Raw genomic sequence first — 57,671 nt, 5'->3', positions numbered from 1 at the left:
AGGCCATGTTGACCGGAAGTTTCACCAACTCGGCGAGGAGCCGGGCGTAGTCCTCGCACTCCAGGACGTGGAAGAGGTCGGTGCCGCTGCGCCAGATCGTCCAGGAGGTGGCACCGGCGGCGCGGATCGCGTCGGTGAGCTCGACAGGGACCTCGCGGTGGGCGGCGTCGTACTCCGTGACGCGGTCGGCGCGGACCCTGGTGTGCAGGGCGACTCTCATGACGGCTCCTCGGCGGACAGCAGGCCGGTGTCCTTCAGTTCCTGCCAGAAGGCCTCGGGCACGGGCGAGGCGAACTGCTCGGCGCAGTCCCGGACTTCGGCCGCCGTACGGGTGCCGACAAGGACGCTCGCGACGGCCGGATGGGCCGCGCAGAAGGCCAGGGCGGCCGCGCGCAGGGTGATGCCGTGGCGGCCGGCGACGGACTGCATGCGCAGGGCGCGGTCCAGCAACTCGCCTGGCGCCTCGGCGTAGTTGTACGTCGCCCCGGGCCTCGGGTCCGCGAGCAGACCGGAGTTGAAGGCGCCGCCGATCACCACCGACGTACCGCGGGACACGGCCGCGGGCAGCAGTTCGGTGAGCGCGCTCCGGTCGAGGAGGGTGTAGCGGCCGCCGCACAGGACCACGTCGACGTCCGTGTCCCGGACGAAGCGGGTGAGCATCTCCGCCTGGTTCATGCCCGCGCCGATCGCGCGGACGACGCCTTCCGAGCGGAGCTTCTCCAGAGCCGGGTAGGCCTCACGGAAGGCTTCCTCGGCGTGGTCGTCGGGGTCGTGGAGGTAGACGACGTCGACGTGGTCGAGGCCGAGCCGCTCCAGGCTCGCCTCCAGTGTGCGGCGTACGCCGTCGGCGCTGAAGTCCCAGACGCGGTGGTGGATGGCGGGGACCGCGAAGCCGTTGGCGAGGTCGTCGCCCGTCGGGGCAGCGGCCGGTTCCAGGCGGCGGCCGACCTTCGTGGAGATGGTGTACGCCGAGCGAGGGTGCTCGCGCAGGGCGGCGCCTAGGCGGCGTTCGGACAGGCCGATGCCGTAGTGCGGGGCGGTGTCGAAGTAGCGGATGCCCGCGTCCCAGGCGGCGGACACCGCGTCGTGCGCCTGATCGTCGGTGACCTCGGTGAAGAGGTTGCCGATGGCGGCGGCGCCGAAAGCCAGGCCGGTGACCTCGACACCGCTGCGGCCGAGCGCACGCACCGGCATGGGTGCGGGAGAGCTTTCCGGCGTGCTCACTGGGCCGCCGGGCGCAGTCGCAGGCCCTGCATGCCGCCGTCGACGGCGAGTGCCGTGCCGCTGGTGGCGCCGGACAGGGGGCTCGCCAAGTAGGCGATGGCGCCCGCGACTTCGGCGGCCGAGACCAGACGGCCGGTGGGCTGGCGGGCCGCCAGTGCGGCGCGTTCGGCGGCCGGGTCGGGGGCAGCGTCGAGGAGGCGGCCGACCCACGGGGTGTCGACCGTGCCGGGGTTGACGCAGTTCACCCGGACGCCCTCGCGGACGTGGTCGGCGGCCATGGCCAGGGTGAGCGAGTACACGGCGCCCTTGGTGGCGCTGTACAGGGCGCGCTGCGGCAGGCCCGCCGTGGCCGCGATGGAGCAGGTGTTCACGATGGCGGCGTGCGCCGAGTTCCGCAGGTGGGGCAGCGCGGCGCGGGCGACGCGGACCATGCCGAGCACGTTGACGTCGAAGACGCGGTGCCACTGCTCGTCGTCGTTGTCCTCGACGGTGCCCTGGGCGCCGATCCCGGCGTTGTTGACCAGTACGTCGAGGCCGCCGAGGTCGGCGACAGCGGCGGCCACCGCCTCCCGTACGGACGCGTCGTCGGTGACGTCGGCCCGGTAGCCGAGCAGCGGCTTGTCGACCGACGACGGGTCCAGGTCGAGTACGGCGACCTGCGCGCCGCGCGCCGCCAGTAGCTCCGCCGCGGCCCGGCCGATGCCGGACGCGCCGCCTGTGACCAGCGCCTTGAGACCCTCGAAGTCGGTCATGCGGCCTGCTCCTTCTCCGTCGCCAGGTCGGCGGCCCAGAAGGTGCCGCCGGGGAACGTGAACTCCGCGATGGACTCCGGCCGCATGGTCGCGGAGAAGCCCGGCGCGACCGGTGCCTGGTAATGACCTTGCCTGATCACCACGGGATCGAGGAAGTGGCCGTGCAGATGATCGACGTACTCGATGACCCGGTTCTCGGTCGTGCCGGCCAGCGCGACGTAGTCGAACATCGACAGGTGCTGGACGAGTTCGCACAGGCCGACGCCGCCCGCGTGCGGGCAGACGGGGACGCCGAACTTGGCCGCGAGGAGCAGGATGGCGAGGTTCTCGTTGACGCCGCCGACGCGGGCCGCGTCGATCTGCACGATGTCGAGGGCGTCGGCCTGGAGGAGCTGTTTGAAGACGACCCGGTTCTGCACGTGCTCGCCGGTGGCGACCTTGACAGGGGCGACGGCCCGGCGGATCGCCGCGTGGCCGAGGATGTCGTCGGGGCTGGTGGGCTCCTCGATCCAGTAGGGGTCGAACTCGGCGAGCGCCTTGGTCCAGCGGATCGCCTCGTCGACGTCCCAGCGCTGGTTGGCGTCGATCGCCATGCGGATGTCGGGTCCGACGACGCGGCGGGCGACGCGGCAGCGCCGTATGTCGTCCTCGAGGTCCGCTCCGACCTTGAGCTTGATCTGTGTGAAGCCGTCGGCGACGGCCTCGGCGGCGAGCCGGGTGAGCTTCTCGTCGTCGTAGCCGAGCCAGCCGGCGGAGGTGGTGTAGGCGGGGAAGCCCTTCGCCAGCAGTTCCGCCGTGCGTTCGGCGGCGCCCTCCCGGCCTCGGCGCAGCAGGTCGAGGGCTTCCTCGGGGGTGAGCGCGTCGGTGAGGTAGCGGAAGTCGATCTGCCGTACCAGCCACTCGGGTTCGGCCTCGGCGAGCAGCTGCCACAGGGGCTGACCTGCCCGTTTGGCGGCGAGATCCCACACTGCGTTGATGACAGCGCCGATCGCCATGTGCATCACGCCCTTCTCGGGTCCGAGCCAGCGCAGCTGGCTGTCGCCGATCAGGTCGCGGTTGAGGGTGCCCGGGTCCGCGCACAGCTCGTCGACGGACCGGCCGATCACATGCCCGCGCAGTGCGTCGATGGCGGCGACCTGGACCTCGTTGCCCCGCCCGATGGTGAAGGTGAATCCGTGCCCCTCGTGCCCGTCGGCCGCGTCGGTACGCAGCACGACATAGGCCGCCGAGTAGTCGGGGTCCGGATTCATCGCGTCGGAGCCGTCGAGCTCCCGCGAGGTGGGAAACCGGATGTCGTAGGTGTCGACCGCGATGACGCGGGCGGGGATCGGGGACACGAAATGCCTTTCGGTCAGTGGCAGGGGCTCAGCGAGGGGAGCCTCAGGGGTACAGGTGGTGGGTGCGGAGGCTGAGGGAGCCTGGCTACTCGGGCGCGCTACCGCGCCCTTCAGGGGCGCGGGGAACTGCGCGACAAGCCCCCACCGCCCGCAGCCGACAAACTGCATATCCAGCCGAGCGCTCAGACATCAGTCCTGCGCCCGCCCTGTCGTCACACGCGCGATCATCAGCGCCACCAGAATGATCCCGCCGTAGATCGCCTGGATCCAGAACGACGGCACCTGGGCCAGAGTCAGCAGGTTCTGTACGACACCCAGCAGCAGGACACCGGTCAACGCACCGAACATCGTCCCCTTGCCGCCATCCAGGCTGATCCCCCCGATGACAGCCGCCGCGAACACGGTGAAGATCATGTTGTTGCCCTGGTTGGCGCTGATCGCGCCGACGTACCCGGTCTGCATGATCCCGCCGACAGCGGCGAGCGCGCCCGCGACGACGAACACCCCGAGCATCACCCGCTCGACCCGGATACCCGCGGCGCGCGCCGCGTCCGCGTTGCCGCCGATCGCGTACAGCGCGCGGCCGACGCGGTGGTACTTGAGCACGAGCCCGGCGACGGCGAAGCAGGCCCCGGCCACCCAGACCGACATGGGCACGTTGAGGAAGGTGGTGGTGGCGAGGGAGTAGAAGGAGTCGGGCATGCCGAACAGGGTCTTGCCCTTGGTCGCGCCGACCAGCAGCCCGCGCAGCACGATCAGCATCGCCAGCGTCACGATGAACGCGTTGAGCTTGAACTTGACGACCAGGACACCGTTGAACGCGCCGACCACCGCGCCGGCGACGACAACCGCCAACAGGGCGAGTACGGCGGGGAACTCGGTCCCCCACCCGGACTGGGCGACGGGCAGCACGAGCAGCGCGCCGACGGCCGGGGCGATGCCGACGACCGACTCCAGGGAGAGGTCGAACTTGCCGGTGATGAGGACCAGCGCCTCGGCGAGCACGACCATCGCGAGGGCGGCGGAGGCACCGAGGATCGAGATGAGGTTGCGTTCGGTGAGGAACGAGTCGTTGACGAACGTACCGAGCACCACGAGAAGCAACAGGGCGGGTACGAGGGCGAGTTCACGGGCGCGGCGGAGCAGTACGGTCTTGGCCGAACGCGGGTCCGGAGCCCGTAGGGGGGCGAGCGGCGGGGCCTTGGTGTCAGCCATGGTCCACTCCTTCGATGGAGGCGATCAGCTCGTGGTCGCGCCAGCCCGCCGGGTGTTCGGCGACGACGCGGCCGTGGAAGAGGACGAGGACGCGGTCGCAGCGGCGCAGGTCGTCCAGTTCGTCGGAGACGACCAGTACGGCGGTGCCGTCCTCGCGGGCGCTGTCCATGCGGGCGAGCAGGGACTCCTTCGACTTCACGTCGACGCCGGCGGTGGGGTTGATGAGGACCAGAAGTCTGGGGTCGGAGGCGAGGGCGCGGGCCATGACGACCTTCTGCGCGTTGCCGCCGGACAGGTCGGAGACGGGCTGCTCGGGGCCCTCGGCATGGATGTCGAGGCGTTCGATCAGCGCCGTGGCGAAGCCGCGTTTGCGGTCGCCGGAGACGAATCCGTAGCGGCCGAGGCGGTCCAGCACGCTCATGGTGGTGTTGTCGCCGATGGTCATGCCGGAGACCAGCCCCTGTTCGTGCCGGTCGCGCGGCACGCAGGCCACGCCCGCCTGCAGTGACGCCCGCACATCCCCGAACGGCAGCCGTGCGCCGTCGAGTCGGGCACTCCCGCCGGTCGGTGTGTGCAGTCCGGCGAAGGACTCGGCCAGCTCGATCTTGCCGCTGCCGCTGGACCCGGCGAGCCCGACGACCTCGCCGCGGCGAACGGTCAGGTCGACGTTCTCGTACGCCGGTGAGGTGAGCCCCTCGGCGGCCAGCAGCACCGGCGCCCCGCGCTCGACTCCCTTGGGTGTGAAGGCCTGTTCGGCGATCGACTCCCCGGCCATGGCCTCCACCAGGGCCTGGCGCGGGAGGTCGGCGACGGGGGCGGTGATGATCCAGCGGGCGTCCCGCAGGACGGTCACCGTCTGGCAGACCTCGTACACCTCCTGGAGGTGGTGCGAGATGAACAGGAAGGTGACGCCGGAGTCCTGGAGGGCGCGCATCCGGGTGAAGAGCCGGTCGATCTCCCGGCTGTCGAGCTGGGCGGTCGGTTCGTCGAGGACGATGAACCGGGCGCCGAAGCTCAACGCCCTGGCGATCTCCACCATTTGGCGGTCCTCGACCTTGAGGTCGGCGGTGCGGGCCTCCGGGTCGACGTGGACGTCCCAGGTGCCGAGGAGTTCGGCGGCCTCGGTGCGCAGCCGACGCCAGCTGATGACTCCGCCCCTGCCGGTGGGCTGCCGGTTGATGAAGAGGTTCTCGGCGACGGTCAACTCGGGGACGACGGTGGGCTTTTGATAGACGCAGGCCACCTTGGAGCGCCAGGCGTCGCGGTCCGCGAGCGGGGGCGCGGGCTCGCCGTCGAAGCGGACCGTGCCCTCGTCGGGTGCCTGGAGGCCGGTGAGGATGGTGACCAGGGTGGACTTGCCGGCGCCGTTGCGGCCGACGAGGGCGTGCGACTCACCCGGCAGGACGGTGAGTTGACCGTCCTGGAGTGCGGTGGTGGGACCGTACCGCTTGGTGATGCCGCGCGCCTCGACGAGGGGAACGGGGGGAGCGAGGGGGGTTACCGGGTTGTTCTCCCGTGGTTGGCTGCCCATCAGACCGTGTTGCCCCAGAGCGCGGCGTCGTCGACGTTGTCCTTGGTGACCAGGGGCGCGGGCAGCTGGTCCTCCAGGATTCCGCTGGGCAGCTTGACGATCGTGGAGTCGTGGTCGGTGGGGCCGGGCTGGAACGTCTTCCCCTCCATCGCCGCCTTGATGTAGTACATGCCGTACTTGGCGTAGAGGTCGGCGGGCTGCGAGACCGTCGCGTCGATCTCGCCCTTGCGGATGGCGTCGAACTCCTGGGAGATACCGTCGTTGGAGACGATCGTGATGTGCCCCGCCTCGCCGGTCTTCTTCAGCATCCCCTTGGACTTCAGGGTCTGCAGGGTGGGCGCGAGGTAGACGCCGCCGGCCTGCATGTAGATGCCCTTGATGTCCGGGTTGGCGTTGAGCAGCGTGTCCAGCTTGGAGGCCGCGGTGTCGGACTCCCACTTGGCCGGGATCTCCAGGACCTTGAGCTTCGGGAACTTCTCCTTCACACAGGCCCGGAACGCCTCCGACCGGTCACGCCCGTTCACGGACGCGAGATCGCCCATGATCTGCACGACCTTGCCCGACGTGATGTGCTCACCGAGGTACTCGCAGGCCTTCTCGCCGTACGCGACGTTGTTGGCGCGTACGACCATGGCGACCTTGCCCTTCTCGGGCGCCACGTCGACGGCGACCACGGGCACGCCCTTGCGCTCGGCCTGGTCGAGGCCGGCCTCGATGGCGGCGCTGTCCAGAGGCGCGACCACGAGTCCCTTCACACCCTGGTTGAGCTGGTTGTTGATGTCGGTGATCTGCTGCGAGGGGTCGCTGTTGGAGTTGACCGTCTTCAGCGCGTCGACACCCTCGGACTTGGCCATCTTCGGCACGTAGTCGTTGTACGACTGCCAGAACGGCGAGGTCAGCAGCGGCAGGATCACGCCGACCTTGCCCGTCCCGTCGCTGTCACCGCTGCCCGAGGCGACGGAGTCCTTGGTGCTGCCGCAGGCGGTGAGCACCAGGCCGGTACAGGCGGCCAGGGCCACCGCGCCGATGGTCCGGGACCTGACCCGCTTCTTCGGGTTCCGCACTGTTCTGTCAAGCATCTGGGTGGCTCCTCATTGAGCGTGGTCGAGCGGTTGACCGCATATTTATCAGACCACTTCCCGTTTAGAACACCCTCAGCGGCCAAATTTTCCTTGTTTCTGCCTGTAGTGGTCCGACCAACCTGCTGGTTAGACTGCGGCGCACCCGGCGACAGGAGGACACGGCGTGGACGAGATCCCGGTCACGAACGGGGAGGCCGCCCCACCGAAGGGCACCGTGACGCAGCGCGCCATAGAGCAGCTCAAGGCGATGATCGGCGGGGGCCGGCTGGAACCGGGGCAACGGCTGCCCACCGAGCGCGACCTCGCCGCCCAGCTGGGCATCTCCCGCAGCTCGATGCGGGAGGCGATCCGGGCGCTCACCGTCATGGGCGTACTGGAGCCCCGGCACGGCTCGGGCATCTACGTGACCCAGCTGGAGGCCGGCGACCTGCTGGAGACCTTCGGTGTGGTCGCGGACCTCTCGCGGGGCCCGCGGCTGGTCGAGCTGCTGGAGGTCCGGCGCATCCTGGAGTCGACGGCGACCGCCCTGGCCGCCGCCCGGATCACTCCGGACCAGCTCGCCGAGGTGGAGAAACACCTCACGGCGATGAACGCCACGGACGACCCGGAGGAGATCCTCGCCCACGATCTGGCCTTCCACCGCGAGATCGCCGGGGCCGCGGGCAACGACGCCATGGCCGCGATCCTGGAGGGCCTCTCCTCACGCACGTTCCGCGCCCGCGTCTGGCGCGGCTACCAGGAGGAGGGCGCCTTCGCCCGCACCCGCCGCGAGCACGCGGCCATCCACCGCGCCCTCGTCGCCCACGACCCGGAGGCCGCCCGAGCGGCAGCCGCGGCCCACGTGGGAGAGGTGGAGGAATGGCTGAGGTCCCAGCTCGAAACGTGAGCGCTCGCGCGGCGTCCGCCGCTGAGCCGGTACGAACCTGAGGGTCACGCGACCCTGCCGGGGGACACGGCGGGCCCTGGTGGGGACAATGGCCGTATGCGGCTGAGGGGAACGATCCGGGTCATCACCGTGCTGGCGCTCGCGGCCGCGACGGGCTGCACCGCGGGCGACCGCGCCGACGACGCGCGCACAAGCCCGTCGGCGTCGGCCCGCGCCACTGGTGCGAGCCCCACGGCAACGCCCTCCCCTGCTCCGACACCCACTCCGGTCGACCCCGTCTCGCTCCCGGCCCTGATCCAGCGCGAGCACAAGGGTTCCGGTCTGAAGCTCGGCACCGTACTGGCCCGTACCTCCGCCTACACCAGTTACGAGGTGACGTACGAGGCGAACGGGCTGACGATCTCGGGTCTCATGAACATCCCCGTGGGCAAGGGCCCCTTCCCCGCGCTGGTGCTCGCGCACGGCTACATCGACCCGGCGGTCTACACCACCGGCCGCGGCCTCAACCGCGAGCAGGATCTCCTCGCCCGCAACGGCTACGTGGTCCTGCACACCGACTACCGCAATCACGCGCGCTCGGCCAAGGATCCGGACAACGACCGCAGCCTGCGCCTCGGCTACACCGAGGACGTCATCGGCGCCGCGATGGCTCTACGGTCGTCCGGGCGCCCGGAGATCGACGGCGACCGTCTCGGTCTCCTGGGCAGGTCGATGGGCGGCGGAGTCGTCTACAGCACCCTGGTCGTGGCGCCCGGCCTGTTCGACGCCGCCGTCGCCTTCGCACCGGTCAGCTCGCACCCCGAGGAGAACATCGACCAGTTCCAGCGTCCGAACGGCGATCCGCTGGTCGCCGAGATCGAGAAGGAGCACGGCACCCCCGGGGCGAACCCGAAGTTCTGGCGCGAGGTCTCCCCCCTCACGTACGTCGACCGGGTCACCGAACCCCTGCTGATCCACCACGGCATCGTCGACGAAACCTGCCCCATCGCCTGGACCCGGGAGACCGTGGCCGCGTTCGAGAAGGCGGGCAAGGACGTCCAACTGCGCACGTACCAGGGTGAGGGTCACACGTTCTACGGGCAGTGGCCCCGCTCCATGAACACCACCATGGCGTTCTTCGAACGGCACCTGCGCTGAGCGAGGAGCGGTCACCAGGTCCCCGACACCGCACTGGTGACCGCCCGCTCGCTTCCCTCAGACCTGCGAGCGGTACAACCCGAACTCCGCGATCCGTACGGCACTTCGGGCCTGCCTCACCCGTACCCGCCACCGCCGGGCCCGGACAGGCGCCGCCAGCAGCAGAATCCGGCTCGCCCCCACCGTCCCCGCTCCCGCCACCCGGGTCCAGCCACCCCTGACGAACGCCTCGACGACGAAGCTCTCGACCTGCTGCCCGTACCGGATGTCCTCCGCGAGCCGCACCCGGTCCGCCTCCCGCTCCGTGCCGAGGTCGACCGTGACGACACCCGGCGTCCGGGTGACCGAGGCCCCGGCCGTCAGGTCGGCCGGCAGTTCACGGTCGACGCGCTCCCGGAACTCCCGCAGCCGGGTGACGTCCGAGGCGGCCAGGAGACCGTCCGTGTCCGGCGGGACGTTGAGGAGGAGTACGGCGTTCCGGCCGACCGAGCCGAAGTAGATCTCGGTCAACCGGTCGACGGACTTGGGCTGTTGGTCGGCGTGGTAGAACCAGCCGTCCCGGATGGACACATCGCACTCGGCGGGCCACCACTGCACGTAGTCGGCGACGGAACGGGCGGCGACGAGCGCGTCCCGGCCGCCCATGTCCGCCGCGTCGTACGAGAGCGCGAAGTCGGTCTTGCCGTAGTCCTTCTCGGTGACCGGTACGACGCTCCACTCGTTCTCGCGCGCCAGCCCGCCCTCGTTGCCGACCCAGCGGACATCGGGGCCGGAGACGGCGATCGTGGCGTCGGGGGTGAGGGTGCGGACGAGGGTGTACCAGCTGTCCCAGTCGTACTTCTCGACCTTGTCAGGCGGGATGTGCCCCTGGGCACCGTCGAACCAGACCTCGTCGACGGGACCGTACTCGGTGAGGACCTCGTAGAGCTGGTTGAGCATGTGGGCGCCGTAGTCGGTCGCGGGGAGAGTGAACCGCGGGCCGTCCGGACGGTCGTCGTTCTCGACCGGGGTCGGGATGGTGTGCTCGGTGCGCGCGCTGCCGTTGGCGTAGACGCCGTGGAGGTACTGGTTCTCGTCGGCCGGGGAGATGTACACGCCGACCTTGAGTCCGTACCGCCGCATGGAATCGGCGAACGAGCGCAGCACATCGCCCTGCCCGCCGCGCCAACTGCTCGACACCACCGAGTGGTTGGTGTAGCGGGAGGGGTAGAGGACGAAGCCGTCGTGGTGCTTGACGGTGAGGATGGCGAGCTTGAAGCCGCCGTCACGCAGGGCCCGCGCCCACTGGTCGGTGTCGAGGCCGGTCGGCTGGAAGACGTCCGGGTCCTCGTCGCCGGTGCCCCATTCGAGGCCGGTGAAGGTGTTGACGCCGAAGTGCAGGAACGCGGTCCGTTCCAGCCGTTGCCAGGCGATCTGCCGTGCGGTGGGCCGGACTTGGGACGCCTTGCGGACCAGGACGTCGGCGGAGTCGTCGGGGCTGACGGGGATGCGGAAGTTCGGTTCCTCCGCGAACGGAACCGAACCCGGGGCGGTGGCGGCCAGGGCCAGTGAGGTGCCTCTGGAGGCGACGAGCGCGGCGGCTGCCGTAACGAAGAGACGTCTGGAGACGGCCATGAGAGCGGTGCTCCTCGGGTCAGTGGACGGTGGTCAAGTGCCAGACAGCGGGCGGGCGTTGGTCCGGCGGGTACTGCACGAGACGACCGTCGTCACTCACGTGCACCGCCATCCGTGTGATCGCATTGACGAGCCGGTAGCCACCGGCGGCGGGCGCCAACTCCCAGCGCTGCACGGTGTTCGTGGCGTCGCAGGTCTGCGCGGAGACCTCGACGCCGGGCTGGAGCGGGGTGTTGAGCGTGAGTTTCCCGCCGCGCACCTCCAGGCAGCCGGCCCCGGTCCGCAAGGTGACGTATCCGTCGGGTGTGCGCCGCACGTCGGCGGTGAGGGAGACGGTCCCCGCCCCCAACGTGTACGTCCCGTCCGCGACCGGCACCCGTGTCAGGTCCCGCCGGCCGGGCGCGTGCCCGACAGCCGTCCCTCGCGCGGTGAACTCGGCGTACGTGGCGTCGGGATGCGGATCGCCCCAGGTGGCCTGCGCGACATGCCGCAGCGCGGGGTCGGTGTCGACGGCGACCTCGTTCTCGGTCTCGCCGCGTCCGTTGTCCGGCCAGAGGCTGATCTTCGCACCGGTGATGCCCTTGCTGGAGGCGAGCTTCTCGCCCTCGAAGCTCCTCGGGTCCCAACTCTGGTCGTACAGGCCCTTGGTGTCGGTGTGGAAGCCACCCCGGACGAGGTACAGCGCATAGGCGGCGTTCATCAACGGGTAGCCCTGTGCCACGAGTTGGCTCGGTTTCACGGCCACGTTCAGCCAGTGCTCGACCGTCGTGCCGGCGGTCACCGGGACGGTGTTGGCGCCGGTGAGCCCGTCGTTCCAGATGCGCAGTTTCCTGCCCTTGGCGGCCAGATAGGCCTGGACGCGGTTGACGAAGTCGATGAAGGCGTCCTGGGGTGTGGCGTTCGCCCCGTACTTCTCCCGTGCGTACCGCAGGACCTGCGGGTACTTGGCGAAGTCGGAGCCGAGCATGTACTCGTCGGCGCCCATGTGCCAGGAGCCGCCGGTGAACACCTGCGCGTACTCGTCGATCAGGCTCGTGTAGTAGTCGAAGGCGGCCGGCTGGGTGATGTCGAGCCTGCTGGGCTGCTTGTTGCCGTCGGAGTCGGTGAGCTGGAGGTCAGGGCGGTTCTCGATCCAGGGATCCATGTGGCCCGGGGAGTTGATCTCCGGCACGATCTCGACGTGGTACTTCTCGCCCAGAGCGACGAGCCGCCGGATCTCGTCCTTGGTGTAGTAGCCCCAGGTGTTGGCCTCGGGGTGCGCGTCGCTCTTCACCTTGAGTTCGAGGAGCAACTGGTTGAGCTTGTGGTACGCCATGTCGCGTACGAGGTTCTCCAGCCACGGTGTCGAGATGTGGACGTAGCAGGCGCACACGCCGACGCCCCGCTCCGCGTACCGGGGCACGTCGACCGTGCGCCCGGCGGGGATCCTCTCGCCCTGCGCGAGGAGTTGGAGGAGGGTGCGGGTGCCGTAGAAGGCGCCGGTCTCGGTCGCGCCGGTCACCGACAGCCGTGCGCCCGCCCGGAGTTCGTACCCCTCCGTACCCAGAGCGGCCCTGCCCGGCCGGACGTCGATAACGATGTCACCGGTGCGCGCACCGCCGCCCACCACGGGCACGGTGCCGTGGCCCGCCTCGCGCAGATCGTCGGCGAGAGTGTCCGCGACCCTGCGCTCCGGTGCCGTGTCGGCCACCAGCCGTACAGAGCTGGCGTACCGGTAACTCCCCTGCTCCGGAGTCCAGTTCGCGAGGGCCGGCACGGTGACCGGAGTCGCCGCCGCTGCTGCCCCCTCCGGCTGCGCGGACGCCGGGACCGGTGCGGCCAGCAGAAGGGCCACCAGCGCGCCCAGGAGCCGACGTCTTGGATACGTACTCATCTGGAAGCTCCCATTCATCGGAGGTGTGATGATTGAGCGCACCTCAGGGAGTGTCAATGGGGTCTCGCACCAGGGAAGTTCGGCCAGTGATCGGATGACCAGCGACTCTGCGAGCGGAAGTGGATGCCCCGGCACACAAAAAGTCCAAGAGGCCCGGCGTGAATGTCCAAGCACGACGACACTCGACGCTCTGCGTACTCACGAGTAGCCTCATCGCCTCACGCGTAGCACCATGTGTCGTATCCACTCCGAGGAGCCCCCGTGACCAGCTGGGTCGGCCGTACCGCCATCGAGATCGCCGCCGCCGTACGCGAGAAGCGCGTCACCCCGCGTGAAGTCGTGGCCGAACATCTCGCGCGCATCGAGCTGCTGGACGTCCGCGTCGGAGCGTTCCGCCGGCTGCGGGCTCACGAGGCGCTGGCCGAGGCCGACGAGGTGGCGGCCCGCGCCGATCTGGCCGACCTCCGGCTCGCGGGCGTCCCCGTGGCGGTCAAGGACAACCTGGGCGTGCACGGCGAGTCGACCCGGCACGGATCCACCGCGACGCCCGACACCCCCGCCGACCACGACCACATCACCGTGGCCCGGTTGCGCGCGGCGGGCGCGATCGTCATCGGTGTCACCAATGTGCCGGAACTGTGTGTCTGGGGCACCTCGGAGGGCGCGCTCGGCACCGCACGCAACCCGTGGGACACCACCCGAACGGCGGGCGGCTCCTCAGGCGGCAGCGCGGCCGCCGTGGGCGCCGGGATGGTGCCGATCGCGCTGGGCAACGACGGTATGGGTTCGCTGCGCATCCCCGCCGCCAACTGCGGTGTCGTCACCATCAAGCCAGGCTTCGGGGTCGTCCCGGCGGGCATCGGCAACGGCGACTGGTTCGGCATGTCCGAGAACGGCCCCCTGGCGACGACGGTGGCGGACGCCCGCCTGATGCTGTCGGTCCTCGCGGACACGGAGTTCGTACGCTCGGAGGCGCACGCCGGCCGCAGGGTCGCCGTCTCCGTCCGCAGCCCCATCGCCGGCGTCACCGTCAGCAGGCCGTACACGTCGGCCGCGCGCGAGGCCGCCGCGCTGCTGGACGGCGCCGGTCACCAGGTGCGGCCCGCCGACCCGCCGTATCCGCTGTCGATCGGCGTGACCTCGTTCACGCACTGGACGGCGGGCACGGCCCGGGACGCGGAAGGGCTGGACCGGACCGAGCTGGCCCGGCGCACCCGGGTCCACGCGGCCGTCGGGCGCCGGTTCGTCGGGTATGTCGAGCGGGGACAGCACAAGCAGCGACTGCGCCGGCGCCTGGAGCCGTTCTTCGCCGAGCACGACGTCCTGCTCACCCCGGCGCTCGCCCGGCGTTCGCCGACCGCCGCTGCCTGGCACGAGCGGGGCTGGCTGCGCAACGTCCTCGCCAACACGAACTACTCGCCGATGACACCCCCGTGGAACCTGACGGGCTGGCCGGCGATGTCCGTGCCCTTCGGCACGCTGCCGTCGGGCGCGCCCTGCGCCGTACAGCTGGTGGGGCGGCCGGGCTCGGAGGCCGTACTCCTCGATGTGGCCCAGCAGTTGGAGGAACTGCACCCGTGGCAGCGGACGGCTCCGCTCGCCTGAGGGTTCCGTTGGAAGAGCGGTGCTGAATCTGCGGGCCGGTGGGGGCTGGTCGCGCCCCGCGGCGGAGCCGCAGATCGATACAGCCCCGCGCCCCTTTCAGGGCGCGGTCGCGCGCCCGGCCGGGTCAGTCGCCGAAGGACTTGTGCATGATGTGCAGGCCCACCCGGCCGTGCCGGGGATGGTCGAACGCGTCCGGCACCGTGCCCAGGATCGTGAAGCCGAGCGAGGTCCACAGTTTGACCGCCGGGTTGGTCTCGACGACGGCGTTGAAGACCATGCCCCGATAGCCGTGGGCCTCTGCCTCGCTCAGGACGTGTTCGGCGAGGGCGCGGCCGATGCCCCGGCCGCCGCAGTCGGGGTCGACCATGAAGCCGGCGTTGGCGATACGGGCGGCGGGGCCGCCGTAGTTGGGGGTGAGGTAGGCGGAGCCGACAACAGCTCCGTCGGTGTCCTCGGCGACGTACACACGCTTGGCCGGGCTCATCCACAGGGCACGGGCCGCTTCCTCGGAGGTGTCCGGGTCCCAGGTGTAGGTGTCGGCGGCGGCGACGATGCGGTGCCAGAACGGCCAGATCCGCGGCCAGTCACCAGCCGCGGATTCCCTGATCATCAGCATGAGCGCGAGTCTGTCACGCCCATGCCGACGGCGATCTCGATGGGTCCCGTGGGGGCGTCAGTCGACGCTGGGCAGGATGTGCGGCTCGGCCAGGTCGTCCTCGTAGCCCGCCAGGCGGATCGGGGCCGACCTGGCCCAGACCTCGAGGCTGCCGAGCTGGTCGCTCCGGTCGACTGGGCCCGCCGTGCGTTCTGCAGGGCCTTCTTCGAGATTCGTCTTCTCCGGTGTCACCGCGCACTCCTTATGTGTCGGGTCACCCTCGGGACCTTCAGGACCAGTCTGTCGCCGGTCGCCTGACGTCCACTCGGGTGTGAGTCAAGAGCAGTAGGACGCGGTGGCGCCGGTGACGGACCGTGGGTGTGGGTGGAACCCAGTCGTGCTGCCCGTCGACCCCAGTATTAACCAAATGAGCGGGTGTCCGCTCGATGGGGTGAAAACAAGCGGTAAAGATCTCACGTCGCTCAGTGTTCATTCAGCCATAATCTGCGGTTGTTTGTTACCTGGAGCGCGGTTTGCGTATCACCCGTACGGCCCAGGGACTGTTGGCTGACGACCCGTCATGAGACGGTACGCGGATGATGGCGCCGTACGGACTCGACGGCAGGGTCGCCCTGGTCACCGGGGGCACCCGGGGGATCGGGCTGGCCGTCGCCGGGGCGCTGGTGCGGGCCGGGGCCCGGGTGTGCGTGACGGCCCGCGATCCGGACGGGGTGGCCCAGGCCGCCGAGGCGCTCGGCGGGGTCGGCCTTGCGGGCAGCGTCGCCGATCCGGCGCACCTGCGGGTGTTGACCGAGTTCACACTCGACGCGTTCGGACGCATCGACATCCTTGTGAACAACGCGGCCACGAACCTCCCCTACGGCCCGCTCATGGACGCCGACCCGGACGCGTGGCGTGACGCGTTCACGGTGAACGTCGAGGCTGCGCTGCGGCTGACGCAGTGCGTGTGGCGGGCGTGGATGCGCGAGCACGGCGGGACCGTGGTCAACATCTGCACGGAGGGCGCCACCCATGTCGGTCCGAACGTCGGCGCGTACGGCACCAGCAAGGCGGCGCTGCTGCACCTCACGCAGCAACTCGCGGGCGAGCTGGCCCCAGGGGTGCGGGTCAACTCGGTCTCCCCTGGCCTCGTCCGCACGGAGATGGCCCGCTTCGTCTGGGAGCACGGCGAGGACGCCGTCGCCGCCGGGCTCCCTCTCGGCCGGATCGGCGAACCCGAGGACGTCGCCCGAGCGGTGCTGTGGCTGGCCTCGGACGCCGCAGAGTGGATCACCGGGGCAGACCTACTGGTGGACGGGGGAACACGAGTACGCCCAGCACACACGACAGCGGCGTACACGGTTCATGAACACTTACGGCGACACGAACCCACCTAAGGGGCGCGGGGAACTGCGCCACCAGCCCCCACCGCCCCGCAGGCGCACCACCCACACCCGCTACCACTTACCAGGCGCGTAGTCCTTCATAAAGACCCCGTACAGATCCTCCCCTGCCTCGCCGCGCACGACCGGGTCGTACACACGCGCCGCACCGTCGACGAGGTCGAGGGGTGCGTGGAACCCCTCGTCGGCCAGGCGCAGTTTGTCGTGGTGCGGGCGCTCGTCGGTGATCCAGCCGGTGTCGACGGAGGTCATCAGGATGCCGTCGGTCTCGAACATCTCCTGGGCGCTGGTCCGCGTCACCATGTTCATGGCGGCCTTCGCGGCGTTCGTGTTCGGGTGGCCCGCACCCTTGTAGCCGCGGCCGAACACGCCCTCCATCGCCGAGACGTTGACGACGTAGGCACGCTTGCTCACCGCCGCGCGCGCGGCCTCGGCCATCACCGACCGCAGGTTGCTGATCAGGATGAACGGCGCCGTGTAGTTGCACAGCTGCGTCTCCAGGAGCTCCACCGGGGAGATCTGGTCGATGCTCTGCACCCAGGTGTTGCTGTCGACGACGTCGGGGAGCAGACCGCCCGCGTCGATGGCGGAGCCGTCGCGGTGCCGGGCCACGCTGGCGTTGCCGGCGACCAGGGCGAGGTCGGCGACCTTCTGGGCGTCGAGGCCGCTGATGCCGACGGGCAGCGCGGCCAGTCCGTCGACCGCGCCGGAGTTGAAGGCGCCGATGACGTGGTGGGCGGGCAGTTCACCGGCCGGCAGCGGGGCGCTCTCGCCCTCGACCAGCGCGGCGTACGCGGAGGGCAGCCGGCGTACCGTCTGGGTCGCGTTGTTGATCAGGATGTCGAGAGGGCCCTGCTCGACGATCCGGTCGGTCAGGGCCACGACCTGGGCCGGGTCGCGCAGGTCGGTGCCGACGATCTCCAGGCGGTGGATCCAGTCCGCCGAGTCGTCCATGGCCTTGAAGCGGCGGATCGCGTCCTTCGGGAACCGTGTGGTGATCGTGGTGTGCGCGCCGTCGCGCAGCAGCCGCAGCGCGATGTACATGCCGATCTTGGCCCGGCCGCCGGTGAGCAGCGCGCGCTTGCCGGTGAGGTCGGTGCGGGCGTCGCGGCGGGAGCGGTTCAGGGCGGCGCAGTTCTGGCAGAGCTGGTGGTAGAAGTAGTCGACCTCGACGTACCGGGTCTTGCAGGTGTAGCAGGAGCGCGGGCGCTGGAGTATCCCCGCGATCTGCCCCTCCTCGGTCACCGACGACGGCAGGATGCCCTCGGTCTCGTCGTCGATGCGCTGGGCGGAGCCGGTCGCCGTGGACTCCGTGACCGCCTTGTCGTGGGCGGTCTTGGCGGCCCGGCGCTCCTGCCGGCGGCGCTGCTTGACCATCCGGTAGACACCGGCGGTGGCGCGGCGCACGGCGATGGCGTCGGGGTGGTCGACGTCCAGCTTGTCGAGCTCTTCGAGCACACCGAGGCAGACGGCCATCCGCTCGGGGTCGATGCCGGGGCCGTAGGACGCGTCGCCCACCCCGTCGGACATGTCGTCCATGGCCGTCGGGCCGTCCTCTGTCACCGTCATCGCGCTGCCGTTCCCTGGGTCACCCGCGCGGCGCTCCGACCGCGCTCGCTCTCGAACAGGCGATTTTACGGAGCACCGGGCGAAGTAACCAAACCCGTGACGATCGTGAGGTTGCTCACGGGGCGCAGGCGGTGACCAGGGCCGCCACTTCCTCGGACACCGCGGCGGCGAACCGGTCCAGGTCCGGGACGGCCGCCGCGTCCGCGACGAGCCCGAAGTGGACCTGCCCCCGGTATGTCGACATGGCGACCGCCAGCGACTGCCCGTGGGCGAGCGGGGCGAAGGGGTAGACCTCGGCGAGCGGGTTGCCGCCGAGCCGCAGGCCGAGGCTGGGCAGCGGCACGCTGGTGACGAGGATGTCGAACCAGAGCCGGGCGGCCTGCTTGACGAGCGGTCCGCCGAGCCGGTGCCCGAGCGGCGGCACATGGTCGGCGAGCAGCGCGACCGCCCCCGCGCCCCGCCCGGGCCCCGCGTCCTTGTTGCGGTCCATGGCCGTACGGACCAGGTCGAGGCGCCTGAGCGGGTCCGGATCGTCGACGGGCAGCCGCATCAGGTACCCGGAGAGCCGGTTGCCCTGCGGGTGCGCGGTGCGCGGACGCCGTTTGGAGACGGGGATCAGGGCGCGCGGGGCGACTCCCTCGCTGCCGTCGCCGCGCTCGTCGAGCCAGCGCCGCAGGGCCCCCGCGACGACGGCGATGAGTACGTCGTTCACGGTGCCGCCGACCGTCTTGCGGACCCGGTGGACGTCGTCGAGGTCGATGAGGACACCGGCGGTGCGGCGGGTGCCGGTCGGCTCGGCGACGAGCGCGGGCGACGAGCGCGTGTTCAGGTTGCCCAGGCCCGAGCGGGCGACGGAGGCGCCGATGTCCAGGGCGCGGCCCACGTCGGAGAAGGCACCGCGCACCAGCCCGGGCACCTTGCGCACGTCGGGGAAGAAGCTCCCGGCCGGCTGCTCGGGACGGGGGCGGGGCTTGGGCAGGTCGAGGGGGTCCATGACCCCGGCGGCGAGCGTCAGTGCCCGCAGGCCGTCGGCCAGGGCGTGGTGGAACTTGAAGAGCACGGCGAAGGAGGTGCCGTCCTCGCCGGGCAGCACGTGCGCCTCCCAGAGCGGCCGGTCGCGCTCCAGCGGGCGTTCCATGAGCCGTCCGGCGACGGTGTGGAAGTCGGCGGTCGGGGCGTGCAGCCGGACGTGGTCGAGCGGGTCGAAGTCCGGGACGCTCTCGCGGGTGGCACCTCCGAAGGCCAGCGGGAGCAGGGGCTGCCACATGTCCCGGATGCGCATGCGCAGTCCGGGTACGGCGGCGGCGCGGGCGGCGAGCAGATCGGCCGCGTGGGCTCCGGCGGTGGGCGAGTGGGCGGAGAAGACACCGAGTGCGCCCAGGTGCATGGGGTGCAGGTCGGACTCGATGTTCCAGAACGCCAGGTCGAGGGGGGCGAGCAGGTCCGAGGTCTCAGAGGTCAAGGGATCGCTCTCGCGTCGACGACGGGTGAGTCAGCAGTCAATCGCCTACGGGCGATTACGGTCAAGTACGATCAAGCTACGCACAGTTAACAACGGATTAAGTCCCGCCACCCTTGCAAGCGGCGGGACTTGTGTGCCGAATGGGGGGCGCTTCAGAACGTGCGTCGCGTCACCTCAGGGCGGGCGGCGCCGCATCCGTGCCCGTCCCCCACTCCGACGGCTGCCCACCGACCGTGAAGTCGAGCGAGCGGGCACCCCGCAGCGTCCCGCTGGTCACATACGTACGGCCGTAGGACACGCCGTCCACGCTCACCGACTGGACGTAGCGCCGACTGTCCGACGTACCCGGTGCGGTCACCGTCAGGGTGCCGAGCGGGTAGTAGCGGCGGTCGAGGGTGAGGTCGACCCGGTCGAAGAGCGGGGTGGACAGGCCCCAGGTGTCGTAGCCGGGCTGGACCGGGAAGATCCCGATCGCCGACAGGACGTGCCAGGCGGACATGGTGCCCATGTCGTCGTTGCCGGTCATGCCGGTCGGGCCGTCCGTGTAGAGGGTCAGCGCGGTGTGCACCACCTCGGTCGTCTTCCAGGGCTGTCCGGTGGAGAGGTAGGTGTACGGGGCGGTGAGGTCGACCTCGTTCTGCGGGTTGTACTTGTACGCGTTGTAGTAGGCGTACGGGCCGTTCACCCACACCTCGCGGGCCGCCTTGGCCGGGTCCTCCATCATCTGCTCGTACGCGAAGAAGGCGTCGAGCCGGTCGTTGGCCGCCTGCCGGCCGCCGAGCAGGTCCACCAGGCCCGGCAGGTCCTGCGGAACCAGCCACTGGTACTGCCAGGCCGTGCCCTCGTGGAACCCCTCGCCCTTGGCCGGATCCGGGTCGCCCGCGAAGGCCCCCGAGGCGTCCCGGGGTCGGAAGAAACCGGTCGAGGGGTCGAAGGCGTTTCGGTAGTTCTGCGATCTGGCCGAGTAACGGGCGGCGTCGGCCTCGTGGCCCAGCTCGCGTGCCATCTGGGCCAGCATCGCGTCGGACAGGGCGTATTCGAGGGTGACGGACGCGCCCCAGTGGTAGTCCGAGTCGCCGAGCTTCGTCCGCGGGCGGCCCTTGAGGTAGGGCGCGAAACCGTCCGCGATGTACTCCCGGTTCGCCTCGCGCCCCAGCATGGGCAGGGCGGCGGGCGGCACGCCGTCGGCGTTCTTCCGCAGGGCGCGGTACGTCCGCTCCTCGTGGCCGTGCAGCAGCCCCTGCTGGTAGGCGTGGGTGAGGAACGGGGTGACCGGGTCGCCGGTCATGATGTTCGTCTCGACCGTGCCGTAGCCCCACTTGGGCAGCCAGCCGCCCTCCTCGTCGATCTTCAGCACCGAGAGCGCCATGTCACGGGCCTCCCGGGGCGCGAGCAGCGACAGGAGCTGCGCCTGGGTGCGGTAGGTGTCCCAGAGGGACCAGTTCTGGTAGTACGTGAAGTCCCGCGCGCGGTGGATCTTCAGGTCCCAGCCGGTGTAGCGGCCGTCGGCGTCGCTGCCGATGTTGGGGGCGAGGAAGGTCCGGTAGAGGGACGAGTAGAAGGTCCGGCGGAGCGTGTCCGAGCCGCCGGTCACGCCCACGTCGTCGAGGCGCGCCTGCCAGGCGTCCCCGGCCGCCTCCCGTACTTCGTCGAATCGCCGTCCGCCCTCGGCGCTCAGGTTGCCTGCCGCGCCGGCCGCGTCGACGTACGACAGGGCGGTGGTCGCCTCGACGGTGCGGTCCCCGTCCGTCGTGTCGAAGCGGACGTACGCGCCGTCGCCCCCGGTCCGGGACCCGCCGGTGACCGTGGCGCCGTCCCAGGTGCCGTACGTGGTGAAGGGCCGGTCGAAACGGGTGACCGTGTGGACGGTGTACGGCTTCGTGCCCCGGCAGAAACCTGAGCCGGTGATCGTCGTGCGGACGGTGCGGTCGTCGAGGATCTCGACACGGCTCGCCACCTTCGTGTGCAGCGACTGGCCCGCGTTGAGCAGCACGTTGGCCTTGGTGGTCGCCGGGAAGGTGTAGCGCTGCACGCCGGTGCGCGCGGTCGCCGTCAGCTCGGCGTCGATGCCCGTGTCCAGGCCCACCTTGTAGTAGCCGGGGCTGGCCCGCTCGTTGTCGTGGCCGAACTCGGCGGCGTAGGACGCGTAGTCGGTGCTCGTGATGTCGCCGGTCGTGGGCAGCACCGGCAGGTCGCCCCCGATCCGGCAGCCGACGCCGGAGAGGTGGACGAGGGAGAAGCCGCGGATGCGGGTCTGGGAGTAGCGGTAACCGGTCTTGTGCCCCGTGTCGGGCGAGAGCTGGACCATGCCGAAGGGCACGGCCGCGCCGGGGAAGGTGTTGCCCTCGTTCTCCGTGCCGATGAACGGGTTGACCAGGTCGGTGAGCCGCTCGGCACGGGCCTGGGCGGCCGGGGCGGCGAGCGCGCCGGCCAGCAGGGCGGCGGCCGTCACCGCTCCCGCGGTGCGCAGCGTCCATCTCAAGGGGAAGACCTCCGTCGGTTCGGGCAGATGTCGGGGCGGCCCACGGCCGGGGGTCTTGGGGGATCCCCCGGAAAAATGCAGTACCCGGGGGCCGTGTCCGGGATCTGTTCCTCGTGAGGCGCCCGGATCCCCGTCCGGCCCGGCACGGTCACCTCGCGGCCGTACCGCAACAGCCCGTTCGGCTCACAAGCCGGAGCCCCGGACACGCCGACGGCCCCGGTGAGCACGGGCTCACCGGAGCCGTCGACGTGTGCGTTCCTGGTGTCTACGAGACGTGCTGGCCCTTCCCGAGGCCGATCACGCCGCCCTTGGAAACGGTGTACAGGTCGGCGTCCCGCTCCGGGTTGACGCCGATCGTCGCGCCCGGCGGGACCTCGACGTTCTTGTCCAGAACGGCCCCGCGCACGATCGCCCCCCGCCCGATGCGCACGTTGTCGTGCAGGATCGACCCCTGGACCACGGCCCCCGGGTCGACACGCACCCCGGGCGAGAGCACCGAGCGCGTGACCTGACCCCGGATCAGACAGCCCGCGCTGATGATCGACTCGCTGGCGATGCCGCCGGCGTTGAAACGGGCCGGCGACAACTGGCCGGAGTGGGTGTAGACGGGCCAGCTGCGGTTGTAGAGGTTGAAGGCGGGGCGCTCGGCGATCAGGTCCATGTGGGCGTCGTAGTACGCGTCGAGCGTGCCGACGTCCCGCCAGTAGCCCTGGTCGCGTGTCGTCTCACCGGGCACGTGGTTCTCGCTGAAGTCGTACAGCTGGGCCTCGCCCCGGTCCGTGAGCGCAGGCAGTATCGAACCGCCCATGTCGTGCACGGAGTCGCCGTCCTCGGCGTCCCGCTGGAGCGCCTCGATAAGGGCCTTGGTGGTGAAGACGTAGTTGCCCATCGAGGCGAAGACACTCCCGGGGTCGTCGGGCAGACCGGGCGGGTCGGCGGGCTTCTCCAGGAAGCCCTGCACGCTCTGGCCGTCCGAGCCGGGGCTGATCACGCCGAAGGACGACGACTCGGCGCGCGGCACCCGTATACCCGCGACCGTGACCCCGGCGCCGCTGTCGATGTGCTGGTTGACCATCTGCCGGGGGTCCATGCGGTAGACGTGGTCGGCGCCGAACACCGCGACGTAGTCGGGCTGTTCGTCGTGCACGAGGTTGAGGGACTGGAGGATGGCGTCCGCGCTGCCCAGGTACCAGCGCGGCCCGAGGCGCTGCTGGGCGGGGACCGGGGTGACGTAGTTGCCGAGCAGACTGGACATCCGCCAGGTGGTGGTGATGTGCCGGTCCAGCGAGTGCGACTTGTACTGCGTGAGCACGCAGATGCGCATGATGTCACCGTTGACGAGGTTGGACAGGACGAAGTCGACCAGGCGATACGTTCCGCCAAAGGTGACCGCCGGTTTCGCACGGTCCGCGGTCAGGGGCATCAGGCGTTTGCCCTCCCCGCCCGCCAGTACGATCCCGAGCACAGAAGGCCCACCACGACGCATCGCCGCTCCCCTCACCGTGGTTGTGCACGATGCTTGCCCGTACGCCGGTCGGGCTAAGCCTGTTGAGCCTGTTTGACGATCTCCTCGTACAGCCGGACGGTGCGTCGGGCCACCGTGTCCCAGCCGAACTCCCCCACCGCGCGCTCCCGTCCGGCGTCGCCCATCCGCCGCGCGCCCTCCGGATCACCGAGCACGGAGTCCAGGGCCCGCGCGAGGCCCGCCTCGAAGACCCCCGGGTCCTCGTCCAGGGAGACGAGTACACCCGTCTTGCCGTCCTCGACGACCTCTGGAATGCCCCCGACACGCGAGGCCACCACGGGAGTTCCGCAGGCCATCGCCTCCAGGTTGACGATGCCCAGGGGCTCGTACACCGAGGGGCAGGCGAACACGGCGGCGTGCGTGAGGAGTTGGATGACGTCCGGGCGCGGCAGCATCTGCGGGATCCAGAACACTCCCTCGCGTACGGCGCTCAGCTCCTGGAAGAGTTCGCGGAACTCCCGGTCGATCTCCGGGGTGTCCGGGGCGCCCGCGCACAGCACGACCTGGGCCGCCGGGTCGATGTCCCGTACCGCGCGCAGCAGATGGGGGACGCCCTTCTGGCGGGTGATGCGGCCGACGAACAGGACGTACGGGCGGTCGGGGTCGACGCCGATCCGGGTCAGGGCGTCGGTTCCGTGGTCGGGGCGGTAGAGGGTGGTGTCGATGCCGTTGTGGACGACGTGGACGGTGGCCGGGTCGAGGGCCGGGTAGCAGGCGAGGATGTCCTCGCGCATGGCCCCGGACACGGCGATCACGGCGTCGGCCGCCTCGATGGCGGTGCGCTCGGCCCAGCTCGACAGGGCGTAGCCGCCGCCGAGTTGCTCGGCCTTCCAGGGGCGCAGGGGCTCCAGGGAGTGCGCGGTCATCACATGCGGGATGCCGTACAGGAGCTTGGCGAAGTGGCCCGCCAGATTGGCGTACCAGGTGTGGGAGTGGACGAGTTCGCGGCCTTCGAGGGCGGCGGCGATGGAGAGGTCCGTGGAGAAGGTGCGCAGGGCGTCGTTGGCGGTGTCCAGCGCCGGCCAGGACCGGTGGCGGATGACGCCGACTCCACGGCCCTCGCCCCAGCAGTGCACCTCCAGGTCGGTGAGGGCGCCCAACTCCCGGGCTAGGAACTCGACATGGACACCCGCGCCGCCGTACACGTCCGGCGGGTACTCCCGGCTCAGCAGGCCCACTCGCACCCAAAACCCCCTGTCTCAGCAGCTGGTTCCCACATGGTCACCCAGATGCGGCCCCCGGGGAAGACCGCGGGTCCCTCATGAAACAGCAGTCGCCGCAGACCCCGCCGCCCGGCACCCGGTAGTAGAGGCAGCAGCTGCGGCGCCGGAAGGCGGTGCCGGTGAGGGTGCCGGTCGGGGCGAGGCGGGGGTGGGTGAACAGTTCGGCGGCGAGGGCATGGGCGCGGACACCGGCGTCCGTGCCCGCCCCTCGCGCCCAGCGGTCCACCTCGCGGGCTGCCCCGGCGAGCGCGGAGCCCGCGTTGCCCCACAGCAGGCCCTCGGCGACGCCGTACCGGGCGTGCAGGACGGCCGTGAGGGGCTCCAGATGCCCCCGTACGACGATGTCCGCGACCGTCGCCGCGTCCGCCGGTCGGGGGCGTACCTCCGCCAGCCACAGGTCGTCAGGGGCGCTCGCGGCGGCGTCCCAGTGGAGGAGGAGCGGGTCGAGGTCGGGGACGCTGCCGTAGCGGACGGCGCAGCCCAGCGTGATGGACCACAGCCGGGCCGCGAGCGCCTGCTGGGCGATCGACGCGGAAACCCGCAGCTCAGGAGCCTGGAGACGCTCCGTAATCATGCGGACGCGCAAAGTTACGGAATCCTCATAAACATCCTCGCCGCGATGCGCGTAGGTCTGCGCGAGTGGCGGCGGCGGGTCGGCAGGTGCTCCGGCCGTGCGTAGTACGAAGAAGCCGCCGAGCGGGCGAAGCGCCGCGAGATCAGGGTCGAGGTCCACGAGGGGCAGTAGTACCAGGTCGGTCAGTGGCTGTGCGCAGCTGCCGCACCCCCGCGTCACCCACCCTGGGGAGGACGTGGGGCCCGGCGTACTCCATCGGCAGTAGGACCCAATGACTGCTCAGGTACGACGACGTGGCGCTCGCGAAGGGGGATCGTAGTGACTATGGAAGCCGACCGTTCGCCGCGCCGGGCCCCCCGCCCCCGTCGCACGCAGAGGAGTTGCTCATGAGCGCCCTCGCGTTGTCCATTCTCCTCTCGCTCGTCTCCGCCGTCGCCTACGCCGGCGGGGCGATCGTGCAGGAGCGTGTCGCGGTTTCCGAGCCCGGTCAGTCCTACGCGCCGATGCGCCGCCCGATCTGGTGGGCGGCCGTCGCGCTGAACGGTTTCGGTGGAGTACTGCACGTCGTGGCGCTGGCCTACGGCCCGCTGAGCGTCGTCCAGCCGATGGGCGCGCTGACGATCGTGTTCGCGCTGCCGATGGCGGCCCTGTTCGTGCGCCGCAAGGCCGGGGCGACCGCCTGGCGGGGCGCGATCATGGCGACGCTCGGACTCGCGGGCCTGCTCTCCCTGGTCGGTACGGCCGACGTCCAGTCCCTGGGCACCGCCCAGCGGGTGTTCCTGGCCGTGGTCACCGGCTCCGCGGTGGTGACGCTGATGGTGACGGCCCGCGCGGTGCACCGGCATCCGGCGGTGCGCAGCACGCTGCTGGCGATCGCGTCCGGTATCGCCTTCGGTATGTCCTCGGTGTTCACGAAGGTGGTCGCGGTGGACTGGTCCGGCGGCGTCACGGCCGCGGATGTGCCCACGCTGGCCCTGATCGGCGTGCTCGGTGTGTCCGGTCTGCTGCTCTCCCAGGCCGCCTACCGCGGCGGCGGCCTCGCCGCGCCGCTTGCGACGCTGACGGTCGTGAACCCGGTGGTGGCGGCGGCGGTCGGCATCACGATGTTCGGCGAGACCTTCCGGTACGGCACCACGGGCACCATCCTCGCGCTGAGCTGCGGTGTGGTCGCGGCGGGCGGCCTGATCCTGCTCACGACGGAGCGGCTGGAGCACACCACACGCACCGATGTGATGCCGTCCGCCTTTCCTGCCCCTGCTTCCCCTGTTCCGGCGCCCGCAGCGACGGAACAGGCCGTGGACGGGACCGAGGAAACCGCGGCGGTGAGCGAGGAGTTCCCCCTGCCCACCCCGGTCGACGCGCTCACGGCAGGTCTCGCGGCGCTCGCGGGCCTTCCCCCGCAGCCGGGGCCCACTGTCCGCGAGGACGACTTCGCGCCGGCCGCGGCCTCGGTGCCGGCGCCGCACGACCCGTACGAGACCGAGAACAGGCCGCCCGTCACACCCCGCGACGACCGGCCGTCCGCTCTCCACGGCGCCTTCTACGGCATCCCGTACATGCCGGTTCCGTACCCCGTTCTCGACCGGCACCGCATGCGCGTCAAATCCTGACCCCGCCGGCCCTGAGATAGGCCACCGGGTCGACGTCGGTGCCGAAGCCGGCCCCCGTCCGCACCTCGAAGTGCAGATGCGGGCCCGAGCTGTTGCCCGTCGACCCGGAGCGCCCGATGCGCTGCCCGCCCGACACGGACTGCCCGGCCTTCACGGAGATCGCCGACAGGTGCGCGTACTGCGAGTGGCGCCCGTCCGCGTGCCGGATCACCACCTGGTAGCCGAACGAGCCGCCCCAGCCCGCGTCGACGACCTCGCCCGCCCCGATCGCCCGCACGGACGTACCGGTGGGCACCGGGAAGTCGACACCGGTGTGGTAGCCCTTCGACCAGGAGGAACCCGCTTTGTGGTACGGCGTCCCGGTCGCGCTGCTCACGGGCGCGGTGAGGGTGGTGGTCGTGCTGCTGGGGGCCTTGGTGGCGGCCTTCTCGACGGTGCGTGAAGGGGCCTTCTCCGCCTTCTCCGTCCGGGACTTGCGCGCCGGCTCGGCGGTGGCGGGAGCGTCGGGGGCGGTCTTCGTACGGAGGTTCAGCCGCTGGCCGGGGACGATCAGGTCCGGATCGGTGCCGACCGTCGTGCGGTTGGCGGCGTACAGACGCTGCCAGCCGCCCTGGACGTCACGGTCGTCGGCGATGCCGGAGAGGGTGTCGCCGTGCACGACGGTGTACATCTGGGTGGTGCCGGCCTGGGACTGGGGTGTGGTCTGCGGCTTCACGTCACGGACGGTCCGCTGGGACTTGGGGGCGGTGTCGGCCCTGACATCGGGCTTGATGTCGGGGGTGTCACCGCCCCTGGTGAGACCGGCGCGGACCGAGCAGACGGGCCACGCACCGGGACCCTGCCCCTTGAGCACCTTCTCGGCCACGGCTATCTGCTGGTCCTTGGTGGCCAGATCGGCGCGCTGCGCGTAGACCGTGCCGCCGTACGCCTCCCAGGTGGACTGGCTGAACTGCAGCCCGCCGTAATACCCGTTGCCGGTGTTGATGTTCCAGTCGTTGGTGGATTCGCAGGCGGCGACCTTGTTCCAGGTGTCCAGGTCCGCGGCGTCCGCGGTGGTGGCCAGGGCGAACGGGAGCGCGATACCCGCGCCACCTGCGGTGACGCTGAGCGAAGCTCTGTTGATCCGGTTCGGCTGGTACCGGCGATGCTTGCCGCGTACGGCCATGGAAGAGCCCCCCTCACCTATGCCACGAGCCGCAAAAGTAAGCGCTGCGAACAGGCCATGACAAGACGGCAAATCAGCCGCTGTGTATCCGAAGTGGCCAGGAATACCGGACGGTTGCGCGATTGCTGAGGCAGGTGGGGGTTCTGGTGCGTATCTGCGTACGCAGGAACGGCACGCCCGGACGTCAACCGGTGTACCAGCAAGTCAGGACGGCCCGAGGGACAATACTGACGAGCACAAACGGCACCACCGATTCCAGGACCTGCCGGCACCACCGTTTTCCAGCACCCAATAGGAGCCATCCGCATGAGCAACTCAGCCCAGATCGGCGTCACGGGACTCGCGGTGATGGGCCGCAATCTCGCCCGCAACTTCGCGCGCAACGGCTACACGGTCGCGCTGCACAACCGGACGGCGGCGCGCACGCACGCTCTGGTCGAGGAGTTCGGCACCGAAGGCGACTTCGTCGCGGCCGACACCGCCAAGGAGTTCGTGGCCGCGCTGGAACGGCCGCGCCGCCTGGTCATCATGGTGAAGGCCGGTGAGCCCACCGACGCCGTGATCCAGGAGTTCGCCCCGCTCCTGGAGCCCGGCGACATGATCATCGACGGCGGCAACGCGCACTTCGCGGACACCCGGCGCCGGGAGCGCGACCTGCGCGAGCAGGGCATCCACTTCGTCGGGATGGGCGTCTCGGGCGGCGAGGAGGGCGCGCTGCTCGGCCCGAGCATCATGCCGGGCGGCCCTGTCGAGTCGTACGACTCGCTCGGTCCGATGCTGGAGAAGATCTCCGCGAAGGCGGCGGACGGTTCCCCCTGCGTGTCGCACGTGGGTCCGGACGGCGCCGGGCACTTCGTGAAGATGGTCCACAACGGCATCGAGTACGCCGACATGCAGCTGATCGGTGAGGCGTACCAGCTGCTGCGCGATGTCGCCGGGTACTCCCCCGCACAGATCGCCCACATCTTCCGCACCTGGAACACGGGCCGCCTCGACTCCTACCTGATCGAGATCACCGCCGAGGTGCTGTCGCACGTGGACGCGGCGACGGGCAAGCCGTTCGTGGACGTGGTGGTGGACCAGGCCGAGCAGAAGGGCACCGGCCGCTGGACCGTCCAGATCGCCCTCGACCTGGGCGTGCCGGTGTCGGGCATCGCCGAGGCGGTCTTCGCCCGCTCGCTGTCCGGCCACGCGGCGCTGCGCGAGGCCTCGCGCGGGCTGGCCGGCCCGACGGCGACCCCGCTGAGCGAGACGGAGGCGGCGGCCTTCGCCGACCGCGTCGAGCAGGCGCTGTACGCGTCGAAGATCGTGTCGTACACCCAGGGCTTCCACGAGATCTCGGCTGCCCGTGAGGAGTACGACTGGGACATCGACCTCGGCGCCGTCTCCGCCCTCTGGCGCGGCGGCTGCATCATCCGCGCGGCCTTCCTGGACCGCATCCGCGCCGCGTACGACACGCGGGCCGACCTGCCGAGCCTGCTGTCCGACGACACGTTCGCGCAGGAGATCGCGGCGGCGCAGGACGACTGGCGCGAGGTGCTGGTCGCGGCGACCCGCCAGGGTGTCCCGACGCCGGGCTTCGCCGCCGCCCTCGCGTACTACGACGCGCTGCGTGCGGAGCGGTTGCCTGCGGCGCTTACTCAGGGGCAGCGGGACTTCTTCGGTGCGCACACGTACCGGCGTACGGACCGGGAGGGGTCGTTCCACACGCTGTGGGGCGGGGACCGGTCCGAGGTGACGGGCTGAGGGTCTCTCTGGGGGTTGGCGGTTCTTTGGCCGCGGCCCGGTGGGGGCTTGTCGCGCAGTTCCCCGCGCCCCTGAAGGGCGCGGTTGCGCACCCGGCGTGAATTGGTGGGCGGTCGGGTTCCCGGCCGCCCATCTGGCGTTCAGGACAGGGGTGGGCCCGGTTCGGGGGCCGGGGTCGGTTCGGGGCCCGGGGGCTGCGGTACGGGGTCGGGGGGCGGAGGGGGTGGGCCCGGTACCGGGCCGGGCGTCGGCTCCGGGTCGGGGCCCGGCGGAGTCGGGGTCGGGTCCGGGAAGGGGCCGGGGGTGGGGCCCGGTGGTACCGGGTGCGGATCGGGGTTGGGGTACGGGTCCGGGTGGGTCACGGTGTCCTCCAGCCACTCGGTGCGTCGGCTCTGGACTCCTCCCCCGCGTACCCGGCCCACGCACCCCCACTCACTCCCCCGCACTACAGCGCGGGACCGACCGGGTCACCCGGCCACGGCGTCCCGGGCCGCCGCCGCGCCCGCCGCCAGTCCCGGCCGGGGACTGGACAGCACCGGTACCGCGGTGGTCGTCAGCAGCTGCGCCGGGGTCATGGAGGCCTGAGCGAGGACGATCGCGTCGGCGTCGTCCCCGGGGACCGAGTCCACCGCGTCCGCCACCGCCCGGACGTAGCCCTCCGTGTCGCCCGCCTGGAACAGGGCCCAGGCGCCGTCCACGAACAGCTTCCGTACGTCGGCGGGGAGCCCGGCGCGCCGCGCCTCCTCCTCGACGAGGGCCACCGTGGGCCCGAACGTGCTCTCCGAGGTCGCGACGACGACCACCCTCGGGCCGGCTGCCACCGCCGCGGCAGCCATCGGACGGTCGACCCGCAGCACGGGCACCCCGGCCTCCTCGGCAGCCGCCTCCGCGACACCGCCGATGGAGGAGCAGGTACAGAGCACGGCAACCGCGCCGTCGGCGACCGCCTGTGCCAGGACGGCCCGTACGTCACCGGCGACGGCGTCGGGTCCTTCGGCGCGGGCCCTGGTCAGCAGGTCCTCGTCGACGAAGTGGGCGAGTTCCAGGCCCTGGTGCTCCTCGTCGCGCAGGGCGTCGAACACCGGGACGTGCACGGGTGAGGTGTGCAGCAGGGCGAGCATGGTGAGGAGGGTCCCCTTGTCGGGCGTCAGAAGCGGTCGGAGTTCGCCGCGAGCCACTCATTGGCGGCGCGGAGAAGGTCAGGGTCCGCAGCCGGGGCCTCGGCGGGGTGCCGCTCGGCCCACTTCACGACGTACGGGCAGAGGGGTGCCACGACGATGCCCTCGCGGGCGGCCATGAGGTACAGCTCGCGGGCCAGCGAGCCTGCGATTCCCTTTCCCTCGTGCGCGGGCTCGACGATCGTGTGGACCGGGACCAGCGCGCGTCCACGCGCAGCCAGCACGAAGTACTCGATGCGGCCCACGACTTCCCCCGCCGCCACAGCCTCCAGGCGGCCCGCCGTCCGGTCGTCGCGGATCTCGATGTCGCTCATGGACACTCCTCGTCGAATCGTCGGCTCGCCGGACGGTCAGACCGTGACGGCCCCGGGGCTGCGCCGCTGGTCCGAGCCCGGCACCGGCTCGCCCGGGTCGGCGCCCAGCGCCACGACGCGGTTGCCGTGGTCCACGTGCACCACGGTCGGCCGCAGCGCCCGCGCCTCGGCGTCGGTCACCTGAGCGTAACTGATGATGATCACCAGATCCCCGGGATGCACGAGGTGCGCCGCCGCCCCGTTGATCCCGACGACCCCGGACCCCCGCTCACCCTCGATGACGTACGTCTCCAGCCGGGCCCCGTTGCTGATGTCGACGATGTGCACGAGCTCGCCGGGCAGCAGGTCGGCGGCGTCGAGGAGATCGGCGTCGATAGTCACGGAGCCGACGTAGTGCAGGTCGGCCTGGGTGACGGTGGCGCGGTGGATCTTGGATTTGAACATGGTTCGCAGCATGGACAGGTGCTCCTGTGGTGAAGAGGGTCGCGTCCCGGTGTGCGGGTACGCGCCGACGCCCGCCAGGGTACGGCGGCACCTGCCCCCGTGCCTATGCGGCCTCCGTCACTTCTGCCTTCTCCCCGGGCCGTTGCGCGAACTGGGTCCGGTACAGCTCCGCGTACCGGCCGTCCAGTGCGAGGAGTTGCTCGTGCGTCCCGCGTTCGATGATCCGGCCGGCCTCGATCACGAGGATCAGGTCGGCGGTGCGGACCGTGGACAGGCGGTGGGCGATGACCACGGCGGTGCGGTCCGCCAGGGCCTCCGCGAGTGCCTCCTGGACCGCCGCCTCCGAGGTGTTGTCCAGGTGGGCCGTCGCCTCGTCGAGGATGACGACGCGCTGGCGGGCCAGCAGCAGCCGGGCGATGGTCATGCGCTGGCGTTCGCCGCCGGAGAGGCGGTAGCCGCGTTCGCCGACCACCGTGTCCAGGCCGTCGGGCAGGGCGCGGACCAGGTCGTCGAGGCGGGCCCGCGTCAACGCCTCCCACAGCTCGTCGTCCGTTGCCGTGGGGCGGGCCAGCGCAAGGTTGGCGCGCACCGATTCGTGGAAGAGGTGGCCGTCCTGGGTGACCATGCCGAGGGTGCCGCGCAGGGACTCGGCACTCAGATCACGGACGTCGACGCCGCCGATGCGTACGGCGCCCTCGTCGGTGTCGTACAGGCGGGGCAGGAGTTGTCCGATGGTCGACTTTCCGGCGCCGGAGGAGCCGACGAGGGCGATGGTCTGGCCAGGTTCGGCGCGGAAACTGACGCCGTGCAGGACGTCGGTGCCGCCCCTGGTGTCCAGGGCGGCCACCTCCTCCAGGGAGGCCAGGGAGACGCGGTCGGCGGCGGGGTAGGCGAAGCGGACGTTGTCGAACTCCACCGCGACCGGGCCCTCGGGGACCTCGCGGGCGTCCGGTTTCTCCGCGATGAGGGGCTTCAGGTCGAGCACCTCGAAGACGCGCTCGAAGCTCACCAGGGCGCTCATCACCTCGACGCGCGCCCCAGCGAGCGCCGTGAGCGGCGCGTACAGGCGGGTCAGGAGCAGGGCGAGGGCGACGACCGCCCCCGGCTCCAGGGTGCCGCGCAGCGCGTACCAGCCGCCGAGCCCGTACACCAGGGCGAGAGCCAGGGCCGAGACGAGCGTCAGGGCGGTGATGAACGCCGACTGTGCGAGGGCCGTCCGTACGCCGATGTCGCGTACCCGGCCGGCGCGGGCCGCGAACTGGGCGGACTCGTCCTCGGGGCGCCCGAAGAGCTTGACGAGGGTGGCGCCGGGGGCCGAGAAGCGCTCGGTCATCCGGGTGCCCATCGACGCGTTGAGGTCGGCGGCCTCGCGCTGGAGGCGGGCCATGCGGCTGCCCATCCGCCGGGCGGGGACGACGAACACCGGCAGCAGCACCAGCGCGAGCAGGGTGATCTGCCAGGACAGGGTGAGCATCACGACGAGCGTGAGCACCAGCGTGACCAGGTTGCTCACCACGCCGGACAGGGTGTTGCTGAACGCGCGCTGCGCGCCGATGACGTCGTTGTTGAGACGGGAGACCAGTGCTCCCGTACGGGTGCGGGTGAAGAAGGCGACCGGCATCCGCTGCACGTGGTCGAACACAGCCGTCCGCAGATCGAGGATGAGCCCCTCCCCGAGCGTCGCCGACAGCCAGCGGCCGACGATCCCGAGGGCCGCCTCCGCGACCGCGATGAGCGCGATGAGCAGGGCGAGTCGTACGACCGTGCCCTCGTCGCCACCCGACACGATCGTGTCGACGACGCGTCCCGCGAGGACGGGTGTCGCGACGGCGAGCAGCGCGGTCAGCACACTCAGGCCGACGAAGCGCGTGATGCGGCGGCGATGAGGGCGGGCGAAATCCGCGATAGGGCGCAGGGTCGCGCGGGCAAAGGGGCGCCGCTCCTGATGGGCGGTCATGACGCTCTGCAACTGCGTCCAGGCTGTGGTCTCCATGCTCATGACCGTCACCGTAGGACCTCAAGCAAACTTGAGGTCAAGGTGACAGGGGCGGGAGTGGGTGCTGCGCCTCCGCCTGCTGTCACCCGCCTGCCGTCACTCGCCTGGCGTTGCCCCGCACGTCAGCCGGTGGGCGTGCGCCCGCAACCCGACGTTGGTTCGGTGGGGAGAACGTCTCCGGGTGTGACAGTGGTTCTCCCTCCCCCGGCCCGGCGCCGACGCGTGCCGGTGCGACAGGTCCTGTGTCTGCTCCCGCTCCTCCTCGTCGCCGTGGTCGCGGTGCACCACCGGCATGTGCTCGCGGAGGGCTTCGGCCATCTCGCGACGGCCAAGTGGCCCTGGCTGCTGGCCGCGGCCGGCGCGACCTGTCTGACCTGGGTGGCCGCGGCTGTCACCCGTCAGGGTGCCGTCGTCGAAAGGCTGCCCGGACTGCGGCTGCTCGCCACCCAGTTCGCGGCGGGCGCGGCCAACCACCTGCTGCCGACGGGGCTCGGCGCGAGCGCGGTCAATCTGCGGTTCATGACGGTGTGCGGCCTGCCGCTCGCCCGTTCCTCGGCGGCGCTCGCCCTGTATCTGCTGGCGGAGACCATCGGCCGGCTGGGGCTGCTGGCCGCGCTGCTGATCACGTTCCCGCACGCCCTGCGACTCGGAACTCTCGCCCCCGACACGGCAATCGGCCCGCTGCTCATCGGCATCTGCGCGGCGCTGTCGGTGGCGGCGGGCGCGCTGGTGTGTGTACGACGGCTGCGCACGGCCGCCCTCTCCTTCCTGCGCACGGCGCTCGGCGAGGCCCGTTCCGTGCACATGCGACCGGCCAGGGCGCTGGCGCTGTGGGGCGGCGCGCTGGCGTTCCCGGCGCTCCAGGCGGCCGGACTCGCCGCGGTGGGGCAGGCGTTGGGGCTGCCGGTGCCGCCCGCGCACATGGCGGTGGCGTACCTGGCGGCGACGGTCGCCGTCGCGCTGATCCCCACGCCCGGCGGTATCGGCTCCGTCGAGGCGGCGCTGATCCTGGCCCTGGTCGCGGCGGGCGGGCCGGTGGCCGTCGCCACGGCGGTGGTGCTCGCGTTCCGGATCATCACCGTCTGGGCGCCGCTGCTGCCGGGGGCGTTGACGCTGGGGGCGCTGGTGCGGCTCAAGGTGATCTGACGGGCACCGCTCCCCGGGCCCCGGACGCCCGCTTGTGAAAATCGTTTCCAATAAGCTAGCGTGCGGGACCATGCCCACCGCTTCCGCCGGCACCCTCCTGCCCGCCGACACCCGCCTGCCCGTGACCGTGCTCTCCGGCTTCCTCGGCGCCGGGAAGACGACCCTGCTGAACCACCTCCTCGGCAACCGTCAGGGCCTGCGGGTCGCGGTCATCGTGAACGACATGAGCGAGATCAACATCGACGCGTCCCTCGTCCGGGAGGGCAGCACGCTGTCCCGCACGGAGGAGCGGCTGGTCGAGATGACCAACGGCTGCATCTGCTGCACCCTCCGGGACGACCTCCTGGAGGAGGTCGAGAAGCTGGCCCGCGCCGGCCGCTTCGACTACCTGCTCATCGAGTCGAGCGGAATCTCCGAACCCATGCCGGTCGCGGCCACCTTCGCCTTCGCCCGCGACGACGGTGCGAGCCTGATGGACATCTCCCGCCTCGACACGATGGTCACGGTCGTGGACGCGGTGAACTTCCTGCCGGAACTGGGGCGCGGAGACGACCTGCTGGAGCGCGGGATCACCCCGGTCGAGGGCGACGAGCGCACCGTGAGCGATCTGCTCATCGACCAGATCGAATTCGCCGACGTCATCCTCCTCAACAAGACCGACCTGGTCCCCGAGGACACGGCCGACCGGCTGGAGGCGACCCTGCGGCGCCTCAACCCGGCCGCCCGCGTGCACCGTACGGTCCGCGGCACCATCGATCCGGCCGAACTCCTGGGCACGGGCCTCTTCGACCTGGAGAAGGCCGAGCAAGCGCCGGGCTGGGTCGCCGAGTTGAACGGCGACCACGTCCCGGAGACCGAGGAGTACGGCATCTCCTCGCTCGTCCTGCGCGACCCGCGCCCCTTCCACCCCGGCCGGCTCTGGGACCTTCTCACCGGCCCGCTCGATGCGGGCGACTTCGGCCAAGTGCTGCGTTCCAAGGGCTTCTTCACCCTTGCCTCCCGCCCCGGTACCACGGGCCTGTGGTCGCAGGCGGGTTCGGTGGCCCGCTTCGAGCCGATGGCCATGGGTGACGAATCTCCCGTAGAGGGACAGGAGTTGGCGTTCATCGGGACCGATCTGCGCCGTCAGTCGCTGCGACTGGCGCTGTCACGCTGCCTGTTGACGGAGGACGAACTGGCCGCAGGCGCAGCGAACCCGGCACACATGGCGTACGAGGACCCCTTTCCGGCATGGGAGATCCACCACGCGGACTTCTGCGAGGCACTCCCGGCCTGAGACCATCAATGGCGGGTTCACCGCTGCTCGGTGACGAACGGTCGGCCGGATACGGCAGGATGAGCGGTCGCGCCGGACTTCGTACTGACGTCCGGGCGTGATCGTACATTCAAGACTTTTCGAACAGGTGGCAAGTGACGAGACTTCACATCCGGCCGTCGGTGGCGCCGAGCGCCGCGGAGCTTCTCCTCGGAGGTGACCGGTGAAGCGAGACCTCACCGTGGACGATCTGGTCGTCGCGGGCATCGCCCTCGCCGTCGGCCTGCTGGCGGCCTTTCTGCTGCGCATGCTGCTGCGCTGGCTGGGCAGACATGCGGACCGCACCCGCTGGAGCGGGGACGACGTCATCGTGGACGCCGTGCGTACGGTGGTGCCGTGGTCGGCGTTCACCGGTGGCGTGGCGGCCGCCGCGGCGGCGCTGCCGCTGACGCAGACCGTCGGGCACAACGTGAACCAGACACTGACCGTGGTGCTGATCGGCGTCACGACGCTGACGATCGCGAGAGTGGTCGCCACGCTGGTGCGTACGGTCACCCAGTCCCGGTCGGCGGTCGCCGGATCGGCGACGATCTTCGTCAACATCATCAGGGTCGTCATCCTGGCCCTGGGTTTCCTGGTCGTGCTGCAGACGCTGGGTGTCTCCATAGCGCCGATGCTCACTGCCCTGGGTGTCGGCGGTCTGGCCGTCGCGCTCGCGCTCCAGGACACGCTCGCCAACCTCTTCGCGGGCATCCACATCCTCGCCTCGAAGACCGTCCAGCCCGGCGACTACATCAAGCTGAGCAGCGGCGAGGAGGGGTACGTCGTCGACATCAACTGGCGCCAGACCACGATCCGCCAGCTCTCCAACAACCTGGTCATCATCCCGAACGGGCAACTCGCCGGGACGAACATGACCAACTTCAACCGCCCCGAGCAGATGCTGACGATCCTGGTCCAGGCCGGGGTGGCGTACGACAGCGATCTGGACCACGTCGAGCGGGTCACCTGCGAGGTCGTCGCCGAGGTGATGACGGAGACCGCCGGCGCCGTCCCTGAGCACGAGCCGCTGGTCCGCTTCCACACCTTCGGCGACTCCAGGATCGGCTTCACGGTGATCCTGGGTGTGGGCGAGTTCAGCGACCAGTACCGGATCAAGCACGAGTTCATCAAGCGCCTGCACCGGCGCTACCGCGAGGAGGGCATCCGCATTCCGGCGCCCGCCCGGACGGTGGCGTTGCAGCAGGGGGCGATGGTCATTCCGCAGCAGCGCACCGGTGGCGACCCGCTGATGGAGTTCGCCGAGCAGGGCGGACCGGCGTCCACCCTGCTCGACAAGTGAGACTCGCCTCTCAGCGGGCGGGACTCACAGGGTGGCGGAGTTGTCGTGGTGGCCGGCCGTGCGGTTCTGCGGCGCGACCCGTGCCGTACGCACCGGAGTGACCGTCCAGTCCGGGTGACCGGGCATCCGCGGTGTCGTCGTGCCGTACAGCCAGTCCCGCAGGAAACCGGACAGATCCTGGCCGGAGACCTCGGAGGCGACCGAGATGTAGTCCTCGGTCGCCGCCGAGGCGTTGCGGTAGCGGTCGAGGAAGGTGCGCTCGATCGTGCCGAAGACGTCCTCGCCGACGAGCTGCCGCAGCGCGTAGAGGACGAGGACGCCGCCCAGATAGCGCTGGCCGTCGAAGAGGTTGGCCTCGTTGGGCGACGCGACCGGGCCGGAGTCCCGGCGCCACTGGTCGCCGAGCGCGTAGGTGTTCTTCATCCGGGCTTCCATGGTGGTCAGACCGATGGAGTCGGCCCAGCCGCGCTCGTAGCGGTAGAGCAGTCCGTAGAAGTCGGCGTGGCCCTCGTTGATCCAGAGGTCCGCCCAGGTCGCGGGGCTGACGCTGTTGCCGAAGTAGGAGTGGACCAGCTCGTGCATCATGTGCGAGCCGATCCTCTTCTCCTCCTGGAGGAGATAGTTCGGCTTGTAGAGGGTGAGGGTCTGGGTCTCCAGGCCCGTGAAGTCGAAGGCGTCCGGGGCGTCCGAGTTGCACGGCAGCAGACCGTACGTCTCGAACGGGTAGGCGCCGAGCCGCTGTTCGACCCACGCCACGAGGTTCGGGGTGAGCGCCAGCGCCGGTTCGAGAGCCTCGGCGCGCGCGACCGGGACGACGTCCCGCAGCGGCAGCCCGTGCGGCCCCTGCCGGTCCTTGATCACATACTCGCCGACGGTGATCTGCACGATCTCGGTGGCGATCGGTGAGCGCGAGCGGTAGGTGTACGCGGTCCGGTCGCCGCCCAGGCGCTCCGTACGGACGAGGGTGCCGCTGGCGACTCCGCGCAGCGCGTTCGGGACGGTGATCCGGAACGTGAAGTCGGCCTTGTCGACCGGGTGGTCGTTGCACGGGAAGACGGTGTGCGCCGAGTTGGGCTGCGGGCACACGGCGAAGCCGTCGGGGGTGGCCACCCAGGCGGTGTGGGTCAGGACGCGGCGCGGGTCGGCGCCGTACTCGACGCAGATCGTCGTCCAGGTGTCCCCCCGGAGCGTCCGGGCCGGCGTGATCCGCAGCTTCTCGTCCACCTGCTCGTACGTCGCCGTACGGCCGCCGACGCGGACGGAGCGGATGTCCAGGCCGAGGGCGTCGAGGGAGAGACGGGTGAGGGCCTGGGTGGTGCGGATCCGCAGGGTCGCCGTGCCGTCGACCAGCTTGGTCGTGGCGTCGTACGCGAGGTCGAGGTGGTAGGCGGAGACGCGGTAGCCGTCGTTCCCCAGGCTCGGGTAGACGGGGTCACCGAGCGTCTCCGCGCCCGGGGCGGCGTCCCCCGAGGCCGCCTTCGAGGTCGCCTTGGCCGCCGCGTGGGCCGAGGGGGCCAGGGCCGTCACCGCGGCCGTGCCGAGCAGGGCAGCCGCGGGGGCCGTCAGTCTGGTGCGATATCTCATCGTTCGCCTTCGCTCGGGCAGCCGGGAGGTCAGGTCCGGCCAGCCGGATCGGGTGTGTGGTCTACCCGCTAGACCACAAGATCGGCCGAATCGGTTGCACGGAGGCCCGATCAGAGTGCGATCGCGTTCGGTGCCGCCCTCTGTCGAGTGAGACCCGATCACGAGATATCTTGATGTCGAGCAATGTTGCAGACGTGGAGCGGAGCACCGGTGACTGACTCGACCATCATTTACACGCACACTGACGAGGCGCCCGCCCTGGCGACCCACTCGTTCCTGCCCGTCATCCAGGCGTACGCCTCGCAGGCCGGGGTGAACGTCGAGACCCGGGACATCTCGCTGGCCGGCCGCATCATCGCCGTCTTCCCGGAGTACCTGGAGGAGGGCCAGCGCATCGCGGACGCCCTCGCCGAACTGGGTGAGCTGGCGAAGACGCCCGAGGCGAACATCATCAAGCTGCCGAACGTGTCGGCGTCGATCCCGCAGCTCAAGGCCGCCGTGGTCGAGCTTCAGGGCCAGGGCTATGCGCTGCCCGACTACCCGGACGACCCGAAGTCGGACGAGGAGCGCGACATCCGCGCCCGCTACGACAAGATCAAGGGTTCCGCCGTGAACCCGGTGCTGCGCGAGGGCAACTCCGACCGCCGTGCCCCCGCCTCGGTGAAGAACTACGCCAAGACCCACCCGCACCGCATGGGCGCCTGGACCCCCGAGTCCAAGACCAACGTCGCGACCATGGGCGTGGACGACTTCCGCTCCACCGAGAAGTCCGCGGTCATCGCCCAGGACGACGCCCTGCGCATCGAACTCGTGGGCGACGACGGCACGACCACCGTCCTGCGTGAGTCCGTACCGGTCCTCAAGGACGAGGTCGTCGACGCCTCCGTCCTGCACGTCGCGCCGCTGCGCGAGTTCCTCACCGCGCAGATCGCCCGCGCGAAGGCCGAGGGTGTGCTGTTCTCCGTGCACCTCAAGGCCACGATGATGAAGGTCTCGGACCCGATCATCTTCGGTCACGTCGTGCGCGCCTTCTTCCCGAAGACGTTCGCGCAGTACGGCCAGACGCTCGCCGCGGCCGGCCTGTCCCCGAACGACGGTCTCGGCGGCATCTACAAGGGCCTGGAGTCGCTGCCCGAGGGCTCCGCGATCAAGGCGTCCTTCGACGCCGAGCTGGCCGAGGGCCCGGCACTCGCCATGGTCGACTCCGACAAGGGCATCACCAACCTGCACGTCCCGTCGGACGTCATCGTCGACGCCTCGATGCCGGCCATGATCCGCACCTCCGGCCACATGTGGGGCCCGGACGGCCAGGAGGGCGACACCCTCGCGGTGCTCCCGGACTCCTCGTACGCCGGTGTCTACCAGGTCGCCATCGACGACTGCCGCGCGAACGGCGCCTACGACCCGTCGACCATGGGCTCTGTTCCGAACGTCGGCCTCATGGCGCAGAAGGCCGAGGAGTACGGCAGCCACGACAAGACCTTCGAGATCCAGACCACCGGCACGGTCCGCCTCGTCGACCAGGCCGGCAACGTGGTGATCGAGCAGACCGTCTCGGCCGGTGACATCTTCCGCGCCTGCCAGACCAAGGACGCCCCGATCAAGGACTGGGTGAAGCTGGCCGTCACCCGCGCCCGCGCCACCGGCAACCCGGCGGTGTTCTGGCTGGACGAGACCCGCGCGCACGACGCCAACCTGATCGCCAAGGTCGAGGCGTATCTGCCGGAGCACGACACCGAGGGCCTGGACATCCGGATCCTCAACCCGGTCGAGGCGACGAAGCTGTCGGTGGAGCGCATCCGCCGCGGTGAGGACACGATCTCCGTCACCGGCAACGTGCTGCGTGACTACCTGACCGACCTGTTCCCGATCCTGGAGCTGGGCACCAGCGCCAAGATGCTGTCGGTCGTCCCGCTGATGGCGGGCGGCGGGCTGTTCGAGACGGGCGCCGGCGGCTCCGCCCCGAAGCACGTCCAGCAGCTCGTCAAGGAGAACTACCTGCGCTGGGACAGCCTGGGTGAGTTCTTCGCGCTGGCGGCCAGCTTCGAGCACCTCGCGACGACCACCGGTAACGCGCGTGCGCAGGTTCTCGCCGACACGCTCGACCGGGCGACGGCGACCTTCCTCAACGAGGACAAGTCGCCGACCCGTCGCGTCGGCGGTATCGACAACCGGGGCAGCCACTTCTTCCTGTCCCTGTACTGGGCGCAGGAGCTGGCGGGCCAGAGCGAGGACGCGGATCTGGCGAAGTCGTTCGCCCCGCTCGCCGAGGCGCTGACCGCTAACGCGGAGACGATTGTCGCTGAGCTGATCGCTGTGCAGGGTAAGCCTGCCGACATCGGTGGGTACTACCAGCCGGACGTCGAGAAGGCGAAGACGGTCATGCGTCCGTCCGCGACCTGGAACGAGACGCTGGCGACGCTGAGCTAGCGCTCGGCCGGGTGGGCGGTTCGTTGGCCGCGGGCCCGGTGGGGGCTGGTCGCGCAGTTGCCCGCGCCCCTTAATGGCGCCCCTCGTTCAACAGGCTCACCGATCGGCCCCCGGGACCCGCACCTGCGGCTCGGGGGCCGATTGTCATGACTGGCCGGCGTTTCTGACTCTCTCCAGTACGTCGCGGATCATGTCCGCGCTGATCGTGAAGTGGTGGCGGGCGATTTCCTCCGCGCGCTCGGGCTCGCCGGCGGCGACCGCCTCGTAGAGAGCCTTGTGGTCCTCGCCGCCCTGGTGGAAGTGGGTGCGTTCGCCTTTGCCCCAGGGTTCGACCGGGAAGCCGAGGCTGGCGCGGGCCAGCAGGTCGCGGCTGAGCTTGGTGATCTGCGGGTTGTGGGTGGCGTCGCAGACGCTGCGGTGGAAGGCGCTGTCGGCGGCCTGAGCCTCGCGCGGGTCGCTCGCGGACAGGTAGGCGGTCAGGGCGTCGCGCATGGGTACGAGGTCCTCGGGGCGTCGGCGCCGGGCGGCCGTCGCAGCCACCATGCCCTCCACCAGCCCGCGCAGGTCGAAGAGTTGCTCGAACTCCTCCCAGCGGGGCACCAGCGTGCGCCGGACGGCGGCGCCGGAGGACTCGGTCCAGCTGTCCCGTACGTAGGCTCCGCCGTTGCGGCCCCGGCGGATCTCGATGACGCCGACCGCCTGGAGCCGGCCGACCGCCTCGCGCACCGTGGGGCGGCTCACCCGCAGCAGCTGGATCAGCTCGCGCTCGACCGGCAGCCGTTCCCCCGGCAGGAAGTCGCCGACGGCGATCGCGGTGAGCAGCCGGTCGGAGACCTCGTCGACCGCCGAGGCCACGCGCACCGGGCGCAGTTCGGGCGAGGGGGCGCCGCCGGACAGGGCACGGTCGAGCACCCGGGAGAACTCGTCCGTGGCACCTGACCGCTCCGACCGCTCTCGCGGCTCAGGCGGTTGTGGTGACTCGGTCGGTTCTGGTGACTCCGATGCGACGGTCAGCGGTCCTCCCCGGTCGGTCGCGGGTTCCGGGCGCGTGAACGCGCAGTTACTTCTGCCGGGCCACCGCTAAAAGGTCTTAAAAGGTCTTGTGGACTGAGCATTTACCCAAACAGTATGTCAGCCATCCACCTGCACCCACCCCATTCAAGACACGGACTGGCTCGATTTTGCCTGCCCCCGGAGGCTCTTCAGTGCCGATTCCCGAACCGAACCACACCGGGACCATCGACTTCAACGGCTGGTCCACCTGGTACCGGATCACCGGCGAACCCGGCGAATCCGGCCGGACACCGCTGGTGGTCCTGCACGGCGGCCCCGGCGCCGGTCACGACTACACGCTCCGCATCGCGGGCATCGTCCAGCAGGGCCGGCCCGTGGTGCACTACGACCAACTCGGCATCGGGCGGTCCACCCATCTGCCCGACGAGGGCGCCGACTTCTGGACCGTCCAGCTCTTTCTCGACGAACTCGACAATCTGCTCCGGCAGTTGGGCATCGCCGACGCCTACCACCTGCTCGGCCAGTCATGGGGCGGGATGCTCGCCGCCGAGCACGCCGTGAGCCGCCCGTCCGGGCTGCGGGGCCTGGTCATCGCCAACTCCCCCGCCTCCATGGAGCTCTGGCTCGCCGGTGCCGCCGAACTGCGTTCCGCGCTCCCGCCCGAGGTCCAGGAGACCCTGCTCGCCCACGAGGCGGCCGGGACCACCGACCACCCCGACTACCAGGCCGCCGAGCAGGTCTTCTACGAGCGCCATGTGTGCCGTACGGTCCCGGTGCCCGCCGAGGTGCAGGCCACCTGGGACAACATCGCGGCCGACCCGACCGTCTACCACACGATGAACGGGCCGAACGAGTTCCATGTCGTCGGGACCATGAAGGACTGGTCGGTCGTCGACCGGCTCCATCTGATCGACGTGCCGACCCTGCTGGTGTCCGGCCGCCACGACGAGGCGACGCCCGACACGCTGCGGCCCTTCGCCGATCTCATCCCCGACGTGCGCTGGCACATGTTCGAGCACTCCAGCCATATGCCACACGTCGAGGAGGAGGAGCTGTACCTCCAGATCGTCGGCGACTTCCTCGACTCCACCGACTTGTCCGACTGAGACGTCAACCACCGCTCCACCGACGGGAGTTCCCGATGTCCCGGATCACCGGAACCAGACGCCCCCTCTTCGCCGCCGCGACCACCGCCCTCGCGCTCGCTCTCACCGCGACCGCCTGTTCGTCCTCCGACGACGGCAGCGCGTCCGACCCGACCGCCGGCGCGGCCGACGGCGCCCAGTCGGCCGCCTTCCAGCCCGCGCACAAGGGCGGCACGCTGAAGCTGGTCGCTCACGCGGCTGCCGGCACCCTCGATCCGCAGGTCAACTACACGCTCCAGTACTGGCAGTTGTACCAGTCGATGTATGACGGGCTGCTGGCGTTCAAGAAGACCGGCGGGCAGCAGTCGTTCACCGTCGTGCCTGATCTGGCCGCGGCGATGCCGACGGTCGGCAACGGCGGCAAGACGTACACCTTCACGCTCCGCAAGGGCGTCAAGTTCTCCAACGGCAAGGCCGTGACCACCGACGACGTGGTGGCGTCCTTCCAGCGGATCTTCAAGGTGTCCAGCCCGACCGCGGGCACCTTCTACAACGGCATCGTCGGCGCCGACGCCTGTCTCAAGACACCGGCGTCCTGCACGCTCGCCAAGGGCGTCGTCGGTGACGCGGCGGCCGGCACGGTCACCGTCAACCTGACCGCGCCGGACCCGGAGTTCGCGTACAAGCTGGCCGTCCCGCACGCCAGTGTGGTGCCGAAGGACTCACCGGCGAAGGACGCGGGGACCGAGCCGCTGCCCACAACGGGCCCGTACATGGCGGCCTCGTACGATCCGAACCGGGCGCTGAAGCTGGTCCGCAACCCGTACTTCAAGGAGTGGTCGCGCGAGGCGCAGCCCCAGGCCTATGCCGACAACGTCGACTACACCTTCGGGCAGACCGTCGAGTCCGAGGTGACCGCCGTCCAGAACGGCTCGGCGGACTGGATGTTCGACCCGCCGCCCGCCGACCGGCTCAACGAAATCGGCACGCAGTACGCCTCCCAGACGCACGTCAATCCGCTGACCGCGTTCTGGTACCTCACGCTGAACGTCAACTCGGCCCCGTTCAACAACAAGTTGGCGCGCCAAGCCATCAACTGGGCGATCGACCGCGACGCCGTGGTCGGGCTGTACGGCGGCAAGAACCTGGCCTCTCCGGCGTGCACGATTCTCCCGCCGGGCTTCCCGGGGCACGTCGACAAGTGCCAGTACACGAAGGGCGGCGGGACGACCTGGTCGGCGCCGGATCTCGCCAAGGCGAAGGCGCTCGTCAAGCAGTCCGGTACGGCCGGGCAGGAGGTCGGCATCGTTGTCAGTGACGACGAGGTCAACAAGTCGATCGGACAGTATCTGCAGAGTCTGCTGACCCAGCTCGGCTACAAGGCGACGCTCAAGCCGCTGTCCGCGAACATCCAGTTCACGTACATCCAGAACACCAAGAACAAGGTGCAGCTGGCGCTGACGTCCTGGTACCAGGACTATCCGGCGGCCTCCGACTTCCTCAACGTGCTGCTGTCCTGCGCCTCGTACCACCCGGGCAGCGACTCCAGCATCAACATCGCCGGGTTCTGCGACAAGGGCGTCGACGCCCGGATGCAGACCGCTCTGAAGACCGGGCAGACCGACCAGAAGGCCGCCGACCAGCAGTGGGCGACGATCGACCAGGACATCATGACGCAGTCCCCGGTGGTCCCGGTGATCAACCCGAAGATCATCGACTTCACGTCGAAGCGGGTCGGCAACTACCGGTTCAGCAAGCAGTTCTACATGCTCGTCGGGCAGTTGTGGGTCAAGTGAGCGGCATCGCCCCCCAGTTGGCCGTCCCCGAGGCCCGGCGCCGTTCGCCGGGCCCCTGGCGGACCGCCGTCGCCGACCTGCTGCACAACAGGTCGGCGGTGGCCGCGGCCCTCGTCCTGCTCGCCGTCGTCACGGTGACCCTGTGCGCGCCGCTGTACGCCGACCACATCGCACACACCGACCCGTTCCAGTCCCATGTCTCCGGGACGACGGTCGTGGACGGCAGGACCGTGCCGGTGCTCACCCCGAGCAGCACCGGTCTCGGGCTCGGCGTCACACCCATCGGCCCGACCTGGGACTTCGGGCACTACTTCCTCGGCGCCGACAACCAGGGGCGGGATGTGATGGCGCGGCTGCTGTACGGCGGTCGTACCAGCCTGTTCATCGGGGTCACGGCGGCGCTCGTGTGCTGCGCTGTCGGTACGGCCGTCGGAGTCGTCGCCGGGTACGCGGGCGGGGTCGTGGACGCGGTCATCTCCCGTGTCCTGGACGTCATTTGGGCCTTCCCCGTCTATCTGCTCGCCATCTGCCTCTCCGTCGTCCTCCTCACCGACGGGCTCAGCCTCGGACCGGTCACCGTCGAGGCCGGGAGTCTGTGGCTGCCGGTCGTGATCATCGCGGCGATCTACGTTCCGTATGTCGCCCGGCCCATGCGCGGGCAGGTGCTGGTGCTGCGGAACAAGGAGTTCATCCAGGCGTCCATCGGATCGGGTGCGCCCGCGCTGCGCGTGATGCGCCGGGAGGTGCTGCCGAACGTGCTGCCCACGGCGATCGTGTTCCTGCCGCTGATGACCGCCCTCGCGATGCTCACCGAGTCGGCGCTGTCCTTCCTGTCGGTCGGCGTCCAGCCGCCCGACGCGAGCTGGGGCACGATCATCGAGGACGGGCTCGGGCTGCTGTACACCCGGCCCATCGTGACCATCGCCCCCGGGCTGCTCATCGCGCTGACGACGGCCGCCCTGAACGTCCTCGGCGACGGGGTGCGCGACGCCCTCGACCCGAGTGCCCGGCTGCGGGGAGGGGTGTGACGATGCTGTACTTCGCGCTCCGGCGTTTCCTCTCCGCCCTGTTGGTGATGTTCGCGATCAGTGTGCTGGTGTTCCTGATCTTCTTCGCCACACCCGGAGTCGACCCGGCCGCCCGTATCGCGGGCCGCAACGCCGACCCGGCCACGCTGGCCCAGGTACGGCACTCCTTCGGCCTCGACCGGCCGCTGCCCGTCCGCTATCTGCTGATGATGCGGCATCTGCTGATCGACCGGGACCTGGAGTCGTTCGTCAACCGCGGCTCGAAGGTCGTCCCGCAGATCGTGCAGGCCATGCCCGTCACGCTGTCGCTCGTGATCGGGGCGGCGGTCATCTGGATGACGGTCGGCATCCTCATGGGCACGGCTGCCGCCGCACTGCGCGGTACTGCCGCCGACCCGGTGATCATGCTGGTGGGTGTCGTGGGCGTCTCGCTGCCCGCCTACTGGCTCGGCGAGGTCGTCAACCTCCTCACCCAGAAACGCCTGCACGACTCGGTGTTCTCCTGGGTGCCACCACCCGGGTACGTCGAGCTGGGCCAGGACCCCGGCCAGTGGGCGCTGCATCTGCTCTTCCCCTGGCTGACCCTGGCGCTGCTGTACGCCGGCATCTACGCCCGGCTGCTGCGCGGCGAGGTCGTCAGCGCGCTCGGCGAGGACTACGTACGCACCGCGCGGGCCAAGGGGCTGTCCGAGCGGCGGATCCTGGTCCGCCACGCGCTGCGCTGCTCGCTCATCCCGATCGTGTCGCTGTTCGGCCTGGACTTCGGCGCGCTGGTCGGCGGGGCCGCCCTGCTCACCGAGGTCGTCTTCGGCCTGCCCGGCGTCGGCAAACTCACGTACGACGCACTGCAGAACCTGGACCTGCCCGTGATCATGGGGACGGTCCTGTACGCGGCGTTCTTCGTGGTCCTCGCCAACGCCCTGGTCGACATCCTGTACGCGCGACTCGATCCGAGGGCCCGCCATGTCTGATCAACCTCTGTTGGACGTACGGGACTTGAGAGTGTCGTTCCGTACGCGGCGCGGCACGATCACCGCCGTCGACGGGCTGTCCCTGTCGGTGGCGCCCGGTGAGATCCTGGGCGTGGTCGGCGAGTCGGGCTCCGGCAAGAGCGTGTCGATGCTGGCCGTGCTGCGGCTGCTGACCAGCCCGAACGTCACCGTGACCGGCCAGGTGCTCTTCCGTGGGCGGGACCTGCTCGCCCTCCCCGACAAGGAGATGCGGTCGGTGCGCGGCCGGGAGATCGCCATGGTCTTCCAGGACCCGATGACCGCGCTGACCCCGGTCTACACGGTCGGCCGGCAGATCGCCGAGCAGATCCGGGCGCACGAGAAGCTGTCCAGGAAGGAGGCGCTCGCGCGGGCGGTCGAGCTGCTGTCGGACGTGGGCATCCCGGACGCCGGTTCGCGGGTGCACGCCTACCCGCACGAGTTCTCGGGCGGGATGCGGCAGCGGGCGGTCATCGCGATGGCCCTCGCCTGCGGTCCGGCGCTGCTGATCGCCGACGAGCCGACCACCGCGCTCGACGTGACGATCCAGGCTCAGATACTGGATCTCATGCGGGAGTTGAACGGGCGCGGTTCGGCGGTCGTCGTCATCACGCACGACATGGGTGTGGTGTCGGAGATCGCCGACCGGGTCCTCGTCATGTACGGCGGGCGTGCGGCCGAGGAGGGCCCGCGCCGGGCCGTGTTCCACGGGCCGCGACACCCGTACACCTGGGGGCTGCTCGACTCGGTGCCCCGGGTCGGCGGGCCCCGGCTGCGGCGGCTGCCCACCATCGCGGGCGTGCCCGTGTCACCGGACAGCGTGCCGGAGGGGTGCGCGTTCGCGCCGCGCTGCCCGGCCCGGCACGACCGGTGCGACGAACGCCCGGTACTCACGGGCGACTTGGGACACCGTGACGCCTGCTGGCTGCCGTTCGAGGACCGTGCCTCGGCCCGTACGGCGCACTCGACACCGGACAGAAAGGCGGCGCCGTGACCACGCTCCCCCAGACCCGAACCGACGACGCCGGCGACGTGCTGTTGCGCGCCACGGACCTCACCAAGCACTACGCCCTGCGCGGCGACTCCCTCACCCGGCACCGCAAGGTGCTGCGGGCCGTGGACGGGGTGTCACTGGAGGTGCGTGGGGGCGAAACCCTGGGCATCGTCGGCGAGTCCGGCTGCGGCAAGTCCACGCTCGGGCGCTGCCTGGTCCGGCTCACCGACATCACCGGCGGGCGCGTCGAGTTCGACGGGCGGGACATCACCACGCTGTCCGCGCGCCGGCTGCGGCCCGTACGCCCCGGGATGCAGCTTGTCTTCCAGGATCCGCAGGCCTCCCTGAACCCGCGCCGGCGCGCCGGGGACATCGTCGCCGAGCCGCTGCTCATCCAGCGGTACGGGGATGCCGCCGCCGTCCGGCGCCGGGTGGCCGAGCTGTTCGACGTGGTGGGTCTTTCGGCGGCGCATCTGGACCGGTACCCGCACGAGTTCTCCGGCGGCCAGCGTCAACGCATCGGTATCGCACGGGCGTTGGCGACCGACCCGAAGCTGATCGTCGCCGACGAACCGGTGTCGGCGCTCGATGTGTCGATCCAGGCCCAGGTGCTGAACCTGTTCGCGGATCTCCAGGACGAGTTCGGGCTGACGTACGTCTTCATCGCCCACGATCTGGGGGTGGTCCGCCATGTCTCGGACCGGATCGCGGTGATGTACCTCGGCGAGATCGTCGAACTCGCCGACACGGAGGCGCTGTACGAGGCTCCCGCGCACCCCTACACCGAGGCGCTGATGTCGGCGGTCCCGGAGATCGACGACGGGACCGGCGACCCGGATGCGCCGCGCCGGGAGCGGATCGTCCTCACCGGCGACGTGCCCAACCCGGTGGCGAAACCGGCCGGTTGTACGTTCCACACGCGCTGCCCCTACGCGCGGGAGCTGTGCGCGGTGGAGCGGCCCCGGCTGACCAGGACCGCGTCGGGGCGCGAGGTCGCCTGCCACTATCCGCTGGTCGCGGCGGGTTGAGAGCAGCCCTCGGAGAACGACGGTCGCAGAACAGTCGTCGGGGGCGGGTCCCCAGTGGGATCCGCCCCCGGCAACCGTGCGTGCTGTGCGGTGCTGTGTGTCAGGCGCGCAGCCACTCCGTCATGACGACGTCCGCGTCCGTGCGCAGGCGGAGCGCGAACGGGCCGGTGACATGCAGTTCGCCGGTGAAGCGGCCCATGTCGTCGGTGGTCAGGGTGGGCGGCGAGGTGAGCTGCGGGCCGCTCAGCACCTCGATCCTGGCCTCCTGCGGCGGCAGCACCTGGCCCATCAGACCGTGCGCGGTCACCTCGATGTCGACCGTCAGCTCGTCCGTGCGGAAGGTCAGCATGCGGGGTGCGTCCACAGCCCCCCGCACGGGGATGGCGTGGACCAGCGAGTCGAAGGTCAGTTCGGCCAGCTGGGTGTCGAGCGAGTACAGGGTGTAGGCCTCGACAGCCGTCTGCTGGAGCTGAGCCGGTACGGGGTCCAGTATGGCGGCGGCCTGGCGCAGCATCTCTTCGAGGAGGTCGTTCTCCAGGGAGTCGTCGCCCTCGAACTGCGTCAGGTCGTCGCCGTCGCCGTCGAAGCCCTCGATGCCGTTCGGACCGTCCGAGCCGTTCGTGCCGTTCATGTCGGCCGTGCCGTCCATATCGTCGGGGTCGTGGGGTGAACTGTCGCTGTCGTGTGCGTTGTTCACAGCACCCCCCGGGCGGCGAGCCGCACGCGCAGACGGCGCAGGCAGCGCTGGCGCAGCGGGCCGATGCTGCCCACGGCGATGCCGAGACCGGCGGAGATCTCCTGGTAGCTCGGCGGTGGCGTGGCCATCAGGATGCGGAGCAACTGCCTGCACCTGGCGCCGAGTTCCTCGAACTCTTGCCATAACTTCCGGATGCGCTCCGCCTCGGCGGAAGCCTCCTCGGACTCGATCACCCACTGCTCGGGCGTACGGTCGTCGCTGATCCGGTCGAGCAGCTGGGCGTCGTCCGTGGGGGTCATCCGCTGTGCGCTCTTGATGACCTTGAGGCACTCGTGCCGGGCGGTGCTCGCGAGCCACGAGCCCGCCTTCTCCGGTTCACGGATGCGGCCCAGGTGCTGGGCGAAGCGGAACCAGACGGTCGAGTACACCTCGTGTGCGTCCGCGTCGGAGAGCCGGTGCGCGCGCACCACCGACCACACCAGTGGGCTCAGCCCTTCCACCAGCGCTTTCCAGCCCGCCCCGTCGCCGTCGACGGCGGACTGGACCAACGCGCCGACCGCAGCTCGGTCCACGTCCCCACCCCTCGTGTACGGCATGCCATCGTACGCCGTGAAGGGGGGTGCTCCGCTCGTCCTGCGCATTGTCCTCACTTGGTCTGTCCTTGTACGGAGGCCTGTTGACCTCATATGGAGGGCGGGATGTTCACGACCGGCACCGGGCTCCAGGTGGGCGGCAGCAGTGCGGGTACGACGGCTCCCCGGACCTCCGCGAACTCCGTGTTCGCGGCGAGGAGTTGCTGGCGGGCGGCGCGGGGGTCGGTCTCCTTGTGGGCCGTCATGTGGGCGGCGATCATCGCGGCGACCACCGGGGTGGCGAACGAGGTGCCGCTCCACTGCGCGAACCCCTCGAACTGCACCTGGTCCGGGGTGCCCGACGTGGTCGCCCGCTCCCCCGTGAGCACGCCGAGGTGCTGGGGCTGCTGGCAGGTGCAGGCGTAGGCGAAGTGGTGACGGCAGGTGTCGTACGAGCTGTGCTGGTAGCGGTACGGCACCGGTGCCTCGAAGCCCGTGAGCGGGCCGGTGAGCCGCTCGCCGGGGGCGTAGACCTTCACCCAGGAGCCGTGGTTGCTGAAGCAGGCGCCGAACTCGCCGTCGCTGCGCAGGGCGCCGACGGACAGCACGGACTGGGCGTACTCGGGCTTGTCGGCATAGGCGGCGGGCCAGAAGGGGGTGGCGCTGGCGTTGTTGCCCGCGGCGGCGACCAGCAGGGTGCGCGGCTGCTCGCGGAGGGCCTCCATGAACGCCTCGATGCCGAGCAGGCCGTCCGTGCTGCCGTTCGACGTACCGGCGGAGAGGCTGATGATGGCCGGCCAGCCGTCGCGCTCGACGGCCTCGAAGAGCTTGTCGCCGAACTCGGACTCCAGGATCGCGCCGATGTCGCCGAGCGTGTTGAGGGAGAGGATCTTCGTGTTGGGGGCGACCGCGGCGACGAGTCCCGCGATGAACGTGCCGTGCCCGACGTACTGCTGGAGCACGCCGTCGGCGTCGGTCTCGTCGATCTGGGGGTCACCCTGGACGTGGGCCATCGCCGGATAGGCCGCGTAGTCGTGCATGAGTCCGGTGTCGATGACCAGGACGCCGACGGCGCTGTCCTCGTCGTAACCGCCCTCGGCCACCGCGGGGTTGGGCCCGGCGGTGTGCGGGGCGGGCACCGGCTCGTCGCCTGGGCAGGCGTTGACGGGCGCGATGTGCACCACGTGGTTACGGCTGACCAGGCGCCGCCGCGCGTTGCCCTCCGTCTCCCTGAGCGCGCGCAGGGCGCCGGCCACCGCGCGGTCGCCGTGCCGGCCGCCCTCGCCCGGGTCGCCGACCTGGATCCGGGTGATGCCCGACCGGTTGGTCTCCGGGCTCGCCCGGCGCACCTCGTCGGCGGTCAGTCCGGCGAACGTGGTGAAGTGCGCGCGGACGGTGTCCTCGACGACCCGCGCCTCCTCGCCGTCGCGGGCCAGGACGACGCCCTTCTCGTAGATGAACTCGGCGGAGTCGTCCGGCCCCATCGCCAGGGCGACGCCGGGCATGGAGCGCTGGATCTGGTCGAACTGCTCCTGGAAACGCTGTGGTGCCATGGTTGTTCTCCCCCCTTGAACTGAACTGACGGATCACCGAACGTGTTTGCAAGTCCTCATCGTCAAGTCCTCAGTGAGAGTCGCGAGGCCGTCGCGTGATACAGGGGATGGCCAAACCTGTGTGACGCGGGGCGCGGAGCACTACCATCCGTTAAGTGACAGCGGGAAGCGACACGGTTCTCGAACTACTGCCGATGGTGTTCGCCCGCCCGAAGGACGCGCTCGCCCGGGCGGAGAACGTCCTCGGCAACGATCCGACGCCGTTGCACGCCTCCGTCGCCCACCAGGTGATCGGTCTGTGGCAGCGGGACTTCGGCGACATGCGCATCGCCCTGCGTCATCTGCGGCGCGCCCGCGATCTCGCGGCGGACGCCGGGTCGGCGGAGCGCGAGGCGGACGTCCTCGGCACGCTCGGCGTGGCACTGGTCCACGCGGGCCGCACCCGGCAGGGCCTGGAGGCGTTCGAACAGGGAGTCGAGCGCGGTACGGGCCATACACGCGCGCGCGTGCTGTACCGGCGGGCGTACGCGTGGTGGGTGCTGGGTCATCACCGCGAGGCGCTGGACGACGTACGCCGGGCCATACCGGTGCTGCGGCAGGCGGACGACACCATCTGGACGGCGCGGGCGCTGACCCTGCGGGCCACCGTGCATCTGGCGCTCGGGCGGCCCGAGCGGGCCGACGCCGACTTCACCGCCGCCGAGCAGATGTGGGACACCACCGGCCAGGAGCACGACAAGGCGGACGTCGTGGAGAGCCGGGCGCTGGCCGCGTACCGGGCGGGCGACATCCCGGCCGCGCTGCGCCTGTTCGACGAGGCGGCCGAGCGGTACGACCGGCTGGGTACGCCGATCTTCATGTTCTACATCCGGCGCTGTGAGGTCCAGATGGCCGCCGGGCTGGCCCCGGAGGCGCTGGCGGACGCGGACGCGGCGATCGCCGTGCTCGACGGCATCGGTGGCCAGAGCACCCGCAAGGCGGAGCTGCTGCTGACCGCCGCGCGGGCGGCCCGGCTCGCGGGCGACCCGCACACCGCGATCGCCCGCGCGGCGGTGGCCGTACGTCTGTTCGCCGGGCAGCGGCGCAGTTGGTGGGAGGCGCACGCCCGGCTGGTGCTGCTGGAGGCGCGGGTCGCGACCGGGCGGAAGTCCGGGCGGCTGGTCGCGGACGCGGCGGCGCTGGCAGAGCGGCTGGCCGCCTTCGGTTCGCCGTCCGCGCCCGAGGCGTCGCTGCTCGCGGGCCGGATCGCGCTCGCGCTGGGGTGGACCGAGGACGCGGAGAAGCATCTGAAGGTCGCCGCCCGCAGCAGGCGCGTCGGGCCGCCGCTGGCCCGGATGACGGGGTGGGCGGCGCAGGCGCTGCGCGCGGAGGCGGCCGGGTCGGGCCGGGGCGTACTGGAGGCCTGCCGGCGCGGGCTCGCCGTCCTGGACGATCACCGGATGACGCTCGGCGCCTCGGAGCTGCGGGCCCGGGCCACGGCGCAGGGTGCCGAACTCGCCGCACTGGCACAGCGGGCGACCCTGGAGTCCGGTGGGCCGCGGCGGCTGCTGGTGTGGAGCGAGCGGTGGCGGGCCACGGTCCTGTCGGCGCCGCCCGCCCGGCCGCCCGACGACCCGGCGCTCGTGCAGAGCCTGACCGCCTTCCGGGTGATCGCCGCCCGCGCGGAGGAGGCCCGGGTCGCCGGGCGCCCGGTACCGGCGCTGGAACGCGAACAGCGGCGCCTGGAACGGGAAGTGCGTTCCCGCACGCTCCATATGCGGGGCGAGTCCCCCGGCAACGGAAGCCGCTTCGATCCCGGCCGGCTGCTCGAACGCCTGGGCGGCGGTGGGCGGTTGATCGAGATCGCCGTGGTCGACGGCCGGGTGCAGGTGCTGTTGTGCGGTGAGGGGCGGGTGCGGCGTTTCGAAGCGGGGCTGGTCGCGGACGCGGTGACCGAGGCCGAGCACGTCCAGTCCGGGCTGCGGCGGCTCGCGCATCCGGGGGCGGAGGGCAGGCTGCCGGTACTGGAGGCGGCGGGCCGCCGGCTGGAGGAGCTGCTGCTGGGCGCGGCCGTGCCGCATCTGGGGACCGGCCCGGTGGTCGTGGTCCCGCCGGGAAGCCTGCACCGGGTCCCTTGGGCCCTGCTCCCCTCCCTCCGGGAGCGAGTGCTGAGCGTGTCCCCGTCGGCGAGCAGCTGGCTGCGCGCCCAGGAGACCGGGCCCCCGCCGAGCGGCCGGCACGTCCTCGTCCGGGGGCCGGGCCTCGCGAGCGGCGGGGCGGAGGTGCCCGACCTGGCCGACCGGTACGGCAGACCGACGGTGCTGGAGCACGAGGGCGCGCGGGCGGCGGAGGTGCTGGACGCGCTCGACGGGGCCGCGCTGGCCCATATCGCGGCCCACGGCACCTTCCGGGCGGACAGCCCGCTGTTCTCGTCGCTGCGGATGGCCGACGGCCCGTTGATCGTGCACGACTTCGAACGCCTCGGCCGCAGTCCGTACCGGATCATCCTGTCCAGCTGCGACACCGGCCGCCTGGCGACCGTCGGCGCGGACGAACTCCTCGGCCTGGTCACCGCGTTGCTCCCGCTGGGCACGGCGGGCGTGGTGGCGAGCAGCGCACCGGTCAACGACGCGGCCGTGGTCCCCCTGATGCTGGCCCTGCACAAGGGCCTCAGCGCGGGCCTCTCCCTGGCCGAGGCCCTGCGCGACGCCCGCGCCTCCCTCCCCGGCGACGCGACCCACCAGGCGACCGGCTGGGCGTTCGCAGCATTCGGAGCGGCCTGAGCCCACCCCGGCCGACGATCACGCCGGCTGCGCGGCCGGAGCGTCGTCCAGTCGTCCAGGAGCCATGGCAGCGCGCCTCAGTCGCTCGCGCCCAGGCCGGTGCGGGCGCTGAAAACGGCTGATTCCCCGCACCAGGCAGCCCCGGCCGCCCTCGGCGTTCGAGGCTGAACCCGTCGCCCCGCCCGACGGCGATCACGCCGGCTGCGCGGCCGGGGCGTCGTCCAGGAGCCACGGCAGGGCACCCCGGTCGTTTGCGCCGAGGCGGGTGTAGGCGCTGTACAGGTGGTTGCCGACGGTGCGGATGGAGAGGGTCAGTCGGTCGGCGATCTGGCGGTTGCTCAGGCCGGCGGCGGCGAGGGTGATGATCTGGCGCTGGCGGGCGGTGAGTTCGCCGAGGACCAGGCCGGACAGGGCCGGGGTGCGGGCGCCCTGGCAGCGGCGGGCCAGGGTCATGGCGCGGGAGCGGGACGTCCGGGCGGCACGCGGGTCGCGGTGGAGCGGGACGGCCTGGGCGTGGGCCTCGGCCGCGAAGAGCAACAGGCCCCGGCGCTCCAGGAGTTCGGCGGCGCGGTCCAGGGCCGGGCCGTCCTGGCGGACGAGCGCGTCCGCGTGCCGGGCCAGCGGTGCCGCGTCCTCGCCGGGCAGTTGGGCGAGGCGGTCCGCGACCAGGTGCGGGGCCCCTAGGCGTACGGCGTCGTACAGGGCGTACGCCTCGCCCTTCCCCTCCGTGATCGACTCCAGTGCTCCGGCGATGTCGCCGTGCGCCGCCCGCTGCCACGTCGTCGCCTGCCTCGGGGCGGGGTGGCCGGCGAGGGCCTCGTCCAGGGTGGCGACCTCGCACAACTGGGCTGCCGCCAGGGCCAGTTCCGTACGGCAGGCCAGATCGTCCGGGGCGCCTCGCAGGCCTTCCCGGGCCCAGGACAGTGCCTCGCGGAGTTCGCCGCGCAGGCGGGCGAAGCGGGCCCGTACCGTCGCGTAGTCGGCGGGTACGGCGCGGTTCGGGGCCGCGCCCTCCGCCGCCAGCCAGTCCCCGACGCGGCCGGCCGGTTCGTGGACGTCGGTCCGCTCGATCCGGTCGGTCAGGTCGGCGCGCTCGGCGGCCAGGGCAGAGGCACACTCGGCCGGGGTGCGGGACATACGCCTGGCGCGGAGCTGTCCGGCGCCCGCGCGCAGGACGGGGCCGTGCAGGGGGTGGGCGAGGCGGACCTCGGACAGGGCGTCGACGTGGATCAGGCCGTCCGCTTCCAGGCGTTCGAGGGCACGCAGGTCCAGATCCGCGAGGTCCAGCGGGAGCGGCTCGCTGAACGCCAGGCGGTCCAGCGCGTCCCGTTCCTCGGCGCAGTCGCGGTGCAGCGCCTGCCCGATCCGTTCACGCACCGCCGCCGTCACCGGAACCGGGCCCCGCCACGTCAACTCGTCCGACGTCAGGCTCAGTTCGCCGCGTTCGCGCACCGCGGCCAGCAGGTCGCGCAGCAGCCGCAGGTCGCCCTGGCACAGGTGGTGCAGGCGGTGCGCGGTGAGCGGCTCGACCGGGCCGCCGGCGCCGGCGGCGATCAGCTGGGCGGTCTCCTCGCGGGGCAGCGGCTCCAGCGCGAGACGCGGCAGCACGTCGCCGGTCCACAGCCGGGACACCGCGCCCGGCGCCGGGGCGCCGTCCGTCGCGACCACGAGCAGCCGGGTACGCCCGTGCACCGCGAGCTGGTGGACCAGCGCGGCCGAGGAGTCGTCCAGCAGATGGGCGTCGTCGACCAGCAAGGTCCGTACGCCCGCCAGGAGTTGAACGGCCCGGTGCAGGGAGACCGCCTCCGGGAGGAGGTGGGCGAACGCGGCGAAGGGGATGTCCCGGGTCTCGGGCGTGCCGCTCACCTTCGCGCAGCCGGTGCCCCGGACGGCCTCCGTGACGAGACGGGTCTTGCCGTGCCCGGCCGGACCCGTCACCACGACGCCGTGCCGTTCGGCCGCCAACGTCCGGCGGAGCAGCTCCAGTTCGCTGTCCCGGCCGGTGAACGGCCAGGGCAGTTCCAGGGTCTTCGCGTCCCGTTCGAAAGTCATCACGTTCAACAAGAGCCGGGCTACTCAGCTTTGATACAGGCCGACTTGAGTAGCCCCCGACTCAGGCGCCCGAGGGCCGGTGAGCTGCAACCTGTTCCCCATGAACGCACGGTTCTGCTCACTCCCGCAGCAGCCGGCCCCCAGCTTCACACCGGGGTTGCCGGCCGAGCGGCTCAGTGCGCTCCTCTCGGGGCGTCTGATGTGGGTGAACGGCACCGTGCTCCACTACTACTTCTTCGACCGGGACAGCGACGGCTCGGTCATCCCCCTGCCGGGGACCGGGGAGACACGGTGGGAGTCATGGGTCGGCGCCGAGGCACAGCGCGATGTCGTCCGTGACTGTTTTCGGGAGTGGCTCGAACTGGGGATCGGGCTCTCCTTCGTCGAGGTGCGCGACCGTTCGGAGGCCGAACTCCGCATCGGATTCCAGACCGGTGACGGTTCGTACTCCACGGTCGGGCGGGACGCACTCTCGGTGGGCCTGGGGCGGCGCACGATGAACTTCGGATGGGACCTGATCGCGCCGGGGGAGCGCGCGACGGCCCTGCACGAGATCGGGCACGCCCTGGGCCTGCTGCACGAGCACCAGAACCCGTTCGCCGGCATCCACTGGGACGACGAGGCCGTGTACGACGACCTCGCCGGGCCGCCGAACTTCTGGGGCCGCGACAAGACGTACTTCAACATCCTGCGCAAGCTCGACCCGGACGAGGTCAACGGCTCCGTCTGGGACCCGCTGTCGATCATGGAGTATCCGTTCTCGGCGGGGCTGATCCTCGAACCGGAGCAGTTCCGGTCCGGG

46 protein-coding genes (2 of these 46 only partly in view) are annotated in these 57,671 nt (G+C 70.9%); 18 read left to right on the top strand and 28 right to left on the bottom strand.

The window, feature by feature from the left end; translation table 11 throughout:
• The 7 genes from ACH4TV_RS21205 to ACH4TV_RS21175 all read right to left on the bottom strand — a co-directional run.
• Window positions 1-220, bottom strand: partial view of an L-rhamnose mutarotase gene (locus ACH4TV_RS21205; protein WP_398400233.1) — the 5' portion only. It extends 95 nt beyond the left edge of the window; the window shows 220 of its 315 coding nt (coding positions 1-220); the start codon lies at window positions 218-220; the stop codon falls past the left edge of the window.
• Window positions 217-1,188 (bottom strand): aldo/keto reductase, encoded by a 972-nt coding sequence (locus ACH4TV_RS21200; RefSeq protein WP_398400735.1) that lies wholly within the window; start codon window positions 1,186-1,188, stop codon window positions 217-219. Before ACH4TV_RS21200 ends, ACH4TV_RS21205 begins: the two co-directional genes overlap by 4 nt.
• A 32-nt stretch (window positions 1,189-1,220) precedes the next feature.
• Window positions 1,221-1,976: an SDR family NAD(P)-dependent oxidoreductase gene (locus ACH4TV_RS21195; protein WP_398400231.1), complete on the bottom strand. Its 756-nt coding sequence runs from the start codon at window positions 1,974-1,976 to the stop codon at window positions 1,221-1,223.
• The gene (locus tag ACH4TV_RS21190) at window positions 1,973-3,313 is read right to left on the bottom strand and encodes an L-fuconate dehydratase (protein ID WP_398400229.1); all 1,341 of its coding nucleotides are present in this window, start codon (window positions 3,311-3,313) and stop codon (window positions 1,973-1,975) included. Before ACH4TV_RS21190 ends, ACH4TV_RS21195 begins: the two co-directional genes overlap by 4 nt.
• A 189-nt stretch (window positions 3,314-3,502) precedes the next feature.
• Window positions 3,503-4,528: an ABC transporter permease gene (locus tag ACH4TV_RS21185; protein WP_398400226.1), complete on the bottom strand. Its 1,026-nt coding sequence runs from the start codon at window positions 4,526-4,528 to the stop codon at window positions 3,503-3,505.
• Entirely contained in the window at window positions 4,521-6,059 is a 1,539-nt protein-coding gene (locus ACH4TV_RS21180; RefSeq protein ID WP_398400224.1) for a sugar ABC transporter ATP-binding protein, read from the bottom strand. The genes ACH4TV_RS21185 and ACH4TV_RS21180 overlap by 8 nt, the downstream gene beginning before the upstream one ends.
• Window positions 6,059-7,138, bottom strand: a complete 1,080-nt coding sequence (locus ACH4TV_RS21175) for a sugar ABC transporter substrate-binding protein (protein WP_398400222.1) — start codon at window positions 7,136-7,138, stop codon at window positions 6,059-6,061. The genes ACH4TV_RS21180 and ACH4TV_RS21175 overlap by 1 nt, the downstream gene beginning before the upstream one ends.
• A gap of 166 nt (window positions 7,139-7,304) precedes the next feature.
• On the opposite strand from ACH4TV_RS21175, the gene ACH4TV_RS21170 reads away from it, so the two are divergent.
• Together ACH4TV_RS21170 and ACH4TV_RS21165 are read left to right on the top strand one after the other, a co-directional pair.
• Window positions 7,305-8,027 (top strand): FadR/GntR family transcriptional regulator, encoded by a 723-nt coding sequence (locus ACH4TV_RS21170; protein ID WP_398400220.1) that lies wholly within the window; start codon window positions 7,305-7,307, stop codon window positions 8,025-8,027.
• 96 nt (window positions 8,028-8,123) lie between these two features.
• Window positions 8,124-9,164 (top strand): alpha/beta hydrolase family protein, encoded by a 1,041-nt coding sequence (locus tag ACH4TV_RS21165; protein ID WP_398400218.1) that lies wholly within the window; start codon window positions 8,124-8,126, stop codon window positions 9,162-9,164.
• A gap of 57 nt (window positions 9,165-9,221) precedes the next feature.
• Here the strand turns inward: ACH4TV_RS21165 and ACH4TV_RS21160 are convergent, their stop codons facing one another.
• Entirely contained in the window at window positions 9,222-10,778 is a 1,557-nt protein-coding gene (locus ACH4TV_RS21160) for an alpha-L-fucosidase (protein ID WP_398400216.1), read from the bottom strand.
• Between the two features lie 19 nt (window positions 10,779-10,797).
• A complete protein-coding gene (locus ACH4TV_RS21155; protein WP_398400214.1) occupies window positions 10,798-12,651 on the bottom strand; it encodes a family 20 glycosylhydrolase in 1,854 nt (617 codons plus the stop codon).
• Window positions 12,652-12,912: 261 nt separating this feature from the next.
• Between ACH4TV_RS21155 and ACH4TV_RS21150 the strand changes: the two genes are divergently transcribed.
• Entirely contained in the window at window positions 12,913-14,256 is a 1,344-nt protein-coding gene (locus tag ACH4TV_RS21150; RefSeq protein ID WP_398400212.1) for an amidase, read from the top strand.
• A gap of 124 nt (window positions 14,257-14,380) precedes the next feature.
• On the opposite strand, the gene ACH4TV_RS21145 is transcribed toward ACH4TV_RS21150, so the two are convergent.
• Together ACH4TV_RS21145 and ACH4TV_RS21140 are read right to left on the bottom strand one after the other, a co-directional pair.
• On the bottom strand, window positions 14,381-14,869 hold the full coding sequence (locus ACH4TV_RS21145) for a GNAT family N-acetyltransferase (protein ID WP_398400734.1): 489 nt from the start codon (window positions 14,867-14,869) through the stop codon (window positions 14,381-14,383).
• Window positions 14,870-14,929: 60 nt separating this feature from the next.
• Entirely contained in the window at window positions 14,930-15,103 is a 174-nt protein-coding gene (locus ACH4TV_RS21140) for a hypothetical protein (protein ID WP_398400210.1), read from the bottom strand.
• Window positions 15,104-15,447: 344 nt separating this feature from the next.
• Between ACH4TV_RS21140 and ACH4TV_RS21135 the strand changes: the two genes are divergently transcribed.
• A complete protein-coding gene (locus tag ACH4TV_RS21135; protein ID WP_398400208.1) occupies window positions 15,448-16,248 on the top strand; it encodes an SDR family oxidoreductase in 801 nt (266 codons plus the stop codon).
• Window positions 16,249-16,308: 60 nt separating this feature from the next.
• Here ACH4TV_RS21135 and ACH4TV_RS21130 read toward each other — a convergent pair whose 3' ends face one another.
• From ACH4TV_RS21130 to ACH4TV_RS21105, 6 genes are all read right to left on the bottom strand, one after another.
• Window positions 16,309-17,823, bottom strand: coding sequence for an SDR family NAD(P)-dependent oxidoreductase (locus ACH4TV_RS21130; RefSeq protein ID WP_398400206.1), 1,515 nt, complete (start codon window positions 17,821-17,823; stop codon window positions 16,309-16,311).
• A 115-nt stretch (window positions 17,824-17,938) separates the two neighbouring features.
• Window positions 17,939-19,285, bottom strand: coding sequence for a wax ester/triacylglycerol synthase family O-acyltransferase (locus tag ACH4TV_RS21125; protein WP_398400204.1), 1,347 nt, complete (start codon window positions 19,283-19,285; stop codon window positions 17,939-17,941).
• 169 nt (window positions 19,286-19,454) lie between these two features.
• The gene (locus ACH4TV_RS21120) at window positions 19,455-21,767 is read right to left on the bottom strand and encodes a GH92 family glycosyl hydrolase (RefSeq protein WP_398400202.1); all 2,313 of its coding nucleotides are present in this window, start codon (window positions 21,765-21,767) and stop codon (window positions 19,455-19,457) included.
• A gap of 265 nt (window positions 21,768-22,032) precedes the next feature.
• Window positions 22,033-23,253: a glucose-1-phosphate adenylyltransferase gene (gene glgC, locus ACH4TV_RS21115; RefSeq protein ID WP_398400200.1), complete on the bottom strand. Its 1,221-nt coding sequence runs from the start codon at window positions 23,251-23,253 to the stop codon at window positions 22,033-22,035.
• A 53-nt stretch (window positions 23,254-23,306) separates the two neighbouring features.
• Window positions 23,307-24,476, bottom strand: a complete 1,170-nt coding sequence (gene glgA, locus ACH4TV_RS21110) for a glycogen synthase (protein ID WP_398400198.1) — start codon at window positions 24,474-24,476, stop codon at window positions 23,307-23,309.
• A gap of 37 nt (window positions 24,477-24,513) precedes the next feature.
• Window positions 24,514-25,266, bottom strand: coding sequence for a (2Fe-2S)-binding protein (locus tag ACH4TV_RS21105; protein WP_398400732.1), 753 nt, complete (start codon window positions 25,264-25,266; stop codon window positions 24,514-24,516).
• A 209-nt stretch (window positions 25,267-25,475) separates the two neighbouring features.
• Between ACH4TV_RS21105 and ACH4TV_RS21100 the strand changes: the two genes are divergently transcribed.
• Entirely contained in the window at window positions 25,476-26,699 is a 1,224-nt protein-coding gene (locus ACH4TV_RS21100) for a DMT family transporter (RefSeq protein WP_398400196.1), read from the top strand.
• On the opposite strand, the gene ACH4TV_RS21095 is transcribed toward ACH4TV_RS21100, so the two are convergent.
• Window positions 26,689-27,864 carry a transglycosylase family protein gene (locus ACH4TV_RS21095; RefSeq protein WP_398400194.1) on the bottom strand — a complete coding sequence of 392 codons (1,176 nt, stop codon included), beginning with the start codon at window positions 27,862-27,864 and terminating at the stop codon, window positions 26,689-26,691. The genes ACH4TV_RS21100 and ACH4TV_RS21095 overlap by 11 nt on opposite strands.
• 306 nt (window positions 27,865-28,170) lie before the next feature.
• On the opposite strand from ACH4TV_RS21095, the gene gndA reads away from it, so the two are divergent.
• Window positions 28,171-29,610 carry an NADP-dependent phosphogluconate dehydrogenase gene (gndA, locus tag ACH4TV_RS21090; RefSeq protein ID WP_398400192.1) on the top strand — a complete coding sequence of 480 codons (1,440 nt, stop codon included), beginning with the start codon at window positions 28,171-28,173 and terminating at the stop codon, window positions 29,608-29,610.
• A 467-nt stretch (window positions 29,611-30,077) separates the two neighbouring features.
• Here gndA and ACH4TV_RS21085 read toward each other — a convergent pair whose 3' ends face one another.
• The 4 genes from ACH4TV_RS21085 to ACH4TV_RS21070 form a co-directional block, all read right to left on the bottom strand.
• Window positions 30,078-30,731 (bottom strand): aspartate/glutamate racemase family protein, encoded by a 654-nt coding sequence (locus ACH4TV_RS21085; RefSeq protein ID WP_398400190.1) that lies wholly within the window; start codon window positions 30,729-30,731, stop codon window positions 30,078-30,080.
• Between the two features lie 26 nt (window positions 30,732-30,757).
• Window positions 30,758-31,102: a GNAT family N-acetyltransferase gene (locus tag ACH4TV_RS21080; protein WP_398400188.1), complete on the bottom strand. Its 345-nt coding sequence runs from the start codon at window positions 31,100-31,102 to the stop codon at window positions 30,758-30,760.
• A 36-nt stretch (window positions 31,103-31,138) separates the two neighbouring features.
• Window positions 31,139-31,558: an aspartate 1-decarboxylase gene (gene panD / locus ACH4TV_RS21075; protein WP_398400186.1), complete on the bottom strand. Its 420-nt coding sequence runs from the start codon at window positions 31,556-31,558 to the stop codon at window positions 31,139-31,141.
• 91 nt (window positions 31,559-31,649) lie between these two features.
• Entirely contained in the window at window positions 31,650-33,539 is a 1,890-nt protein-coding gene (locus ACH4TV_RS21070; RefSeq protein ID WP_398400730.1) for an ABC transporter ATP-binding protein, read from the bottom strand.
• Window positions 33,540-33,725: 186 nt separating this feature from the next.
• Here ACH4TV_RS21070 and ACH4TV_RS21065 point away from each other — a divergent pair, with 186 nt between their 5' ends.
• The 3 genes from ACH4TV_RS21065 to ACH4TV_RS21055 all read left to right on the top strand — a co-directional run bounded on the left by ACH4TV_RS21065 (window position 33,726) and on the right by ACH4TV_RS21055 (window position 37,285).
• A complete protein-coding gene (locus tag ACH4TV_RS21065) occupies window positions 33,726-34,688 on the top strand; it encodes a YbhN family protein (protein WP_398400184.1) in 963 nt (320 codons plus the stop codon).
• A 70-nt stretch (window positions 34,689-34,758) separates the two neighbouring features.
• Entirely contained in the window at window positions 34,759-35,964 is a 1,206-nt protein-coding gene (locus ACH4TV_RS21060) for a GTP-binding protein (protein ID WP_398400181.1), read from the top strand.
• A 202-nt stretch (window positions 35,965-36,166) separates the two neighbouring features.
• Window positions 36,167-37,285: a mechanosensitive ion channel family protein gene (locus ACH4TV_RS21055; RefSeq protein WP_398400179.1), complete on the top strand. Its 1,119-nt coding sequence runs from the start codon at window positions 36,167-36,169 to the stop codon at window positions 37,283-37,285.
• Window positions 37,286-37,309: 24 nt separating this feature from the next.
• Here ACH4TV_RS21055 and ACH4TV_RS21050 read toward each other — a convergent pair whose 3' ends face one another.
• Complete coding sequence (locus tag ACH4TV_RS21050) at window positions 37,310-38,869, bottom strand: M1 family metallopeptidase (protein WP_398400177.1); 1,560 nt, start codon at window positions 38,867-38,869, stop codon at window positions 37,310-37,312.
• 210 nt (window positions 38,870-39,079) lie between these two features.
• Between ACH4TV_RS21050 and ACH4TV_RS21045 the strand changes: the two genes are divergently transcribed.
• Window positions 39,080-41,299 carry an NADP-dependent isocitrate dehydrogenase gene (locus ACH4TV_RS21045; RefSeq protein ID WP_398400175.1) on the top strand — a complete coding sequence of 740 codons (2,220 nt, stop codon included), beginning with the start codon at window positions 39,080-39,082 and terminating at the stop codon, window positions 41,297-41,299.
• A gap of 144 nt (window positions 41,300-41,443) precedes the next feature.
• Here the strand turns inward: ACH4TV_RS21045 and ACH4TV_RS21040 are convergent, their stop codons facing one another.
• Window positions 41,444-42,211: a FadR/GntR family transcriptional regulator gene (locus ACH4TV_RS21040; protein ID WP_398400173.1), complete on the bottom strand. Its 768-nt coding sequence runs from the start codon at window positions 42,209-42,211 to the stop codon at window positions 41,444-41,446.
• A gap of 293 nt (window positions 42,212-42,504) precedes the next feature.
• Between ACH4TV_RS21040 and ACH4TV_RS21035 the strand changes: the two genes are divergently transcribed.
• From ACH4TV_RS21035 to ACH4TV_RS21010, 6 genes are read left to right on the top strand one after another with little or no spacing between them, the layout of a single operon-like run.
• Complete coding sequence (locus tag ACH4TV_RS21035) at window positions 42,505-43,419, top strand: proline iminopeptidase-family hydrolase (RefSeq protein WP_398400171.1); 915 nt, start codon at window positions 42,505-42,507, stop codon at window positions 43,417-43,419.
• A 35-nt stretch (window positions 43,420-43,454) separates the two neighbouring features.
• The gene (locus ACH4TV_RS21030; protein WP_398400169.1) at window positions 43,455-45,194 is read left to right on the top strand and encodes an ABC transporter substrate-binding protein; all 1,740 of its coding nucleotides are present in this window, start codon (window positions 43,455-43,457) and stop codon (window positions 45,192-45,194) included.
• Window positions 45,191-46,222, top strand: coding sequence for an ABC transporter permease (locus tag ACH4TV_RS21025; protein WP_398400167.1), 1,032 nt, complete (start codon window positions 45,191-45,193; stop codon window positions 46,220-46,222). The genes ACH4TV_RS21030 and ACH4TV_RS21025 overlap by 4 nt, the downstream gene beginning before the upstream one ends.
• Before the next feature lie 2 nt (window positions 46,223-46,224).
• Window positions 46,225-47,193 carry an ABC transporter permease gene (locus ACH4TV_RS21020; RefSeq protein ID WP_398400728.1) on the top strand — a complete coding sequence of 323 codons (969 nt, stop codon included), beginning with the start codon at window positions 46,225-46,227 and terminating at the stop codon, window positions 47,191-47,193.
• Entirely contained in the window at window positions 47,186-48,205 is a 1,020-nt protein-coding gene (locus ACH4TV_RS21015; RefSeq protein WP_398400165.1) for an ABC transporter ATP-binding protein, read from the top strand. The genes ACH4TV_RS21020 and ACH4TV_RS21015 overlap by 8 nt, the downstream gene beginning before the upstream one ends.
• The gene (locus ACH4TV_RS21010) at window positions 48,202-49,233 is read left to right on the top strand and encodes an ABC transporter ATP-binding protein (protein WP_398400163.1); all 1,032 of its coding nucleotides are present in this window, start codon (window positions 48,202-48,204) and stop codon (window positions 49,231-49,233) included. The genes ACH4TV_RS21015 and ACH4TV_RS21010 overlap by 4 nt, the downstream gene beginning before the upstream one ends.
• Before the next feature lie 100 nt (window positions 49,234-49,333).
• Here the strand turns inward: ACH4TV_RS21010 and ACH4TV_RS21005 are convergent, their stop codons facing one another.
• The 3 genes from ACH4TV_RS21005 to ACH4TV_RS20995 form a co-directional block, all read right to left on the bottom strand.
• On the bottom strand, window positions 49,334-49,882 hold the full coding sequence (locus ACH4TV_RS21005; protein ID WP_398400726.1) for a hypothetical protein: 549 nt from the start codon (window positions 49,880-49,882) through the stop codon (window positions 49,334-49,336).
• A 44-nt stretch (window positions 49,883-49,926) separates the two neighbouring features.
• On the bottom strand, window positions 49,927-50,526 hold the full coding sequence (locus tag ACH4TV_RS21000; protein WP_398400161.1) for an RNA polymerase sigma factor: 600 nt from the start codon (window positions 50,524-50,526) through the stop codon (window positions 49,927-49,929).
• A gap of 86 nt (window positions 50,527-50,612) precedes the next feature.
• A complete protein-coding gene (locus tag ACH4TV_RS20995) occupies window positions 50,613-52,055 on the bottom strand; it encodes a S8/S53 family peptidase (protein ID WP_398400159.1) in 1,443 nt (480 codons plus the stop codon).
• A 155-nt stretch (window positions 52,056-52,210) separates the two neighbouring features.
• Here ACH4TV_RS20995 and ACH4TV_RS20990 point away from each other — a divergent pair, with 155 nt between their 5' ends.
• Window positions 52,211-54,817, top strand: a complete 2,607-nt coding sequence (locus ACH4TV_RS20990) for a CHAT domain-containing protein (protein ID WP_398400157.1) — start codon at window positions 52,211-52,213, stop codon at window positions 54,815-54,817.
• 192 nt (window positions 54,818-55,009) lie between these two features.
• Here the strand turns inward: ACH4TV_RS20990 and ACH4TV_RS20985 are convergent, their stop codons facing one another.
• Window positions 55,010-56,869, bottom strand: coding sequence for a LuxR C-terminal-related transcriptional regulator (locus ACH4TV_RS20985; RefSeq protein ID WP_398400155.1), 1,860 nt, complete (start codon window positions 56,867-56,869; stop codon window positions 55,010-55,012).
• Between the two features lie 100 nt (window positions 56,870-56,969).
• On the opposite strand from ACH4TV_RS20985, the gene ACH4TV_RS20980 reads away from it, so the two are divergent.
• A protein-coding gene (locus tag ACH4TV_RS20980) for a M12 family metallopeptidase (protein ID WP_398400153.1) crosses the window boundary here: on the top strand, window positions 56,970-57,671 show its 5' portion. Its footprint extends 384 nt past the window's final position; the window shows 702 of its 1,086 coding nt (coding positions 1-702); it begins with the start codon at window positions 56,970-56,972; the stop codon falls past the right edge of the window.

The organism is Streptomyces sp. NPDC020898 (assembly GCF_044333925.1).
Taxonomy (GTDB): Bacteria; Actinomycetota; Actinomycetes; order Streptomycetales; family Streptomycetaceae; genus Streptomyces.
The sequence above is the reverse complement of the archived record's forward strand: the minus strand, read 5'-3'. Positions and strand labels throughout refer to the sequence as shown.

What these genes read in the sequence shown, in the direction of transcription:
- ACH4TV_RS21195 (WP_398400231.1), bottom strand. Translation starts at nt 1,976, where the DNA reads ATGACCGACTTCGAGGGTCTCAAGGCGCTGGTCACAGGCGGCGCGTCC.
- ACH4TV_RS21185 (WP_398400226.1), bottom strand. Translation starts at nt 4,528, where the DNA reads ATGGCTGACACCAAGGCCCCGCCGCTCGCCCCCCTACGGGCTCCGGAC.
- ACH4TV_RS21180 (WP_398400224.1), bottom strand. Translation starts at nt 6,059, where the DNA reads ATGGGCAGCCAACCACGGGAGAACAACCCGGTAACCCCCCTCGCTCCC.
- ACH4TV_RS21175 (WP_398400222.1), bottom strand. Translation starts at nt 7,138, where the DNA reads ATGCTTGACAGAACAGTGCGGAACCCGAAGAAGCGGGTCAGGTCCCGG.
- ACH4TV_RS21165 (WP_398400218.1), top strand. Translation starts at nt 8,124, where the DNA reads ATGCGGCTGAGGGGAACGATCCGGGTCATCACCGTGCTGGCGCTCGCG.
- ACH4TV_RS21160 (WP_398400216.1), bottom strand. Translation starts at nt 10,778, where the DNA reads ATGGCCGTCTCCAGACGTCTCTTCGTTACGGCAGCCGCCGCGCTCGTC.
- ACH4TV_RS21155 (WP_398400214.1), bottom strand. Translation starts at nt 12,651, where the DNA reads ATGAGTACGTATCCAAGACGTCGGCTCCTGGGCGCGCTGGTGGCCCTT.
- ACH4TV_RS21135 (WP_398400208.1), top strand. Translation starts at nt 15,448, where the DNA reads ATGATGGCGCCGTACGGACTCGACGGCAGGGTCGCCCTGGTCACCGGG.
- ACH4TV_RS21130 (WP_398400206.1), bottom strand. Translation starts at nt 17,823, where the DNA reads ATGACGGTGACAGAGGACGGCCCGACGGCCATGGACGACATGTCCGAC.
- glgC (WP_398400200.1), bottom strand. Translation starts at nt 23,253, where the DNA reads ATGCGTCGTGGTGGGCCTTCTGTGCTCGGGATCGTACTGGCGGGCGGG.
- ACH4TV_RS21100 (WP_398400196.1), top strand. Translation starts at nt 25,476, where the DNA reads ATGAGCGCCCTCGCGTTGTCCATTCTCCTCTCGCTCGTCTCCGCCGTC.
- ACH4TV_RS21095 (WP_398400194.1), bottom strand. Translation starts at nt 27,864, where the DNA reads ATGGCCGTACGCGGCAAGCATCGCCGGTACCAGCCGAACCGGATCAAC.
- gndA (WP_398400192.1), top strand. Translation starts at nt 28,171, where the DNA reads ATGAGCAACTCAGCCCAGATCGGCGTCACGGGACTCGCGGTGATGGGC.
- ACH4TV_RS21085 (WP_398400190.1), bottom strand. Translation starts at nt 30,731, where the DNA reads ATGCTCGCCCTGCTGCACACCTCACCCGTGCACGTCCCGGTGTTCGAC.
- ACH4TV_RS21080 (WP_398400188.1), bottom strand. Translation starts at nt 31,102, where the DNA reads ATGAGCGACATCGAGATCCGCGACGACCGGACGGCGGGCCGCCTGGAG.
- panD (WP_398400186.1), bottom strand. Translation starts at nt 31,558, where the DNA reads ATGCTGCGAACCATGTTCAAATCCAAGATCCACCGCGCCACCGTCACC.
- ACH4TV_RS21070 (WP_398400730.1), bottom strand. Translation starts at nt 33,539, where the DNA reads ATGGAGACCACAGCCTGGACGCAGTTGCAGAGCGTCATGACCGCCCAT.
- ACH4TV_RS21060 (WP_398400181.1), top strand. Translation starts at nt 34,759, where the DNA reads ATGCCCACCGCTTCCGCCGGCACCCTCCTGCCCGCCGACACCCGCCTG.
- ACH4TV_RS21050 (WP_398400177.1), bottom strand. Translation starts at nt 38,869, where the DNA reads ATGAGATATCGCACCAGACTGACGGCCCCCGCGGCTGCCCTGCTCGGC.
- ACH4TV_RS21030 (WP_398400169.1), top strand. Translation starts at nt 43,455, where the DNA reads ATGTCCCGGATCACCGGAACCAGACGCCCCCTCTTCGCCGCCGCGACC.
- ACH4TV_RS21020 (WP_398400728.1), top strand. Translation starts at nt 46,225, where the DNA reads ATGCTGTACTTCGCGCTCCGGCGTTTCCTCTCCGCCCTGTTGGTGATG.
- ACH4TV_RS21015 (WP_398400165.1), top strand. Translation starts at nt 47,186, where the DNA reads ATGTCTGATCAACCTCTGTTGGACGTACGGGACTTGAGAGTGTCGTTC.
- ACH4TV_RS21005 (WP_398400726.1), bottom strand. Translation starts at nt 49,882, where the DNA reads ATGGACGGCACGGCCGACATGAACGGCACGAACGGCTCGGACGGTCCG.
- ACH4TV_RS21000 (WP_398400161.1), bottom strand. Translation starts at nt 50,526, where the DNA reads ATGCCGTACACGAGGGGTGGGGACGTGGACCGAGCTGCGGTCGGCGCG.
- ACH4TV_RS20995 (WP_398400159.1), bottom strand. Translation starts at nt 52,055, where the DNA reads ATGGCACCACAGCGTTTCCAGGAGCAGTTCGACCAGATCCAGCGCTCC.
- ACH4TV_RS20985 (WP_398400155.1), bottom strand. Translation starts at nt 56,869, where the DNA reads ATGACTTTCGAACGGGACGCGAAGACCCTGGAACTGCCCTGGCCGTTC.